This is a genomic window from Pedobacter sp. PLR (assembly GCF_026239675.1).
In the GTDB taxonomy this organism is placed as follows: domain Bacteria; phylum Bacteroidota; class Bacteroidia; order Sphingobacteriales; family Sphingobacteriaceae; genus Pedobacter.
In genome coordinates this window covers 288,357-346,027 of sequence record NZ_JAPIVQ010000006.1, presented here as the reverse complement: position 1 = coordinate 346,027, position 57,671 = coordinate 288,357, and the positions used below count along the sequence as shown (strand labels likewise).

52 protein-coding genes (1 of these 52 only partly in view) are annotated in these 57,671 nt (G+C 41.7%); 22 read left to right on the top strand and 30 right to left on the bottom strand.

Going from position 1 to position 57,671, the window contains the following annotated elements; genetic code table 11:
- Both thiL and nadA read right to left on the bottom strand, forming a co-directional pair.
- Positions 1-126 carry the 5' end (the start) of a thiamine-phosphate kinase gene (gene thiL, locus OQX61_RS16830; protein ID WP_265842957.1) on the bottom strand. It extends 915 nt beyond the left edge of the window, so the window shows 126 of its 1,041 coding nt (coding positions 1-126); its start codon is at positions 124-126; its stop codon lies off the left edge, out of view.
- Between the two features lie 93 nt (positions 127-219).
- Entirely contained in the window at positions 220-1,212 is a 993-nt protein-coding gene (gene nadA, locus OQX61_RS16825; RefSeq protein ID WP_265842956.1) for a quinolinate synthase NadA, read from the bottom strand.
- A gap of 400 nt (positions 1,213-1,612) precedes the next feature.
- Between nadA and nadB the strand changes: the two genes are divergently transcribed.
- Together nadB and OQX61_RS16815 are read left to right on the top strand one after the other, a co-directional pair.
- Entirely contained in the window at positions 1,613-3,199 is a 1,587-nt protein-coding gene (gene nadB / locus OQX61_RS16820) for an L-aspartate oxidase (RefSeq protein ID WP_265842955.1), read from the top strand.
- Positions 3,200-3,202: 3 nt separating this feature from the next.
- Positions 3,203-3,712 carry a gamma carbonic anhydrase family protein gene (locus OQX61_RS16815; protein ID WP_265842954.1) on the top strand — a complete coding sequence of 170 codons (510 nt, stop codon included), beginning with the start codon at positions 3,203-3,205 and terminating at the stop codon, positions 3,710-3,712.
- Between the two features lie 24 nt (positions 3,713-3,736).
- Here OQX61_RS16815 and OQX61_RS16810 read toward each other — a convergent pair whose 3' ends face one another.
- Together OQX61_RS16810 and mnmG are read right to left on the bottom strand one after the other, a co-directional pair.
- A complete protein-coding gene (locus tag OQX61_RS16810) occupies positions 3,737-5,365 on the bottom strand; it encodes an Ig-like domain-containing protein (protein WP_265842953.1) in 1,629 nt (542 codons plus the stop codon).
- 143 nt (positions 5,366-5,508) lie between these two features.
- Entirely contained in the window at positions 5,509-7,371 is a 1,863-nt protein-coding gene (gene mnmG, locus OQX61_RS16805) for a tRNA uridine-5-carboxymethylaminomethyl(34) synthesis enzyme MnmG (protein WP_265842952.1), read from the bottom strand.
- 693 nt (positions 7,372-8,064) lie between these two features.
- On the opposite strand from mnmG, the gene OQX61_RS16800 reads away from it, so the two are divergent.
- Entirely contained in the window at positions 8,065-8,241 is a 177-nt protein-coding gene (locus tag OQX61_RS16800; protein ID WP_265842951.1) for a hypothetical protein, read from the top strand.
- A 640-nt stretch (positions 8,242-8,881) separates the two neighbouring features.
- On the opposite strand, the gene OQX61_RS16795 is transcribed toward OQX61_RS16800, so the two are convergent.
- The 3 genes from OQX61_RS16795 to OQX61_RS16785 all read right to left on the bottom strand — a co-directional run bounded on the left by OQX61_RS16795 (position 8,882) and on the right by OQX61_RS16785 (position 15,103).
- Positions 8,882-10,744 (bottom strand): ABC-F family ATP-binding cassette domain-containing protein, encoded by a 1,863-nt coding sequence (locus tag OQX61_RS16795; RefSeq protein ID WP_265842950.1) that lies wholly within the window; start codon positions 10,742-10,744, stop codon positions 8,882-8,884.
- Positions 10,745-11,329: 585 nt separating this feature from the next.
- Positions 11,330-11,776: an rRNA maturation RNase YbeY gene (gene ybeY, locus OQX61_RS16790; protein WP_265842949.1), complete on the bottom strand. Its 447-nt coding sequence runs from the start codon at positions 11,774-11,776 to the stop codon at positions 11,330-11,332.
- Between the two features lie 12 nt (positions 11,777-11,788).
- A complete protein-coding gene (locus tag OQX61_RS16785; RefSeq protein WP_265842948.1) occupies positions 11,789-15,103 on the bottom strand; it encodes a DUF4175 family protein in 3,315 nt (1,104 codons plus the stop codon).
- A 141-nt stretch (positions 15,104-15,244) separates the two neighbouring features.
- Here OQX61_RS16785 and OQX61_RS16780 point away from each other — a divergent pair, with 141 nt between their 5' ends.
- The gene (locus tag OQX61_RS16780; protein WP_265842947.1) at positions 15,245-16,078 is read left to right on the top strand and encodes a glycerophosphodiester phosphodiesterase family protein; all 834 of its coding nucleotides are present in this window, start codon (positions 15,245-15,247) and stop codon (positions 16,076-16,078) included.
- Between the two features lie 109 nt (positions 16,079-16,187).
- On the opposite strand, the gene OQX61_RS16775 is transcribed toward OQX61_RS16780, so the two are convergent.
- From OQX61_RS16775 to OQX61_RS16745, 7 genes are all read right to left on the bottom strand, one after another.
- Positions 16,188-16,379: a cold-shock protein gene (locus tag OQX61_RS16775; protein ID WP_008241764.1), complete on the bottom strand. Its 192-nt coding sequence runs from the start codon at positions 16,377-16,379 to the stop codon at positions 16,188-16,190.
- A gap of 105 nt (positions 16,380-16,484) precedes the next feature.
- Positions 16,485-17,414 carry a hypothetical protein gene (locus tag OQX61_RS16770; RefSeq protein ID WP_265842946.1) on the bottom strand — a complete coding sequence of 310 codons (930 nt, stop codon included), beginning with the start codon at positions 17,412-17,414 and terminating at the stop codon, positions 16,485-16,487.
- 60 nt (positions 17,415-17,474) lie between these two features.
- Positions 17,475-18,725 (bottom strand): aspartyl protease family protein, encoded by a 1,251-nt coding sequence (locus tag OQX61_RS16765; RefSeq protein ID WP_265842945.1) that lies wholly within the window; start codon positions 18,723-18,725, stop codon positions 17,475-17,477.
- 50 nt (positions 18,726-18,775) lie between these two features.
- Positions 18,776-19,456, bottom strand: a complete 681-nt coding sequence (locus OQX61_RS16760) for a M15 family metallopeptidase (RefSeq protein ID WP_265842944.1) — start codon at positions 19,454-19,456, stop codon at positions 18,776-18,778.
- A gap of 3 nt (positions 19,457-19,459) precedes the next feature.
- A complete protein-coding gene (locus tag OQX61_RS16755) occupies positions 19,460-20,686 on the bottom strand; it encodes an alanine dehydrogenase (RefSeq protein WP_265842943.1) in 1,227 nt (408 codons plus the stop codon).
- A 62-nt stretch (positions 20,687-20,748) separates the two neighbouring features.
- Positions 20,749-21,165, bottom strand: a complete 417-nt coding sequence (tsaE, locus tag OQX61_RS16750) for a tRNA (adenosine(37)-N6)-threonylcarbamoyltransferase complex ATPase subunit type 1 TsaE (protein WP_265842942.1) — start codon at positions 21,163-21,165, stop codon at positions 20,749-20,751.
- Positions 21,166-21,443: 278 nt separating this feature from the next.
- On the bottom strand, positions 21,444-23,000 hold the full coding sequence (locus tag OQX61_RS16745; RefSeq protein WP_265842941.1) for a bifunctional response regulator/alkaline phosphatase family protein: 1,557 nt from the start codon (positions 22,998-23,000) through the stop codon (positions 21,444-21,446).
- Between the two features lie 106 nt (positions 23,001-23,106).
- On the opposite strand from OQX61_RS16745, the gene OQX61_RS16740 reads away from it, so the two are divergent.
- The 6 genes from OQX61_RS16740 (at position 23,107) to OQX61_RS16715 (ending at position 29,315) form a co-directional block, all read left to right on the top strand.
- Positions 23,107-24,330 carry an HD domain-containing protein gene (locus tag OQX61_RS16740; protein ID WP_265842940.1) on the top strand — a complete coding sequence of 408 codons (1,224 nt, stop codon included), beginning with the start codon at positions 23,107-23,109 and terminating at the stop codon, positions 24,328-24,330.
- 106 nt (positions 24,331-24,436) lie between these two features.
- A complete protein-coding gene (gene lpxD, locus OQX61_RS16735) occupies positions 24,437-25,510 on the top strand; it encodes a UDP-3-O-(3-hydroxymyristoyl)glucosamine N-acyltransferase (protein WP_265842939.1) in 1,074 nt (357 codons plus the stop codon).
- Positions 25,510-26,922, top strand: a complete 1,413-nt coding sequence (locus tag OQX61_RS16730) for a bifunctional UDP-3-O-[3-hydroxymyristoyl] N-acetylglucosamine deacetylase/3-hydroxyacyl-ACP dehydratase (protein ID WP_265842938.1) — start codon at positions 25,510-25,512, stop codon at positions 26,920-26,922. Before lpxD ends, OQX61_RS16730 begins: the two co-directional genes overlap by 1 nt.
- Complete coding sequence (gene lpxA, locus OQX61_RS16725) at positions 26,919-27,704, top strand: acyl-ACP--UDP-N-acetylglucosamine O-acyltransferase (RefSeq protein ID WP_062546374.1); 786 nt, start codon at positions 26,919-26,921, stop codon at positions 27,702-27,704. The genes OQX61_RS16730 and lpxA overlap by 4 nt, the downstream gene beginning before the upstream one ends.
- A 9-nt stretch (positions 27,705-27,713) precedes the next feature.
- Positions 27,714-28,328, top strand: coding sequence for an ABC transporter ATP-binding protein (locus OQX61_RS16720; protein ID WP_265842937.1), 615 nt, complete (start codon positions 27,714-27,716; stop codon positions 28,326-28,328).
- 417 nt (positions 28,329-28,745) lie between these two features.
- Entirely contained in the window at positions 28,746-29,315 is a 570-nt protein-coding gene (locus tag OQX61_RS16715) for a 5-formyltetrahydrofolate cyclo-ligase (protein ID WP_265842936.1), read from the top strand.
- A gap of 11 nt (positions 29,316-29,326) precedes the next feature.
- Here OQX61_RS16715 and OQX61_RS16710 read toward each other — a convergent pair whose 3' ends face one another.
- From OQX61_RS16710 to OQX61_RS16695, 4 genes are all read right to left on the bottom strand, one after another.
- Positions 29,327-30,331 carry a formimidoylglutamase gene (locus OQX61_RS16710; protein ID WP_265842935.1) on the bottom strand — a complete coding sequence of 335 codons (1,005 nt, stop codon included), beginning with the start codon at positions 30,329-30,331 and terminating at the stop codon, positions 29,327-29,329.
- On the bottom strand, positions 30,331-31,575 hold the full coding sequence (gene hutI / locus OQX61_RS16705) for an imidazolonepropionase (protein ID WP_265842934.1): 1,245 nt from the start codon (positions 31,573-31,575) through the stop codon (positions 30,331-30,333). Before hutI ends, OQX61_RS16710 begins: the two co-directional genes overlap by 1 nt.
- A 12-nt stretch (positions 31,576-31,587) precedes the next feature.
- Complete coding sequence (locus OQX61_RS16700) at positions 31,588-32,358, bottom strand: exodeoxyribonuclease III (protein ID WP_265842933.1); 771 nt, start codon at positions 32,356-32,358, stop codon at positions 31,588-31,590.
- An 83-nt stretch (positions 32,359-32,441) separates the two neighbouring features.
- Positions 32,442-33,161 carry a peptidylprolyl isomerase gene (locus OQX61_RS16695; protein ID WP_265842932.1) on the bottom strand — a complete coding sequence of 240 codons (720 nt, stop codon included), beginning with the start codon at positions 33,159-33,161 and terminating at the stop codon, positions 32,442-32,444.
- 94 nt (positions 33,162-33,255) lie between these two features.
- Here OQX61_RS16695 and OQX61_RS16690 point away from each other — a divergent pair, with 94 nt between their 5' ends.
- The 5 genes from OQX61_RS16690 to ygiD all read left to right on the top strand — a co-directional run bounded on the left by OQX61_RS16690 (position 33,256) and on the right by ygiD (position 36,781).
- Positions 33,256-33,654 carry a hypothetical protein gene (locus tag OQX61_RS16690; protein ID WP_265842931.1) on the top strand — a complete coding sequence of 133 codons (399 nt, stop codon included), beginning with the start codon at positions 33,256-33,258 and terminating at the stop codon, positions 33,652-33,654.
- Between the two features lie 106 nt (positions 33,655-33,760).
- Positions 33,761-34,297: a heavy-metal-associated domain-containing protein gene (locus OQX61_RS16685; RefSeq protein ID WP_265842930.1), complete on the top strand. Its 537-nt coding sequence runs from the start codon at positions 33,761-33,763 to the stop codon at positions 34,295-34,297.
- Positions 34,298-34,306: 9 nt separating this feature from the next.
- Positions 34,307-35,113, top strand: coding sequence for a hypothetical protein (locus tag OQX61_RS16680; protein WP_265842929.1), 807 nt, complete (start codon positions 34,307-34,309; stop codon positions 35,111-35,113).
- A gap of 82 nt (positions 35,114-35,195) precedes the next feature.
- Positions 35,196-35,768 carry a YceI family protein gene (locus OQX61_RS16675; protein ID WP_265842928.1) on the top strand — a complete coding sequence of 191 codons (573 nt, stop codon included), beginning with the start codon at positions 35,196-35,198 and terminating at the stop codon, positions 35,766-35,768.
- Between the two features lie 185 nt (positions 35,769-35,953).
- Positions 35,954-36,781, top strand: a complete 828-nt coding sequence (ygiD, locus tag OQX61_RS16670) for a 4,5-DOPA dioxygenase extradiol (RefSeq protein ID WP_265842927.1) — start codon at positions 35,954-35,956, stop codon at positions 36,779-36,781.
- Between the two features lie 71 nt (positions 36,782-36,852).
- Here the strand turns inward: ygiD and OQX61_RS16665 are convergent, their stop codons facing one another.
- Entirely contained in the window at positions 36,853-38,253 is a 1,401-nt protein-coding gene (locus OQX61_RS16665; RefSeq protein ID WP_265842926.1) for an aldehyde dehydrogenase family protein, read from the bottom strand.
- A gap of 184 nt (positions 38,254-38,437) precedes the next feature.
- Between OQX61_RS16665 and OQX61_RS16660 the strand changes: the two genes are divergently transcribed.
- The 4 genes from OQX61_RS16660 (at position 38,438) to OQX61_RS16645 (ending at position 43,457) form a co-directional block, all read left to right on the top strand.
- Entirely contained in the window at positions 38,438-39,709 is a 1,272-nt protein-coding gene (locus tag OQX61_RS16660) for a hypothetical protein (protein ID WP_265842925.1), read from the top strand.
- A 29-nt stretch (positions 39,710-39,738) separates the two neighbouring features.
- Positions 39,739-42,105 carry a prolyl oligopeptidase family serine peptidase gene (locus OQX61_RS16655; RefSeq protein ID WP_265842924.1) on the top strand — a complete coding sequence of 789 codons (2,367 nt, stop codon included), beginning with the start codon at positions 39,739-39,741 and terminating at the stop codon, positions 42,103-42,105.
- 145 nt (positions 42,106-42,250) lie between these two features.
- Entirely contained in the window at positions 42,251-42,796 is a 546-nt protein-coding gene (locus OQX61_RS16650; RefSeq protein ID WP_265842923.1) for a peroxiredoxin, read from the top strand.
- Between the two features lie 76 nt (positions 42,797-42,872).
- Entirely contained in the window at positions 42,873-43,457 is a 585-nt protein-coding gene (locus tag OQX61_RS16645) for a carboxymuconolactone decarboxylase family protein (RefSeq protein ID WP_265842922.1), read from the top strand.
- A gap of 404 nt (positions 43,458-43,861) precedes the next feature.
- On the opposite strand, the gene OQX61_RS16640 is transcribed toward OQX61_RS16645, so the two are convergent.
- The 5 genes from OQX61_RS16640 to OQX61_RS16620 form a co-directional block, all read right to left on the bottom strand.
- Positions 43,862-46,453: a phosphoenolpyruvate carboxylase gene (locus tag OQX61_RS16640; protein ID WP_265842921.1), complete on the bottom strand. Its 2,592-nt coding sequence runs from the start codon at positions 46,451-46,453 to the stop codon at positions 43,862-43,864.
- A gap of 238 nt (positions 46,454-46,691) precedes the next feature.
- Complete coding sequence (locus OQX61_RS16635) at positions 46,692-48,239, bottom strand: DHA2 family efflux MFS transporter permease subunit (RefSeq protein ID WP_265842920.1); 1,548 nt, start codon at positions 48,237-48,239, stop codon at positions 46,692-46,694.
- A 4-nt stretch (positions 48,240-48,243) separates the two neighbouring features.
- Entirely contained in the window at positions 48,244-49,287 is a 1,044-nt protein-coding gene (locus OQX61_RS16630; protein ID WP_265842919.1) for an HlyD family secretion protein, read from the bottom strand.
- Between the two features lie 20 nt (positions 49,288-49,307).
- Positions 49,308-50,621, bottom strand: coding sequence for a TolC family protein (locus OQX61_RS16625; RefSeq protein ID WP_265842918.1), 1,314 nt, complete (start codon positions 50,619-50,621; stop codon positions 49,308-49,310).
- Positions 50,611-51,237, bottom strand: coding sequence for a TetR family transcriptional regulator (locus tag OQX61_RS16620; protein WP_265842917.1), 627 nt, complete (start codon positions 51,235-51,237; stop codon positions 50,611-50,613). Before OQX61_RS16620 ends, OQX61_RS16625 begins: the two co-directional genes overlap by 11 nt.
- A gap of 181 nt (positions 51,238-51,418) precedes the next feature.
- On the opposite strand from OQX61_RS16620, the gene OQX61_RS16615 reads away from it, so the two are divergent.
- Together OQX61_RS16615 and OQX61_RS16610 are read left to right on the top strand one after the other, a co-directional pair.
- Positions 51,419-51,601, top strand: a complete 183-nt coding sequence (locus OQX61_RS16615; RefSeq protein ID WP_265842916.1) for a hypothetical protein — start codon at positions 51,419-51,421, stop codon at positions 51,599-51,601.
- Positions 51,602-51,624: 23 nt separating this feature from the next.
- Positions 51,625-52,179: a DUF2911 domain-containing protein gene (locus OQX61_RS16610; RefSeq protein WP_265842915.1), complete on the top strand. Its 555-nt coding sequence runs from the start codon at positions 51,625-51,627 to the stop codon at positions 52,177-52,179.
- A 69-nt stretch (positions 52,180-52,248) separates the two neighbouring features.
- Here the strand turns inward: OQX61_RS16610 and OQX61_RS16605 are convergent, their stop codons facing one another.
- The 6 genes from OQX61_RS16605 to OQX61_RS16580 all read right to left on the bottom strand — a co-directional run bounded on the left by OQX61_RS16605 (position 52,249) and on the right by OQX61_RS16580 (position 56,072).
- A complete protein-coding gene (locus OQX61_RS16605; protein WP_265842914.1) occupies positions 52,249-52,743 on the bottom strand; it encodes a hypothetical protein in 495 nt (164 codons plus the stop codon).
- 5 nt (positions 52,744-52,748) lie between these two features.
- Positions 52,749-53,330, bottom strand: a complete 582-nt coding sequence (locus OQX61_RS16600; RefSeq protein ID WP_265842913.1) for a sigma-70 family RNA polymerase sigma factor — start codon at positions 53,328-53,330, stop codon at positions 52,749-52,751.
- A gap of 61 nt (positions 53,331-53,391) precedes the next feature.
- Entirely contained in the window at positions 53,392-53,754 is a 363-nt protein-coding gene (locus OQX61_RS16595; protein WP_265842912.1) for a DUF6249 domain-containing protein, read from the bottom strand.
- 191 nt (positions 53,755-53,945) lie between these two features.
- On the bottom strand, positions 53,946-54,371 hold the full coding sequence (locus tag OQX61_RS16590) for a hotdog fold thioesterase (RefSeq protein WP_265842911.1): 426 nt from the start codon (positions 54,369-54,371) through the stop codon (positions 53,946-53,948).
- Positions 54,371-54,877 (bottom strand): DinB family protein, encoded by a 507-nt coding sequence (locus OQX61_RS16585; RefSeq protein WP_265842910.1) that lies wholly within the window; start codon positions 54,875-54,877, stop codon positions 54,371-54,373. The genes OQX61_RS16590 and OQX61_RS16585 overlap by 1 nt, the downstream gene beginning before the upstream one ends.
- On the bottom strand, positions 54,855-56,072 hold the full coding sequence (locus OQX61_RS16580; RefSeq protein ID WP_265842909.1) for a HAMP domain-containing sensor histidine kinase: 1,218 nt from the start codon (positions 56,070-56,072) through the stop codon (positions 54,855-54,857). The genes OQX61_RS16585 and OQX61_RS16580 overlap by 23 nt, the downstream gene beginning before the upstream one ends.
- An 89-nt stretch (positions 56,073-56,161) precedes the next feature.
- Between OQX61_RS16580 and gltX the strand changes: the two genes are divergently transcribed.
- Positions 56,162-57,670, top strand: coding sequence for a glutamate--tRNA ligase (gltX, locus tag OQX61_RS16575; protein WP_265843081.1), 1,509 nt, complete (start codon positions 56,162-56,164; stop codon positions 57,668-57,670).
- Position 57,671 lies beyond the last annotated feature (1 nt).

Sequence of the window (57,671 nt, the reverse complement as noted above, 5' to 3'; positions counted from 1 at the left end):
TGCTGCATCATCCCCAACTCCCTTAATACTGCTTTCATGTCTGATCTTAAAGTTGTCAGTCAGGTGTTTTATCAGACCAAATTCTCCAAGTTCTCCAATATCGGTACGCTCTTTATTCTCAAACATATATCTTATATCTATTGATTTTTTAACTTAAAACACTCATTGAATTTCCTTATAATTATTACTAATCAATAGAAAAATCCGTCATTTTTTTAATTATAAACCCAATGCTGCGGAAATTTCCAGCATTCTTTCAATTGGTTTGCGTGCCTGAACAATGATATCCGCAGGAACAGTCACTTCAGGGCTTCCATTTTTTAAGCATAAATAGAGTTTTTCCAAAGTATTTCTTTTCATATAAGGACAATCATTACAGGCACAGTTATTATTTGGTGGCGCCGGAATAAATGTTTTTGTCGGATTAGCCTTCTCCATCTGGTGGATAATGCCGCTTTCCGTGGCTACAATAAATTCCTGAGCATCACTATTGGTGCTATATTTCAATAATCCGGTGGTAGATCCAATGTAATCAGCCATTTCCAAAACCGCCTCTTCACACTCAGGATGCGCAATAAATTTCGCATTCGGGTGACGAGCTTTCAGTTTGGTGATTTTTTCTCTTGAAAAAATCTCGTGGACCATACAGGCACCGTTCCAAAGCACTAAATCACGGCCCGTTTTTTTAGCCACCCAGGCGCCTAAATTTTTGTCGGGACCAAAAATGATCTTCGTATCCTTTGGAAGACTTTCTACAATCTGTACCGCATTCGTAGAGGTACAAACAATATCGCTCAAAGCCTTCAATTCTGCCGTACAATTCACGTAGGTAATCACCACATGATCCGGGTATTTTTCCTTGAATTTTTTAAACAGGTGTGGCGGACAGCTATCAGCCAGTGAGCACCCTGCTTTCAAATCCGGCAACAAAACTTTTTTCTCCGGAGAAAGAATCTTGGCAGTTTCCGCCATAAAATGCACTCCTGCAAACACAATCACCTCAGCATCAGTCCTTGCCGCTTCTTGTGAGAGACCTAAACTGTCCCCAATATAGTCGGCAATATCCTGAATATCAGGCTCTTGATAGTAGTGCGCCAGCACAATTGCATTTTTCTCTTTTTTTAGTTTTTCGATTTCCACGAAAAGATCAAGTGTAGGATCAATCTTTTCTTCGACAAAACCTTTTCTATTTAATTCCTCAAATGTATCCATTTTCAACAGTTCAATAAATTATAATTATTTAATATAGATAGACTTCTATTGTTTATTAGTGTGTTAATAACGTTTGTAAAATATTTTTTTTTAGGCGATTATTTGAGTTATCAATAAGTTATCCACAAATAAGTTGATTTTTTAAACCAAAAATCCGCTGATTCCCAGTATTTTATTTTTCGCCCTCAAAACTTATCCATAGTAATATGTGTATTGTTAGTTTGTGTGTAAAAAGTGGATAACCTCTGCAAAGTTGCTCAAAAATAACTGAAAATATTGTGGCAAATTCCCTTTTTAGCTTAGCTTTAAACATTCAAATTTATTTGTTCTATATGTTTAGACAAGAAATTAACAATTATATCAACGTTGTTAACAAAGTAAGGGAAGTAGCTTAATTTCAATGAGAAAAGTAGATTTTTTAGTAATAGGGTCGGGTATAGCGGGTTTAAGCTTTGCATTAAAAGCAGCTCAGCATGGTAAGGTTTTAATTGTTACAAAATCAAACGAAGATGAGTCAAATACAAAATATGCGCAGGGTGGAGTAGCAGTTGTTGTGGATAAAGATGATTCGTTTGAAAAACATATTGAAGATACAATAATTGCAGGAGATGGACTGTGTGACAGAGAGATAGTAGAAATTGTGGTCAAGGAGGGGCCTCAGCGCATTCAGGAAATTATCGATTACGGGATCAATTTTGATAAAAATCCGACCGGTGTTTATGATTTAGCGAAAGAAGGTGGACACTCAGAAAATCGTGTTTTACACTATAAAGATGTCACCGGATATGAAATTGAAAGTGTTTTATTAAGACAGATTCATCAGAACAAAAACATAGAGATATTAACACATTACTTCTGTTTAGAGTTAATTACTCAGCATCATTTGGGTGAGCATGTGGATAAGAGTTCAGAAGATATCCACTGTTACGGCATATATGCCTTTAACACAGAGTGTAACGATGTGGAAAAGATACTAGCTAGTGTGACTATCTTAGCGTCAGGTGGAGCAGGACATGTGTATAGCAGCACTACAAATCCGGTAATTGCCACAGGTGATGGAATGGCTATGGTATACCGCGCAAAGGGGAAAGTAAGGAACATGGAATTTATTCAGTTTCATCCTACCGCTTTATATCATCCCGGAGAATATCCTGCTTTTTTGATTTCTGAAGCGGTTCGTGGTTATGGCGGCGTGCTCAGAAGGAAAAATGGAGAAGAGTTCATGTATGAATACGATCCGAGAGGATCTCTGGCTTCCAGAGATATTGTGGCTCGCGCAATTGATTCTGAAATGAAAAAATCTGGTGAGGACTTTGTTTACCTTGACATCACCAATCGCAAAAAGAACGATATATTAGCTCATTTCCCGAACATTTATGCGAAGTGTCTATCTATAGGTATAGACATGACGAAGGATTTAATACCAGTTACGCCTGCAGCTCATTATATGTGCGGTGGAATTATGGTAGATGAATACGGGCGTTCTTCTATAAAAAATCTTTATGCTTGTGGCGAATGTTCTTCAACAGGATTACATGGAGCGAATCGTCTGGCCTCAAATTCCTTGCTGGAAGCGCCGGTGTTTGCACATCGTATATATGAAGATGCTATAGCTACTTTCAAAAATACGGTGATCCCTGACAACATCCCTGAGTGGAATGACCATGGTGTAAAACAGTCTGACGAGGATATTTTAGTGACCCATAATTTACGGGAAACACAGAAATTAATGAGCGATTATGTCGGAATTGTACGTTCTGATTTTAGATTAGACCGCGCAATGAGACGCTTATTTCTGCTGTATGAAGAGACAGAAGCCTTTTATAAAGCCAATAAAGTCTCTGTAAAACTCTGCGAATTGCGCAATGTGATCCAGGTAGCTTTTATGATTATTAAGTCGGCAAAAGCCAGAAAAGAGAGTAGGGGACTACATTATACCACCGATTATCCAACTCACGCCGAACAATTAACCGATACAATTTTTTAGACCATGCCAGTAATATTACCAGTTAAAGATAAGCACCCTCAATGGGGCGAAAATTGTTTTATTGCGCCAAATGCAACGATTGTAGGCGATGTAACCATGGGCAGTAACTGTTCTGTCTGGTTTAATGCCGTGATTCGTGGTGATGTTAATCGCATCACAATTGGTAACGACAGTAATATTCAGGATGGAGCCGTTATTCATGCGACCTATTTAAAAGCAGCCACAGTGATTGGAAACCGCGTTTCTGTAGGGCACAATGCCATTGTTCATGGTTGTATCTTAAAAGATCATATCCTGATCGGTATGGGCGCCATTGTGATGGACAATGCAGTGGTGGAAGATTATTGTATTATTGCCGCAGGAGCCGTTGTATTAGAGAATACACAGTGTGAATCCGGTTATATCTATGCTGGTACACCCGCAAAAAAAATAAAGCCCATTACTGAAGAGCAACGGGCTTTATTGAATAAACTGCCAGACAACTACATTATGTATGCCGACTGGTTTAAATAACAGCATTAACCGTCTTTAAAAGATTTATTCTTTTGGAATATTTATAGTTTCATTTCTTTCCCAAAGGGCTCGGATCGAGAGTTCTTTGGGTTCGTTCCATATCTTCTCAGGTTGCCGGCCTTCAGCCACACTTCCAGTATCCCATTTTTTGTTTTTGTTATTGTCGTAGGTGATCCTTGTAAAGTATTTACCAGCCTTATAATTGTTAAATCTGACGGTCGTATCTTTGGTAACCACTATCGTATTGACCGGATTCTTACTTTCATCGATTACTTCTACGATATAACTTTTGTTTTGCTCAGGAACGACCAGTTTTAAAATCAACGTTCCGTAATCGTCCTTATTTCCTAATTTGAAATCCTTGATAAATTCTTTGTTTTTGGTGTTTAGTATGGCCGTAAATGCTCCGGCTTCAAACTTCATTTCATAAGATTTTTTAATACGCCATGGATACTTTATATAATAGGATAAAAAGTCTGTACTATCTTTTTCCAAAGTAAAGGTGGTCCTTTTTACTGAATCTTCCAGCAATTGCATCTTAGCGATATCGGTGCTTAAAACAGGAAAATTGAAAGTCAGCTTTAAAGGCCTGTTCGGATTTAAGGTTTGGTCTTCCAGGTTATCCGTTGCATTCAAAACCCTGGTATAGGTTTCTTTTTTTCCTCTGAGTAGGGTAGTCGTTTGCAATAATTTCCCGTTTTCTTTGATGCTGATTTTGGTAGAGTCGAAGCTCATATCCGTCAGCCACATTTTTAACGAGTCGTTATTTTTGCTGAATTTTAAATATTTTGTGGTATTCAATGCCGCAGGCTCTAACACGGCAATCTCTGGTTTTTGGAGCTTTTGATTGAAGGCAAAACTAATGCTTCCATCCGCATTGATTCGTTTATCTAAAATTCTGAATACTGTTGCATCCTCTTTGAATATTTTAAGATTTAGGGAATCCATTGGCTTATTCAGGACGATGGGTTCTTTAATAAATCCGATTTCATCTGTGCTCTGCTGGTAGATTTTATCACCGCCTTTTTCTTTTAGTGCGTAGACTTTGTAGCTGCCTTCCCTTAAATTATTAAGGGTATAGTTACCGCTGCTATCGGTTAGTGCATAGATCGCAGGTCTGCCTTTTCCAAAGAGTGTGTCTCTGTCCAGGGGTAGGATAAATGCAACCGCTTCAATTTCCGGTTCGCCGGTGATGGAATTGGTGACCTTGCCTTTGATGCTCAGGGAATCGAGTTTCGGACCTGTTGAAAATACATAAGAGAAATTCTTCAGCACGTTGTTCTCGTTGATATCCGCTATCAACTTCCCGAAGTTCAATGTATAGGTCGTGTTTTTTTCCAGCGTGTCAGGGAAGGAGATTTCCAGTATCTTCTTCTTCACCTTTAGCAGGGGAGGGATTTTCAATTCCGGAGAAATAGAGAATTCTTTCGACTCATTCTGAAGTTTGAAATATTCATCAAATTCGATGATGATTTTCTTTTCTTTGAAATTTGTCGTGAAATTTTTGGGCTCCATGCTTAAGACCTTCGGGGCTTCCGTATCACGGGGGCCTCCCTGAGGTTGTTGAATGCTCGCACAACTATATATTAGCGAAGTTAGTACCAGGAGGGATGTAAAAATCCTGAAGTTCGATATAATGCTGTTTTTGGCCATTTATATGCGCTGTGTTTAGTTTATTAGTCTTTTTAATAGATACCATTAAAAAAATTTAAAAGTCTCTTAAAACTCATTTAAATGAGTCAGTTAATACGACTAAGAATATCGACTTAACTGACTCTCTATCAGGTGATTGTGTTTTACTTACTCATGTGTACCATTAAAACGGAGATATCAGAAGGCGAAACACCCGAAATTCTCGAAGCCTGACCCAATGTGCGGGGTTTGATCTTCAATAATTTCTCTCTGGCTTCCTTAGATAGGGATCCAAGTTGTGAATAATCAAAATCCGGGTTGATGTCTTTGTCTTCCATCTTCTGCATTTTGTTCACAATTTCCTGTTCCTTCTCAAAATAGCTTTCGTACTTAATTTTGATTTCTGCCTGTTCTACGGTCTCTTTATCGAAGGCACTAAGGTACTCCCTGAATGGCTGACTAATCTCACGAATGTCTTCAATGCCAACTTGTGGTCTGCCCAGTAAACTTACGATTTTTACATTTTGGTTTAGGGTGCTTGTTCCTAATTCTTCCAGCTTTTCATTCGCCTCAGCCATGTCGATACTTTGCTTTTTTGCAAAGGCTACGATGGAATCAGAGTTGGCAACTTTCTGTTTAACGATGTCCAGACGCTCGTCACTAATCAAGCCTAACTGATGGCCGATAGGGGAGAGACGGATGTCTGCATTGTCCTGGCGAAGTAGTAACCTGTGCTCCGCTCTTGAAGTAAACATACGGTAAGGTTCATCTGTTCCTTTGGTTACTAAGTCGTCAATCAATACACCTATATAAGACTCAGAACGCTTCATGATTAGTTCATGTAAATCGTTCACTTTTTGATGTGCATTGATACCTGCAATAAAGCCCTGACTGGCCGCTTCTTCATAACCGGTAGTTCCGTTAATCTGACCCGCAAAGAATAGGTTACTGATCATTTTGGTTTCTAAAGTTAATGAAAGTTGGGTGGGTGGGAAATAGTCATATTCTATCGCATAACCAGGACGGAACATTTTTGCGTTTTCAAATCCGGGGATTTTAGTTAGCGCTCTATATTGTACGTCCTCTGGTAAAGAAGTAGAGAAACCGTTTACGTAAATTTCACAAGTATGTAATCCCTCTGGTTCGACAAAAATCTGGTGTCTTTCTCTTTCTGCAAAGCGATTAATCTTGTCTTCGATAGAAGGACAATATCTTGGACCTAGTCCTTTAATTCTGCCGGTGAACATCGGAGATTTTTCGAATCCTTCTTTTAAAGTTTCATGAACTTCCGCATTTGTATAGGTAATCCAGCAGCAGCGTTGTTCTGTAGGGCGCTCTACATTGGTATAGGAAAAACGTCCTGGATTTTCATCTCCCCATTGTTCTTCCATTACAGAATAATTCAGCGACCTTCCGTCTATGCGGGGTGGGGTACCGGTCTTCATTCTGCCAGCTTCAAAACCCAGTTCTACCAATTGTTCGGTTAGGCCTGTTGCCGCTCTTTCGGCAGTTCTACCTCCACCAAATTTTTTCTCTCCAATGTGGATCAATCCATTTAGGAAAGTTCCATTTGTTAAGACAACTGATTTTCCTTTGATCTCAATCCCTAAAGAAGTTTTAACTCCGGTAACGGTATTATTTTTAATAATCAGGCTACTCACCATGTCCTGCCAGAAGTCCACATTTGGTGTGCGCTCTAAAGCTAGTCTCCATTCTTCTGCAAATCTCTTCCTGTCATTCTGAGCTCTCGGGCTCCACATTGCCGGACCTTTAGAAAGGTTCAGCATTCTAAATTGTAGGGTCGTCTTATCACTGATGATTCCAGAGTATCCACCCATCGCATCAATCTCTCTTACGATCTGACCTTTCGCCACACCACCCATCGCAGGGTTGCAACTCATCTGTGCAATGGTTTCCATATTCATGGTGATCAGCAAGACTGAAGATCCCAGATTGGCAGCAGCGGCGGCGGCTTCACAACCTGCGTGTCCGGCACCAACTACTATAACATCGTATTCTTTAAACATTACCTGTTGTTTTTATATCGCTTAAATTTTGTTTCACGTGGAACGCAATAGACGCCCGCCATGAGGCGAGCATGTTTCACGTGAAACAATAGGTTAAAATTAATCATTTAATAGTGGAGACACGCTAATCTGGCCTCCTTTTTATTCTTTCTTTTTTCAGTCATCCTTTCTTATCTATTAGCGGAAGACCGGCCTTCCTTCTTAACAGGGAGGGGGTTCTGCTTTTTTAATAGCTAGAAAACCACTGGTATTCAAACTACAGCAAGGTTTACCTCAAATCGGCATTCAATTTCATTCAATTTAAAGCATCACTTTAAATGATGCCTGTTTTGTTATGCTCGTTTTAACGAAGAAGACCTTGTTCCACGCTGCGGATTTAAGGGGCGGGCTTAGGCCTTTCCATAGGATCTTAACGATTTCTATGGAGAGATATGACCTTCATCTCAGAGTTCCGGGCTTTTTTTAATCCAGGGATCAAAAGGTTTTCAGCCCAATGATCCGGTTGATTTATTCTTTCTGCATTGACTGTTTTACCAGGGGTTGGCGGTCCGGAAGAACTACGTCAAGTAGTTTTTCTTTACAGGATTCAGGTTGGTCTTCTTTAACGTTTCCATGTTGTTTCTTCCGGGATATTCCCGGGACCCTTGTATGGAGCCTTGCCAGTTCTTCCGAATGCCCGCCTTAACACAGCGAATGAGTTGTGTTTTGCAATCAGAACAACACCCGAAAGTCTTACTGGAATCCGTTTTTAGCAGCAGCAATGGTTCCCTCCCGGACAGGCAACAGGCTCTTTCAGCAATGCCGGTTAATTATCTTTATCCGGATAATGACCTGCTTTCGCAAGGTGAATTGATTGCTTTTATCCAGTAAATAGTGTCTTTTAGTAAGGGCCCTTATTTGGTTTTACCTGGATAATGATTTGCTTTCGCAATGCCAATTACTTGTTTTTAGCCAGACAATGATTTGCTGAAAGCAAAAAACAATGACCTTTATGTTCCGGTTTTATACACTTAATTTTATCAAAACTCATTTCCATTTACGTTTTATTCTTGTCGAATCCTGCGTATTCTATATCGGGTTCTGACCAGAATAGGAGGTAAGGCCACAAAACCAGATCAAACATAAGGAGTATTAAAGGTCTTTAAAAAAGCTGTTTTTCTAAACAGATCTGCATTACAAACCTCGCATGCTGTTAAATGAAACCAGTATGAAATTCCGTAGAATACTCTGGGATTTCAGCAGGGAAATAAGCTTTTATAATTTTATTTCCGGGCACAACTGAGGGGTAAAACCAACGCTGTTATTTAGCTATTAAAAATGAGAAAGAACATTTTGTTGTTTTTTGAAAGTATCAGGATGGAGACTTATGGCCAATCAAACCTGAGATATTTCTTGTTTATAATTCTGATTCGCATGATATCGACTGAGAATTAAAGACTCCTGAAAGGTGTCTTTGGATCCATTTGTCCCCACCTGAATCTAACGAACAGGTAGGGATAATTGGTATAGCTTATTGCTCGGATAATGTTAACCAGCGTTCAGTAACTGTTTCCAGTTCCTGATTTAAACCTTCAATAGTTTTGGAAATTTCCTGTATTTTGGTGTAATCTGCACTGTCAATAGTCAGCAGAGAATTGCTCAATTCCTGGATTTTTGCTTCCAGTTCCGCGATTTTTGCTTCTGAATCTTCCAGCTCTTTTTGCTCTTTAAAAGACAACTTTTTAGCAGGAACAGCTGCTGCATTCTGCGCAGGTTGTTCCTTAGCTTTAACAGGAGCTTTTTCCTTTGGTGTTTCTAAACTGATTCTATATTCAGAGTAGTTACCATTGTAAATTCCTACTTCACCATTACCTTCCATGATGAACAATTGCTCACTCATCTTGTCTAACAGATACCTATCATGGGATACCAGAATCAACACCCCGGGGAAGTTCTCTAAGAACTCTTCCAGCACATTCAGGGTATCAATGTCAAGGTCGTTGGTTGGCTCATCCAGGATCAGGAAATTAGGATTCTGCATTAATACCTTCATCAGGTGTAAACGTTTCTTTTCACCACCACTTAGCTTTTCTACCATCCCGTGTTGTTTCTTGGGAGGGAAGAGGAATAGGGTCAGTAATTGCGAAGCAGAGATCGTCTGACCATCGGCCATTTTGATATATTCAGCATCAGATTTTACGATATCAATAACCCTTTCTTTCTCGTTGAAAGCCAGACCACCTTGTTTATAGTAACCATAAACAGTAGTCTCACCAGTACTTACTTTACCTTTTTCAGGCGTTAAGTAACCGGTAATGATATTCAATAAAGTAGATTTTCCGGTACCATTCTTTCCTGCAAGGCCGATACGGTCTGCACGTTTAAAAGTATAACTGAAATCATTAATGATTGGTTTGCCATCAAACGACTGACCGATATGATCCAGTTCAAGGATTTTATTCCCCTGACGTGCCATTTTAACATTCAAAGTAACACTTTGATTATCAGATCTTTGTTTCGTTTTGCTTTCCAGGTCATAAAAAGCATCAATACGGGACTGAGACTTGGTCGTACGGGCAGCAGGCATTCTTCTCATCCATTCGAGTTCCTTTTTCAAAAGGTTCTTATTTTTCTGAAAAGTACTCTCATCAGCCATTTCACGCTCGGATTTCTTCTCCAGGAAGTAAGCGTAATTGCCGTTATAATTGTAAATCTTTCCTCTGTCCAGCTCTACGATTGTATTACAAACGTTGTCCAGGAAGTACCTGTCGTGTGTAACTAATAATATAGTTTTGTTTCCGGAAGTCAATAATTTCTCCAGCCATTCGATGGTATCAATGTCCAGATGATTGGTTGGCTCATCTAACACATAGATTTCAGGATCCTCTATCAGGAGCTTTGCAAGCGCAAGACGCTTCTTCTGTCCACCAGATAGGGTTGAGATCTGTTGTTGCAAATGAGTGATACCCATACGGCTTAAAATCGTTTTAATTTCATGCTCATATTCCCAGGCATTGTGCTCGCTTAATTCTTCATATAAGCGGTTCAATTTTTTTTCATCCGGGTTCGGATCTTCAATCAGTTCCTCATATTCTTTGATCAGTTGCTGCTGTTTGTTATCCGTAGAGAAGATAAAATCACTGATAGAGTGACCGTCTGGAAAAGAAGGTTCCTGATCCAGAAATCCAATTTTAACAGATTTATTCTTTACGATTTTACCTTCCAAAGGATTAAACCTTTCGGCAAGTAATTTCAGTAGCGTGCTTTTTCCGGCACCGTTTATACCAACCAACGCAACGCGTTGTCCAGGTTGAATCCCCAGGGTCAAATTTTTAAATAGCCATTCATCATGGTAAGCATGGCCTAAGTTTTCGGCTGCAATTAGTGTACTCAAAGTATGTGTTTAACGATATTTTATATATGAAATTAGTGCAAAAGTAAGCAATAATTCTTAGGTATATAGTTGAGCCTATTGAAGATGTAATGATTTGTCCCATTAAAAATCAGCGTATTGGCGCTAAAGTATTGCGGATATGGAGCAGATTGCAGGGAACCTTTTGCCGAACCGGCAGAAAGATTCTTCAAAAAAAATGACAGAATTGGAGCTCGGGCCAGCTTGAGAGGAGTGATTAAGAACTGGTGTTCAGGCAGATCTCCGATAAACCAGGAAGGATGGAATCTCTTGTTTTTAGCGCTAAAAACGGAAGATAAGGGGGCTATTTTCTGGTATGGGTTAAAGACACGCCTCTTTCGGCAGGCTTTAATCCGAATTTTGTTCCGGTAAGTATTACGATGGCAATGGAGCCGATCAGTAATTTTTTGAGTGTATTTTTCATGGGTTCCTGGTTTTGTGGTTGCGTAAAATCTTTCAGAGATAAGACGCAGCCGCAGGAAAAACGTTTCAATAAATTGACGTTCATTAGACCATCTGTTCTTAAATTCCGACAAACTGCCGGATATAACCTATCAACGGGGAGTGCTATACAGCAGGCTCCATCGCTTTAAACAAGGCAAGAGATTCGTCTTCTTTAGCCGTCATTAGTGTCTTAGCCGCTTTTCCCTTGTCTTTATAGCCTAAAAGGTGTAAAGTACCATGCGCCATCACGCGGTACAATTCATCGGCTACTGTATGCTTAAATGTTTTTGCATTTTCCTGAATACGCTCCAGACTGATAAATATGTCACCAACGATCATTTTAAGCTCTTCTGAGTTATCAAAAGTGATCACATCAGTATAAGTGTCATGATCCAGGTATTCCTGATTTATACGCAGTAAATATTCGTCTGAGCACAAAATAAAGTTCAACTCCTGTAATGAATAACCTTCTTTTTCAATTATAGCCTTGATCCAGGCCTTAAGCAAGGTTTTCTTTTTAAGGGTATAACTTAGGTCTTCGGTGAAAAAATGAACTGCTGGTTTTGCCATCTGGATATAGAATTATTGGGCCAAATTTAGCAATTTAAAATATTCCGCAATTTTATTTTTGTAATAGTAGTTCAGGCCCGGCGGTAATTTCTGTATCCATTCATTCTCATTTTTTTGATTTTTACGGAACTTTTCCAGCATCTGCTGATAGGATGGAGGAAGATCTTTTCCGGCTTTACTCTCTCTTTTTGAATCCTGATCCTGTTCTCTTTGGGCATCATTTGCATCCAGAAGCTTCGTAAGCAGGTCTTTCTGACGGTTTAACGTCTCTTGCTCCAGGCGCTTATTCACCAGATCAGTTTCTGTCGCCTTCATATCCTTGATCATTTGATTCAGGTTCCCCAATCCGGATTTACCATCTTTATTCTCTTCTCTGTTGATCTTTTGCAGCGCTTCGCGGATCATTTGCTGCTGCTGAGCCATTTTAGCGAACTCTTCAGACATCTGCCCCTTTGGAACCGTGCCTTTGTTTCCTGATTTCTGCAGCTGATCCTTAGCCTTTTGCATGCTGTTGTTGAGCTGCTGCTGCATTTGCTGCAACTGTTTCATGCTTTGTTTTTTCCCTTTGCCACTGCCACTGGAATTTTTCTTCATCTTTTGAAGCTGTTCCAATGCCTCATTGAGCATTAAGGATAGATTATTGATGGAGGTCATGGTATACTGCTGGTTCTTATTTGCGGCAGCGGTATTTCTTTCACCAAGGTTATCCAGGCTTTTATCCAGGTTAAAATTGATCTTTTGTAACTCCTCATTCACGGTGCTTTCAATCTGTGGAACCCTTTTGCTTAAGGAAGACAGACTGTCGGCAATGGACTTCATATTGTCTTTGATCACCCTTTGTTGCTGTACATTAGCGGTATAAAGCGGGTCGTTATTACTCAGTTTCTTCAAATTCAGCATCACCTTTTCCTGATCAAATGATGTTTTCAAAAGATTTTCCAGTAACTGCCGAAGCTCCTGAACGTTTAGGTTATTCTCCGTTTCTGAAGATTCCTGTTGCATATCGTCCATTTTTTTAGCCATTTTTTCCAGCTGATCAGCAGCTTTCTCCTGGTTCTCAGCGGCTTTTTTGCGGTCATTTTTTTCCAGATTCTCTTTACTTTCTTTCTGCTGCTGCTGAATGTCTTTACTCTCTTTTTCCGGATTCCCGAAAGGATTAGGGCGTTCCAGCTGCTCATTTTTTTCCTGAAGACTTTTCAAGTCTTTTTTAATGTCTTCAAATGCTGCACTTTGTTTCTCCTGCTGTTGTTTCAAATCGCCGACAGGTTTTTTCTGATCCTTACTTTGCTGAGAAAGGGCTTTCTGCTCTTTGGCGAGTTCTTTGATCCGGTCAATATTGTTTTGCAGGTTCTGCTCAAATTCAAGTTGTTTATAAAGCTCCAGGATGCGATCCAGCTCGTTTTTCACGGATTTATTGTCCAACTGCATTTTGGAAAGTTCCTGCTGCGTCTGATCCTTGTTATTTTGATCCATCAAATTTTGCAGCTTTTCCAGTAAGGCTTTCGTTTTATCATCCAGGACATTTTTAAACAATTCATCGATTTGTTTTTGCTTTTCGAGGAGCTCATCCTTTACCGTTGCATTTTCTTCTTTTTCAAAATTATTCTTTTCATTCAGCTGTTTGAGTGCTTTAACCGTTTCTTCCAGTTGTTTTTGCTTGTCCAGTAGCTGCTGAATCTGTTTCTTATCATCGAAATTCAATGTTTTTTTGTCCAGTAAGGCCGCACCAAGCTTTTTACTCTCTTTTTCTACTGCGCCAGCAAGTTTAATGGCTTGTTCCATTTTCTGTTTTACTGCCTGACTGCCCTGATTTATTTTCTCGGCAACCTGTTGCACCGTAGGTAGTTCATAGGTTTTTTTTGCTGATTTAGTCGATTTAGGGCCATTAACGCCGTCATTATCTGCTACTTCAAAGTAATATTCCAATTGCTGTCCGGGTTTTATACCTGCCTGACTAAGATCCCAGAAAAAGAAGAAAGCGTTTTCCAATTGTGTCTTTTTAACCGGAATAGACTGGCTGACCTTGTTTATAGCCTTACCATTTTCTGTGACGATGTAGTTGAATTTCAGGCCGCTAAATCCATGGTCATCCGAGATGTTACCAGTGAAATACAATGCTTTAGTACTTCCAGAATCTGGTGATTCGGTCACTGAGATATTTGGATATTCATCTGCGATGATTTCAATTTGGTGGACTAAAGAATCGGCACCACCTGCAAAACGGCTGTTTTTAGGGCTCAAGCGGTATTCCCCGCTCTTTCGTAAGGTGCTTTTAAATGTAAAAACATTGTCGTTAGACTGGAGCAATTGCTCTTGCTTGTCCAATATAAAAACCAATTCATCACTGTTTGCAGTGCTCAGTTTCCAGCTTACGGTGGTTCCCTCAGGCAATAGTAAATCGCCTGCATTGGCAATCTTTTCGTCCTTTTTGCGCAAATAAGTAGGGTAATGAAGGTCGGCGGTCATGGTTAAAATCGCCGGACGGGGCTTCACTTCAATCACATAAGGCAGGGAGTTAAAGCCACCCGCAGCAAAACGGATCTCTTTGTTCTTTTGAAGGTTTTTGAAAGTATATTGAAAGGAAGTCGCATCCTTTTTATCCAGTTTATAGGTATTCATCCCATCAGAAATGTAAACCTCCTGAGGAATTTCATTTCCTGTGATTTTAAGCTTTAAAGTCAGGTCATCTCCCTGAGCACAAATCAGTTTTTTATTGAGTAATTCGAAATTGAATGGTGCTTTCGGCAAAATCTCTCTGTTATACTGGACAAAACTACTGGTTCCTTCTCTTAAGATGGAAGGGGCAATAATGGAAATAAGGAGGATGATGCTCAATGGAAACAGGGAATAACGCAAGTATTTTTTATTCTCAGTCAGGCGAATTGCACTGCTGAAAGGAATCGGTTTCAGGTCATTGATCTTTTGATCGATACCTGCCATAATGAGCGCATTATGTTCCGGATTTTTATCTGCAAGAGCCTTTAGCTGCAGCGTATTTAACAGCTTGTCTTTTACATTGAAAAAGTGATCTCCGATGAGTGCTGCAGCTTGCTCTATGCTTAGGTTTTTACTCAGCTTAAAATAGGAAAGGGCAGGTTTAACGACCCAGAAACCGATGGCAAGGATAGAAACGGCGATGGAACTGAAAAATAAAAGGGTTTTAGTGGAAATTCCCGGTTGGGTATAATACACCAGTACAAACAGCAGCAGATACAAAGCCAATAGGAAAGTGGCCGCATAAATGCTGCCCCGCAAGAGTTTATTCAGGTAAAACTTTTGCGTGAATTCATTAACCTTTGAAATTAAAAGTTCGTAATTGCTGTTCATTAATTAGCTTTATGATGCTTAAAGGTAATTAATGAATATTGGTTTTGATAAAATTAAAGAGATAATAGCATTAAATTAACGTTGGGGTCATGTTTTTTATGGAATTTACTTTCCATAAGATTTATACAAATCAATAATCAGATGAGCAATTCAATTTACGCCATAACGATGGCCGCGTTATTTACCACAATCGGAATAACTTCCTTTGTGAGGGAAAAACCAACAACCGGATTAAAAGCCCCTGTGATGGAAAAGACAACAAGCTGGAATAAAAATCAAGTGATCGCGCATCGTGGCGCCTGGAAGAAGAAAGGCCTGCCTGAAAACTCGATTGCCTCCTTAAAAGAAGCCATCAAACTCGGCTGTTATGGATCCGAATTTGATGTACATATGACTTCCGACAGTATATTGGTAGTCAATCATGACCCGGATTTTTTAGGAATACCTATTGCCAGCTCGACTTATGTGCAGCTACTCGAAAAAAAGCTGAGTAACGGAGAGCAAATCCCAACTTTAGAAGCCTATTTAAAGGCCGGAATGAAACAAAAGGGAACAAGATTGATACTGGAATTAAAGCCAGCTAAAATCAGCGGAGAAAGGGATCTTCAAATGACGAGAAAGACAGTGGCTATGGTGCATCAGCTAGGAGCAACCCCCTGGGTTGATTACATCAGTTTTAGTTACGCGATCGGGGAAGAAATTCTGGCTTTACAATCCGGAGCAAAGTTCGCTTACCTCAACGGAGATGCACCTTTGGAAAAACTAAAAGCATCTGGTTTTGATGGCGCAGACTATCATTTTTCGGTCTATAAAAATGGAGACTGGTTTAGCAAATCAAAAGCGCTGGGACTTACTTTAAACGCCTGGACAGTTAACACGATCGAAGACATGAACTGGCTCCTGGATCAGCACATAGAGTTCATCACCACCAATGAGCCTGAGCGTCTGTTTGAGCTTCTTCAATCAAGGAAATAAACGCTGTCAAGTGTAAAATTAATCCCGCTTCAAACGAGGAAATAAAACGGCTTTAAACAAAAAAGCATCGCGATTGCTCGCGATGCTGTACAATTATGTTTTTAATAATCTAGATTACTTTAACATTAATCGCATTCAACCCTTTTTTACCGCTTTCAACATCGTATTCAACTTTGTCGTTTTCACGAATTTCATCGATAAGGCCTGTTGAATGTACAAAAATTTCGCTATCTCCGTTAGCTGGAATGATGAATCCGAAACCTTTAGTTACATTAAAAAATTTTACTGTTCCTTCTTGCATTGTATTATTTATTAATAAATTAAGTGTGCAAGATACGGAATATTTTTAATAATACACAGCGGCTTCTTTTTTTGATAAATGTAAGTTTTGAGGCTTTTATCCCCCTTATTTCCTCCCTGAAACGCTCAGATTTATTTCGCTGGAATGTGGGATGCCAAGGGTAGTACCCGGCTGGATTTTTAAGAGGTTTTGAAGGTATACACTGATGATCGCTTCCAGTGTTTTTTTCCTCGGTTCATAATTTTCAGGCGCTGAAGTGCGGAACTTGCCCAGGTGCATTTTACCACTGGCATCCACTATCACGCTAAAGTCATAACCGAAGTCTTCATAAGCACGTGAAATATCTATTCTGTACTTTGGAAACAGGTAATCATAGGCTTCTGTTTGACCGTTAATCCGGTCGACAACGTCAATCTTTTTCACCTTGATCATATTACTCAATGGCCGAAACACTACCGGTTCCCGTGCTCCGAATGCGAGGTCAATATCTGCTGGTTTTTGATTGCTGATTTCCGTTAATTTCCGGATATAGGCTGTATCTGCTCTGGATGGTTTTTGCAATTCTTCCGGACTAGTTTTGAGTACATTTTGAATATAATCTTCCGAATAATAGGTGATGTTGACATCCGAACGGATATCTTTCATAACCTCTCTTTTGATCACCTGCAGACGTTGCATCAAAACACTATCCTTACTGATCTTCTTGATTCTAAACCACTCTTTTGCGAAATTATAAACATCACCATGGTCATACTGTAAAAAGAAGGTCTGCATTCTCTTCTTTTGAGGACTATATGCCATGATCGAGTCATCGGATTTAAACTGAATGATCCAACTAGGTTCTTGCTGGAAACCGATCTCATTAAATGATAATCCGGTACTGAAACGGCGTTTTACCTCATGGTATTTAATGCCTTTTATTGAATCAAAAGTCAGTTGACCCGGCTGCATTTTCTTTTCTTCTTTTTTTTCTGCGCTACAGCTTAGAAAAATACTAATGACGGCTAATAAGATATAAATGAGCTTTTTGGACATGCAGGGAAAATAAAGGTAATGGAATAATTCCGGGGACAAAGTTATAAGAATCGACAGATTTTATATTCTTTGTTTCAGTTTTATGACCCGAATGCGGATTTCGCCCTTCCTCAACACGGTTATAATGACGGTTTTATCATCGCCATCGCGGAAAAGCTTGTTGACCTCCGATAAAGTATAGCTGGTGGCAGGAATAAAATTGAGGTATACGATCTCGTCTTCAGCTTGTAATCCAGCTTCTTCTGCCGGAGAATCGGGCTCTATTCTGCCAATAAAGTAGCGCTGAAGCTGGGTGTCTTCGGAATAAACCTCCATTCCTGCCATATCATGCTGGAAGGGACGGTTAAAGTTCCCGTTTTTACGTAAATACATGGCATTATCAGCGTAATCAAAGGTAATGTCAAAACGGCTCAGGATATCTGCGCCTAGGTTTCCATTCCGGTCATTGAGCAATATTTTTGCGGCAACCTCCTCATATTTTGGATAAGCGGTCAGTACATTGTTCAATTGAAAAGATCCGATTTTTACCTGAGGAGTTCTACCGATATGGCCGCTGATCGGGCCACCCAGTCCCATTCCAAGATTGGCTATAATACTAATTGGTGGTAGCGGGAAAGGGGCCTTATCCAGGATTTCCAACGATATTGCATGACTGGCGCCATTGTCGACCAGCATTTTTAATATTTGTGTGCCAAGTTCGGGTGTTTGGACTTGTATTTTTGTATAGGGTTTATCGTTGATCATTTCCAGCGGAATCCGTTCCCCCTTGATTTTCCGGGTGTAGGAAGGCAGGTAAAACACCATTCTTTTAGCGGAATATTTAAGCTCCACCAGGAAGCTTTTGAAAAAATGGTAGCCTAATAATCCATGAACGGGCATTCCCAGATAGCTGGATAAGCGAAATAGATCTTCTTTGAGTATGGCAGTGGGAATGTGATCCAGGCTTGCTTTGCCAATCCTTGCGTTGACAGAACTGGAAACATAGGCTTCAATTTCATCACCTTTACCCAGGCCGGCAATCTTGATCGTACGTAAGTCCTTAATCTTTAAGCTGTCGGCAATTCGGGGATCTGAAATAATCATCGGGCCAACACCCGTGTCTAAAATGAAGTTAAAAGGTCCTTTCTCATTGATATAAACGGGAATAATAACCAGATTTTTCAGCAGAATGAAATTGATGGCATCTTTCTTCCGGTCATTTGGAAACCCGAAATCCTGAGCATAGTTGTTTTGTATAGTCAAAGTGACGATAAGTAGCAGTAACAGGGTTTTTAACCGAATCAGATTTGTCGCGCAACGAGACGATTTCATAATACTAATTTAATAAATTAGTACGCAGGTTTAATGGGATTAAGAATAAATTATAACATCTCAAAGGGAATGTCCAGCAGGTCGTAATTCCGCCATCCCCGAAAGTCAAAATGCCACCACTCATTGGAGATCACTCTGAAGCCGTGGCCCTGCATCACCTGAATCAGCAGATTCCGGTTTTTGAGCGCAGCCTTTGGAAGCGCAGTATAATTTGCCGCTGCCAGAGGAGAAAAGCTGTCGTAAGGGGTCGGCATTTCCAGCTCTTTTCCTGTTTTCAGGTGGATGAGCGTAAGGTCTATCGCGCAACCTCTATTGTGTCGGGACCCTACTTTTGGATTGGCCACGAAGTTCTTATTCCCCGCTTTGAGATATAGTGTTTTGGTGGCAGCGTAAGGGCGGTAAGCGTCATAGATTTTTAAGGCATAGCCTTGCTTCGCTAAAACCGCCTGCACCTTTTTCAATTGCATCACGACCGGTTTCCTTGCAAAAGCACGAGCCTGTTTATACACCGCGATCTTCATGAAATTATTACTGGTCGCGTAGCGAATGTCCAGTTGGATGCCGGGAATTTCTTTTTTAAGTTCCATCAGCTCCTGATTTGGATTGAGCTCATAAGCCTTTTCATAAGCGGAAAAACTACTGACCACCTTTATTGGTCCGGGTTTTTTAACCTTTACCGGGTTTTGGAAAAAAAGAACGCTTAGTAATATCAGGGAAATGGATTGGATCATTTGTTATTGATTGGAGACCACCAAAAGTTCAATATCCTTAAAGGGGAGGTTAAACATACTGGCAAGGTCTTTATTAGTCAGGTGGCCCTGATATATATACAATGCTTCTCTGATTCCCGGCTTACTCCAGATCACACCGGTTAGGCCACCAAGGTCGCCGATGTCGAGTAAGATTGGCGCAAAAATATTGGTAAGCGCATAAGAAGCTGTTCTTGGTACACGAGAGGCAATGTTCGGGACGCAGTAATGAATGACCTCATGTTTTCTAAATGTGGGATTGCTGTGGTTGGTCACTTCAGAAGTTTCGAAGCAGCCGCCCTGATCAATACTCACATCGATGACTACTGAATTAGGTTTCATGCGCATCACCATTTCTTCCATCACAATACAAGGGCTTCTGCCATGATTTGCACGAATTGCACCAATCACCACATCACAGGTGGTAATTGCCTTACTTAAAACGATGGGTTGCATCACCGAAGTGAACACCCTGCTCCCTAAGTTGTTTTGGAGCCTTCTGAGGCGATAGAGGGAGCTATCGAACACTTTCACTTCCGCACCCAGAGATAATGCCGTACGCGCGGCGTATTCTCCGACCGTTCCTGCCCCTAAAATGACAACTTCTGTTGGAGGCACCCCGGTAAATCCGCCAAGCATCAATCCTTTACCGCCCGTTGCGGAGCTCAGATATTCTGCGGCAATAAAAATTGACGTTGCGCCAACAATTTCGCTCATTGCCCGAACCACACTTAGAATGCCACCTTCATCGCGTAGATGTTCAAAACAGAGTGCGTTGATCTTTTTATTCAATAAAGCTTTCAGGTAACTTTCTTTCAGTCCGCCCATTTGCAATGCCGAGATCAGCGTTTGCCCTTTATGCATCATTGCAATCTCTTCCAGCGTTGGTGGCGCAATCTTGACAAGGATATCCGCCTCAAATACACTTTTCTTATGAAAAGAAATAGTGGCACCTTGTTCACTATAATCATTGTCAGAGAAATTCGCTCCGGTTCCTGCACCACTTTCGACAATGACGCGATGGCCGTTATTGATCAGCAAGGCAACAGACAATGGGGTCAGTGCGATCCTGTTCTCCTGAAATGAAATCTCTTTTGGAATGCCAATATATAGACTATTGGTTTTTTTGTTGATTTCTGACATGGTCTCTTTGGGCTGTAGCAGTCCTTTTTGAGCAATAGAGGCCATTCCTTCCCGTAATCCTGTAGCCATTTTATTTATAGATATTTGATCTCAAAATAAGCAAAATACCTGAAAATAAGTGCATTTAGTATTTAAATTCTGGAAATTGACAGTAATCTTTCCGTTTCTGCAGGGGCAGTGATTTCGATTTTAATATAATGTTCGGGTAGTAATTCTTCTACTTTTTCCGGCCATTCTATCAGGCAGATATGCTCCGAATAAAAATATTCTTCATAGCCAATATCAAAAGCTTCCTGTAGGTCTTTGATCCTGTAAAAATCGAAATGGTAAATGATACGGCCCTTGCCTTCATATTCATTGACAATGGAAAATGTAGGACTGGATACCACATCTGTGACGCCTAATGCTTTTGCCAGCGCTTTGATGAAGGTTGTTTTTCCAGCACCCATTTCCCCCTCAAAGATGAAGAAGCGCTCATTTTCAGCAAATTCAAGCACTTTTTGAGCCGCCTGATCCAGACCTGCTATATTTTTAACCTCAATGTTCATTGGAATAAGATTGTTTTTTATAAGCGCTCAAAATTAGTAAAATTATAGGAACCAGATACAAAATGGAGCTAGAATGATGGTCGTGTTGCAGGCATATTGTCGGAAATCGGGTCCTTGTATCTTCGTTGTTCCGCCGTAAACTGGCTTCCGGCCCCGGCAAGGCCCCGCCAACGCTCCGGTAAGGCTTGCTTAAGGCCGCTATAGCCGAAACTAAAATGGCTAGTCTACCTGAAAAAATTTAGCAGACTAACCATTTTAAATATTTAGGTATAACCGGGTTATTTGGAGCTGTAAGTAGCTACCGGAATGATCATTTCTTCTAATGAAATTCCGCCATGCTGGAAAGTCTCATTATAGTAGTTTACGAACTGATTGTAGTTGTTCTGATAAACGAAATAACGGTCCTCTTTAGCAAAAATATAGTTAGAGCTGATGTTGATTTTAGGCAACTGGGCTTCATGTGGATTCTTAATTAAAAACACCTCTTTGGCATTGTAATTCAGGTTTCTACCTTGTTTGTAACGTAAATTCGTGTTTGTATTCCGATCTCCGATTACCTTGCTGGCATGTTTTACGCGGATCGTTCCGTGATCTGTTGTGATCACTAATTTCACCTTTTTCTGAGCCAGTTTTTTCAGCAGTTCCATCAAAGGAGAATGCTCAAACCAGGACAGGGTAAGTGAACGGTAGGCGGCATCATCATTGGCCAGTTCACGGATCATTTGCATATCCGTACGGGCATGAGATAACATGTCTACAAAGTTGTATACAATGGCATTAAAATCGTTTTGAAGCAAGTTGTTTACCTGTTCGTTCAAGGCCTTACCATCATCGTAAGTCAGGATTTTATGGTAACTGTGCTTACAATCTTTTCTATGTGTTCTTTTGAGATTTTCAGTCAGGAAAGTGCTTTCATGTAGGTTTTTTCCACCTTCTTCATCGTCATTTTGCCATAACTTAGGGTAACGTTTCTCCATTTCCAGAGGCATCAGGCCTGAGAAAATCGAGTTTCTCGCATATTGCGTAGCCGTTGGCAGAATACTGGAATACGTATCCTCTTCCTCCAGACGGAAATGCTCCGTAATCAGCGGATTGATAATTTTCCACTGGTCATAACGTAAATTGTCAATCAGAATGAAAAACACCGGAACATTGTTGTCATTTATTAGTGGAAAAGCTTTCTTTTTCAACAGCTCATTGGAGAGTAAAGGGGCTTTTTCTTTGCCATTCACCCAACCTAAATAATGGTCTTCAATGAACTTGGAGAACTGTGCATTGGCTTCTGATTTTTGCATCGTCAGGATCTCATGCATCTGTGGATCATCGAGTTTTTCAAGCTCCAATTCCCAGAATACAAGCTTTTTATAAACCTCTACCCATTCCTCATAACTTAGCCTGTCATTCAACGTCATACCTAGTCTGCGGAAATCTTGCTGATAGGCCATAGATGTCTTTTCGCTGACTAAACGCTTATTGTCAATGATCTTTTTAATGGTCAATAATACTTGTTTTGGGTTCACTGGCTTAATCAGATAATCGTCGATTTTAGAGCCAATCGCGTCTTCCATTAAGTTTTCTTCTTCACTTTTCGTGATCAATACCACCGGTACATCATTTCTGATATTTTTGATGGCAGTAAGGGTCTCCAGTCCGGTTAATCCCGGCATATTTTCATCTAAGAATACCAGGTCAAAGTGCTCTTTACCAAAGGCTTCCAGCGCGTCATTGCCGTTGGTAAAAGTGGTAACATGGTATCCTTTTTCGTTTAGTAATAGTATATGTGGTTTTAATAAGTTGATCTCATCGTCGGCCCATAAAATTTTGGTTTCCTGCATTGCTGTACTTATATAAAATAAAATTAAATCTTTCAAAAAAGTATTTCTCTTTCTTAGTATGGATAAAAATAGCAATTTTTGTACCGTATAATTTTATTTGTAAGGATTGAACAAAAAGAAAATCATAAATGACCCCGTATATGGCTTCATAAATATCCCCTCTGAAATCGTGTTTGACTTGATCTCACACCCTTATTTTCAGCGGTTAAGGTATATCAAGCAATTAGGGATGACGCATTTGGTGTATCCGGGAGCCCTGCACACCAGGTTTCATCATGCGCTGGGCGCAATGCATTTAATGAGCCTCGCTTTGGAAATCCTTAAAAGTAAAGGGCAGGAAATCAGCAGGGAAGAAGAAGAAGCGGCCACAATTGCCATTCTGTTACATGACATCGGACATGGGCCTTTTTCTCACGCGCTGGAGCATACGTTAGTTAACGGCATTCATCATGAAGCCATTTCTATGTTGATCATGGAAAAGCTAAATGTGGAGTTTGGAGGCCGTTTAACGATGGCAATCAACATCTTTAAAGGTGATTATCCAAAGAAATTCCTGCCACAACTGGTTTCCGGACAGTTAGACCTGGACCGCATGGATTACCTCAACCGCGACAGTTTCTTTACCGGGGTGAGTGAAGGGGTAATCAGTTTCGACCGGATCATCAAAATGTTCAACGTATTGGATGGCGAATTGGTGATCGAAGAGAAAGGGATCTATTCCATTGAAAACTTCCTGATTGCCAGAAGATTGATGTACTGGCAGGTATACCTCCATAAAACAGTGGTTGCCGGAGAATATTTGCTGGTCAGAATACTGGAGCGCGCCAAGGAAATTTCCGGCAAGGGTGAAACGCTTTTTGCCTCGCCCGCATTACAACATTTCCTAAAAAATGATGTCAATAAAGCAGATTTCTTTCAGAGTGAGCGCCATTTAGACGCATTTTTTAAGCTGGACGATCAGGATATTGTCACTTCTGTAAAGGTTTGGAGGGAATATTCCGACCCGATCTTATCACGTTTATGCCAAATGTTTATCAGTCGGAATTTATATAAGGTAGAGATCAGCTCGGAGGCCCCGGATCCTAAACGGGTGCAGGAACTGAAGGATAAAGCTACCAAAAACTTACAACTCAACCTGGAGGAAGTTGGTTATTTCGTCTTTACAGATCAGATAGAAAACCGCGCCTATAATGCAGGGAGCGGGAATATCAATATTCTGCTGAAAAATAACACCACCATTGACATTGCAAAAGCATCGGATTTATCTAATTTAGAATCTTTGGATAAGACGGTTACCAAACACATACTGTGCTATCCCAGAATGATTTAGCATTTTTTAACAAAATAATTAATTTTTAATCCCGTTTTTAGATTGAGCAAGGAATAACCTAAATAGGTTTATTTGTTCATATCAATTTAACACTTAACTTTGTACGATGCAATTTACTGCCAAGCAGATAAGCGAATTTATAGATGGCACCATTGAAGGCGATGAAAATGCTAAGGTAACAGAACTCTCTAAGATAGAAGATGGAGCTGCCGGGGCTTTATGTTTTTTGTCTAATCCAAAATATGAAAACTATTTATACTCAACGAAGGCCTCTGTAGTCATCGTAGGGAATGATTTTTCTCCATCTCAGCCTATTGAAAGCACTTTGATTAAAGTGGCTGATCCTTATAGTGCGTTTTCAGTTTTGCTGGAGAAATACAATGAGGTGATGAATCAGATGAATACCCAGTCAGGTATTGAGCAGCCTTGTTTTATCCATCCTTCTGCAAAAATCGGCAAGAATGTATTTATTGCAGCTTTTAGCTATATCAGCGAAAATGTGGTGATTGGTGAAGATACCAGGATCCAGTCGCAGGTATATGTTGGAGCAGATACTGAAATTGGAACCAACTGCCAGATTTTTCCCGGCGTAAAAATATACAACCGTTCTGTACTCGGAAATAACATTGTGATCCATGCAAATACCGTAATTGGTAGTGATGGTTTTGGCTTTGCGCCACAACCGGATGGCACATATTCGAAGATTGCACAGATTGGTAATGTCGTGATTGAAGACGATGTCGAGATTGGTGCAAATACTTCGGTAGACCGCGCTACGATGGGCTCTACTTTCATTAGAAAAGGAGTGAAACTAGACAATTTGATTCAGATCGCGCACAATGTAGATGTAGGCGCGCATACTGTTGTTGCCGCACAAACCGGTATCTCGGGAAGCACAAAAATCGGCGAAAATTCGGTTATTGGCGGACAAGTAGGTATTGCCGGTCACCTGAGCCTTGCAAAAGGGACTCAGATTGGTGCTCAGGCAGGAATCAACTTCAATACCACTACCGAATTTAAACAATGGCATGGGAGCCCTGCACAGCCTTTAAGAGACTGGATGAGGGCTTCAGTGATCTTTAAACAACTGCCAACCGTTGAAAAACGAATCGTGGCATTAGAAAATACTATCTCAGAACTCAAAGCATTAATTGAACAAAACAGCACAATAGCAAAATAATGAATGTGAAGCAAAAAACCATAAAAGGCGAAGTTTCTGTATCGGGCGTAGGCCTGCATACCGGAGCAAATGTGACGCTTACTTTTTGTCCGGCACCAGAAAATCACGGATTTAAATTTCAAAGAACCGATTTACCGGGAAGCCCGATTGTGGATGCTGATTGTGACAACGTTACAGACACTGCCAGAGGAACTACAATTTCTCAAAACGGTGCCAGTATCAGTACAGTAGAACACGTAATGGCCTCTCTTGTTGGGATGGACCTTGATAACGTGCTGATTAAGCTGGACGGTCCTGAAACGCCAATCATGGATGGTAGCGCAATTATGTTCCTGGAAGCACTGGAAAGTGTTGGTGCCCAGTTACAAAGCGTAGACCGCGAATATTTCTCGATTCCGCATAACATTACTTATACGGAACCGGATAGAAAGGTCGAAATCGTGGCGATGCCATTAGATGATTACAGGTTTACTTGTATGATCGACTATAATTCTCCTGTATTGGGAAGTCAGCATGCCGGTATATCCAGCATTGCAGAATTTAAAAAAGAAATTGCTTCTTGTAGAACCTTCTGTTTCCTTCATGAACTGGAATACCAGCTTCAAAACAACCTGATTAAAGGTGGAGATTTGAACAATGCCATCGTGATTGTAGACAAGGAAGTAACTAAAGAAGAGTTAGACCATCTTGCGAAAATCTTCAACAGAAGCGCAATTGAAGTCGCTCCTCAAGGCATCTTAAATAATATGGAATTGCGGTACCAGAATGAGCCTGCAAGACATAAATTGTTGGATATGATCGGTGATCTTGCCCTGGTAGGGGTTCACTTAAAAGGTCATATCATGGCTGCACGTCCCGGACATGCTGCCAATGTGGCTTTTGCTAAGAAAATCAAAGCAGCCATTAAAAAAGAGAAAAATAAAAAAGTACAGCATATCTATGATCCTTCTGTAAAACCACTATATGATGTGGTACAGATTATGGAGATTCTGCCACACAGACAGCCATTCCTGTTTATCGATAAGATTCTGGAATTGTCTAAAACACACGTGGTTGGTGTTAAAAATGTAACGATGAATGAGGAGTTCTTTAAAGGACACTTCCCTGGGGCACCGGTATTTCCGGGCGTAATTCAGATCGAAGCAATGGCACAAACCGGAGGTATTTTAGTGTTAAGTACCGTTGAAGATCCAAGAAATTACCTGACGTTGTTTTTGAAAATTGACAATGTACGTTTTAGAGCTCAGGTATCGCCGGGTGATACAATCGTATTCAGATGTGACTTAATGGAGCCCATCAGAAGAGGTATCGCTCAAATGAAGGGTGTTGGCATGGTCGGTGGAAAAGTGGTGGTGGAAGCAGAGATGATGGCCCAAATTGTTAAAGTAAAAGAAAGCGAAACCGTATCATGATACAACCCTTAGCGTATATACATCCGCAGGCAAAAATTGCCGATAATGTAGTAATTGAGCCTTTTGCAGTAATACACAAGGATGTAGAAATTGGGGAAGGTACCTGGATCGGGTCAAATGTGGTCATCATGGATGGCGCCAGAATTGGTAAAAATTGTCGGGTATTTCCGGGATCTGTGATCTCAGGTGTGCCTCAGGATTTGAAGTTTGCAGGGGAAGTTACCACTGCAGAGATCGGTGATAATACCACGATCAGAGAGTGTGTAACCATTAACAGAGGTACTAAAGACAAATGGAAGACTGTCATCGGCAGCAACTGTTTGATTCAGGCGTATTCTCACATCGCTCACGATTGTGAGGTTGGTGATCACTGTATTTTCTCTAACAGCACAACGCTTGCAGGGCACATCACCATCGGTGATTATGTGGTTCTTGCCGGTTTAGTAGCGATTCATCAGTTTGTGAAAGTTGGTTCTCATGCCTTTGTAACCGGTGGTTCATTGGTGAGAAAAGACGTTCCTCCATATGTGAAAGCAGCTCGTGAGCCACTTTCTTATGCAGGAATCAACTCTGTTGGTTTGAGGAGAAGAGGTTTTTCTTCAGAACAAATCAATGAAATTCAGGAAATTTATCGGGTGTTATTTGTGAAGCATAACAATGTCAGTAAAGCATTGGATATGATTGAAGCAGAATTCGCACCTACAGAAATCAGAGACGAAATCTTAGAATTCATCAGAAACTCGAACAGAGGTGTGATGAAAGGCTTTGGTTCTGGTAGCTAATATTATTTGATGAAAATCAACTTAGATAAGGCCGGTAGAAGGTTTAACCAGGAGTGGATTTTTCGTAATGTGAGTTACGAATTTAAGGCCCCCGGCACTTATGCCATCCTCGGACCCAACGGTTCGGGGAAGTCGACCTTATTGAGCATGATTCTTGGCAATTTATCTCCTTCTGAGGGCCATATCAGCTATCAGAAGGATAAAGTCGTCCCGGTAGAAAACATCTACCAGCACCTCAGCTTTGCAGCGCCATACCTCGATCTGATCGAAGAATTTACGCTGGAAGAGACCATAGACTTTCATTTCAAATTTAAAGGACTGTACAAGGACATGACTAAAGAAGGAGTGTTGGAGCTGCTGGGGCTGGAGAAGTCGCAGGATAAGGCTTTAAAATACTTCTCTTCGGGAATGAAACAGCGCACTAAACTGGTGCTGGCCTTCTGTTCCGATAGTCCTATCCTGCTTTTAGATGAGCCAACTTCTAATCTTGATCAGCAAGGTATAGACTGGTATCTGACCTTAATTGCCAATTTTACCGACCAAAGATTAGTCATCGTAGGGTCAAATCAGGAGGTCGAGTATTCATTTTGCACGCATCACATCCAGGTAACTGACTATAAATAATGTAATATTTTCATTTTTTATCGCCCTTTAATGGCGTTTAAACGATGAAAAGAGCATTATTAAATATTTTTTTAAAATACTATTGTGAGATTCAAAAATAGTATCTACCTTTGCAGAACGAAATAAGGGCCGGATGGTCAGAGATTATTTCAGATAAAAATGTAAAATAAAGCTCCGTAAGGAGATTATATATAAAGAGTAAAATAAGAATTTTCATAGTTTAGTTTTAGGTTTAGGTTGATTGTGGCTTCGGAGTGGTTCCCGAAGCCATCTTTTTTTAAAAGGTTTTTTTTTCTTAGCTTGAGCTTTTCGGGCTTTAGTTTAGAAATGCTTCGTATCAGGTTCATAATGTTCGGGGGCTAACTCGGAGATGACCATGATCAGATTTCGAAATAGTCCGGATAAGCAATAGAAAACATGGATAAAGCCAGCATCAGAAAACGAATCCTGCCCATCAGAAAGGGTCTTTCCGGGGAAACTTTACAAGAACTTAGTGAAAAACTACTCATACAGTTTAAACAACTGGACCTGTCTAAGGTCAAAACCCTCCATATTTTCCTACCCATTAAATCCCGGAATGAACCGGATACTTTTTTGATTATCAACTGGCTCAAAGAACATCACCCTCAGCTTAAGATTGTGGTGCCCAGAGCTGATTTTGAAACCTCTTTGATGACGCATCATTATTTTGAAGGGATAGAAGACCTGGAAATGAATGCTTACCAGATTCTGGAACCTGCAAAAGCGAAAATTCATAGTGGTGAGATCGAAATGGTGATTGTGCCTTTGATTGCTTTTGATAGGAATGGATACCGTGTGGGGTATGGAAAAGGTTTCTACGACCGGTTTTTGCAAGGGATAGCAACGGAAAAGATCGGTCTTTCGCTGCTGGATGAATTGGTGGAGATCGACAATGTAAACGAGCATGATGTGAAGCTCGATAAATGCATTACGCCGGATAAAATCTATGTTTTTCCGGTTTCCTGATTTCTGCTGGGTTATAAAGGCTTTTTCAGCGCATTTTGTTTTAAAGCGAATTGTGCTTTGATGAAATCGCTGATGAGGTAAGCAATGGTCTTTGCAGTAGCGGCACTTTCTCTGCCATCGGCAAGCTGTGTGGCGCCTTCACAAACGTGCATATAAGCGAACTTCTTTTTGGAGTGGAGGATTATCCTTCTGATGTCGTTGATTTGGAATCCTGAAGGTGTAAATGCGCTGGAAAGGACGTTCTCTATGCAGTCCATATCTATTTCCAGTCCGGTTTCGTTACCCAGGCCTTCCAGCAAAGGCTGTAAGGCATCCTGATAAGTCCCTTCGGATTTCAACAAGTCATCGAAAAATACCGCATTCACATTTGGATTTCCGGTGATTTCAGCCAAAATAGCACTGTTGTTATAATTTTGATGTAAGCCAAATATCGAATAATTCGCCAGGAAACCATCTTTTAAGGCATAACTGAAGCCATTGCCACTGTGCCTGCCCCGGGTAGGGCGCAAGTCTGCATGGGCATCAATGTTCAGGACATCCACTGCTTTTTTGAAGGCTTTTGCACAACCTTTAAGGATCGGATAGGCATTATTGTGGCCGCCACCAATGATAATCGGTGTTTTTCCTGCCGCGATGATCTTTTGAATCACGGGATATACCTGTTCGTCAATTTGTGTCACCGCATTTTCCAGGTCTGTGACGGTGTTAAACTCCGGGTCTTTAAACACAAAATGTCCCAAAACCATTAATTCCTTAGCCCTTAAAAAATCATTACTTTGTAGATTTAGCAAGGCTATCAGGGCTGGCGCCCAGGCGGTAGCTGCACCTGCAATGCCGTGATTGGCACGTACACCGATATCTTCCGGAATACCTAGCAGGACAAAAGTCGCGGTACTGTATTTTAATTCCTCCCAGCTGCTGAAAGCCTGTACCTGCTCTCCAAGTTTAATTTCTCCTACGCGATGATTAACCAGGGCAGAAATTGCTGCTTTGCTATATGTTTTCAGGGCTTCCATTATTGGATTTTACCGTTAAGAATGACCGTTTTTATCTGCGTTTGTCCGAAGCTATAAGGTAAAAAGGCCAGGGAAGACATAGGCCTGGTGATCATTAGATTGGCTTTTTTTCCTTTGGTGATGCTGCCGGTTACTGCGCTCAGCTCCATGGCCGCTGCGCCGTTTAAGGTGCAGGCATTAACCGCTTCTTCTGGCAGCATTTTGAGTTTAATACAGCCTAAAGACAGTACAAAGTTCATGTTGCCGGAAGGAGTAGAGCCGGGGTTATAGTCGCTGGCCAGTGCTACAGGGGCATTTGCCTGGATTAAAGCCCTGGCATTGGCAAAAGGGATACCCAGATAAAAGGAGCAGGATGGCAATAAGGTAGCAATGGTATTTCCATTGGCCAATGCCGCAATTACGGCTCCGTCTGTTGCTTCCAGATGATCTACGGAAATGGCCAGGTGTTTTACGCCGATTTGTACACCTCCGGATACAGAAAGCTGGTTGGCATGAATCTTTGGCTTGAGGCCGTATTTGGCAGCCGCGGTCAGTAATTGATCGGTTTCTTCCACAGAAAAGAAACCTTGTTCGCAAAATACGTCCATATAATCGGCCAGACCTTCAGCTGCAATTTGTGGAAGCATCTGCTCAATAATCTGTGAAATATAGCCCTGATGATCGTTTTTATAGGCAAGGGGGAAGGCATGGGCGGCTAGAAAACTGGCTTTTACCGGAATCGGGAAGCTTTCTTTTAGTCTGCGGATAACCCTCAGCATTTTTAGTTCACTGGCTACTGATAGTCCGTAGCCGCTTTTGATTTCCAGGGCACCCGTGCCTTGCCTGATCATATCGTTTAAGCGCATGGAAGCGGACTCGAAAAGCGCGTCTTCTGTAGCCAGCTGCAATTTTGCTGCGGAGTTTAATATGCCGCCTCCGGCAGCCGCAATTTCTTCATAGCTTTTTCCTGCAATTTTCATTACGAACTCTTCCTCCCTGGGGGCGGCGAAAACAATATGAGAATGGGAATCACACCAGGAAGGGAATACATATCCACCTTCGGCAGAAAGCGTTTCCAGGTCATTTGGCAATTGTCCCGGAAGCGCGTCCATGGTTCCAAAATCAGTAATCAGTCCATTTTCGCAAAGGAGCCAGGCATTTTCCAATACCGGGATTTGCGCCATTTCTGCTCCTCTGAGCATCAGCAAACCTTCAGGGTGTAAGCCAACAAGGGTTCCGATATGGGTGATGAGTAATGAAGCCATGGTTTAAGCTAGTTAAGTAGTTAATTCTAACATCACCGGACAATGATCTGAATGAACGGCATCAGCTAAAATAGTCACGTTTTTTAGTCTTTCCAACATTGGTTTGCTGGCCAGGTGGTAATCGATACGCCAACCCAGGTTCTTTCCTCTGGATCCGGCTCTGAAACTCCACCAGGTATAATGATGAGGATCCTTGTTGAAATGCCTGAAAGTGTCAATAAAGCCATTTGTCAGGAACAGATCCATCCACTCTCTTTCTTCCGGTAAAAATCCCGATGATTTAGCATTGGATTTCGGATTGTGAATGTCAATAGCCGTATGGCAGATGTTGTAATCTCCGGAAATGATCAGATTTGGATATTCTTTACGCAGCTCTCCGATATAGTTGTCGAAAAAGCGCATGAATTCATACTTTTTAACCTGTCTCTCGTCTCCACTTGATCCGGATGGCAAATACACACTCATTAAAGAGAACGTGTCGAAATCGGCTCTGATGATGCGTCCTTCTTTATCTATCCATTCTTCTCCACAGCCATATTCTACGTGATTTGGCTTGATGCGGGTTAAAATAGCCACGCCACTGTACCCTTTTTTCTCTGCCGGAAACCAGTAATGGTGGTAACCCAGCTGCTCTATTAGCGTCAGAATTTCAGGAATCTGGATAGGCAATGCTTTCACTTCCTGCAAGCAAACCAGGTCTGCATCGGTAGACTGTAACCAGCCAATGAAATTTTTTGTAGTGGCAGAACGTATGCCGTTGACGTTATAAGAAATGATTTTCATCAGTATTATGTTGTTTTTTTAGACCAGCAAAGGGCATTATATTTTCCTGCTGCGGTTATCGTGTGTTTTTATCAATGTTGAAATTAAGACGCAGCAGGAGCCTGCTGTTGTTGTTCCTTAAGTTTCATTTCTTTCTCTAATTTTTTCGCTTCGCGTCGTTTCAGCACGGTGATCGTCATCTTAACATCGGCATTCGGACGGTCATTTTTATCGGTTGAAACGGCCGCTACCTGATCTATCAGGTCGATTCCTTGAACCACTTCTCCGTAAACGGTATAATTGCGGTCCAGGTGTGGGACGCCACCAATGGTTTTATAAACTTCTCGTTGATACGCAGGGATTTTTGCTTTTAAGCGGGTAGTCTCTGTACGGTCCAGCTCTTCATCGGTAAACTTCCGGCCCTGTACCAGGTAAAACTGACTGCCACTGGATGCTTTCTCCGGATTGTTATCGCGGGCAGCTGCCAGAACGCCTTTTTTGTGAAACAGGCTGTCGCGGAATTCTGCAGGAACAGTGTAACCTACACTTCCTTCGCCCAATTGCTGGCCTGGTTTTGCATTTTTTGAATCCGGATCACCACCCTGAATCATGAAATCTTTGATCACCCTGTGGAATAAAGTTCCGTTAAAAATGCCTTTCTTCGTCAGTTTCAAAAAGTTATCACGGTGTAAAGGAGTTTCGTTATAGAGCATGATAATACATTCTCCCTGATCGGTTTTTAACCTTACATATTGGTGTTTTGGTTTGGCTGCAAAGGCCGTGCTTAAACAGAAGCACAGGATAAGTACGCAGAATTTCTTCATTATATAGTCAAATTTAGGGCTAAGTTAAGGTAAATCTGCTTTATTAAAAGGGCCAGTCGTTTTCTCTCACAATTATGCCTAATTTTGGGAAAAGATGAAATTGCGACAAAAACTTACCTTAGGCCTATGTGCATTTTACCTGATCACGATGATCGGGTTTGCATTGAATATGCACTTTTGCGGGGGTAAGCTTTCTGAGGTTCGCTGGGTAGAAAACGCAAGTTGTGGCGCCTGCAAAGCCTCAGAAAAGAAACAGCAAGCCGGCGATTGCTGCAAGGATAAATCTATTGAAGCGAAAATTAAGGACAGCCATCAGGTGGGTGCAAAAGTGAAGCTTCCGATGGATTTCAGCCTGGAAATGCTGTTTAGTCCGCTGATTTCAGAAGTTTTCCGCCAATTGATGCCTACGCTATTCAGCAGAATAGAAAATAAGGCACCACCATTATCAGCAATTCTCTCCCTTCACGCTTACAACTGCGTATTCAGAAATTAGACCAGGAATAATTTATTTTTCTTTACAGCAAGCTTGCTGTGGGGGCTTTGACGCGTCTATATTTTGCCGTCAACGAGTTCATTTTTAACACATAAATTATATCCACATGAATATTATCAAAAATCTAATCATACTTTCAATCGTTTTAATCGCAGGTAAAGCATCTGCACAACAAATCACTACTGCTGAGTTACAAGTAACCGGTTTAACCTGCTCGATGTGTTCTCAGGCCACTGAAAAGTCTTTGAGAACTTTGGATTTCGTGGATGCAATTGAGCCGGATCTGAATAAAAACCTGTTTGCCATTACTTTCAAAAAGGATAAAGCGGTTAATATCGACCAGATCAGAAAAAAAGTCGAAGATGCAGGCTTCTCTGTAGGGAACTTAACTGCGGTTTTCAATTTTAACAATACTAAAGTAGACGATAAAGGTCTGGCGACTGCCGGAGCCAATGTTTACCAGTTTTTAAATCAAAAAAGTCAGACTTTAAACGGTCCGGTAACGGCAACGGTTGTCGATAAGAACTTTATCTCAGGTTCAGCATTTAAGAAAAAAGCAGCACAACTGAAGTCTGAGGCTTATGCAAGTGGTTCAGGTCTGGTAAATGGAAAAAAAACACGTATTTATCACTTAAGCATTTAGTAGCAGCGCATGAGATTTCTTAAATTTTTACTGGTACCCATCGCTGTTGCGGTAGGTACCACTGCTCAGGCCCAGGAATTATACGTGTTTTCTGAACCTGCCAGCAATATGCCGGCAAAGTCTGTCGGGTTTAGGCTAACCAATGAAGGTAGGGTAAATCCTGATTTTACCATCAGGACAACTCCGGAGCTAATGTTTGGGTTCAATAAGAACCTGATGGTGCATGCACAGGGATTTTTGTCTAATATGGATGGCAGCTATAAGGCAGAAGGAGCTAGTTTATACGCCAAATACAGGTTCCTTTCTATCGATGATATGAAGCGCCATTTCCGTGCTGCCGCATTTGGAAGGATCAGTACCAGCAACAGGCATGGTCATTCGGAAGACATCAATCTGGAAGGGGATAATTCAGGGATTCAGGGAGGATTGATTTTTACTCAATTGCTACATAAACTGGCTTTATCTGCCACATTGAGCTACTCTAAAGCTTTTGACAACCACAATGAACAGATGATGAATAAGCCAGATCAAATGCTGGGATACAGCCTTTCTTCCGGGTATCTGGTGTTGCCTTTTGTCTATAAGAATTATAATCAGCCAAATTTCAACCTTTATTTCGAGGTATTGGGTAAAACTAATCCTGAAAACGGAAGGTCTTATGTGGATCTGGCACCTGCAGTTCAGATGATCATCAACAGTAGAACACGTATAGATCTGGGTTATAGATTCCAGGCGGCAGGAAATATGGCCAATCGTTACAACAAGAATATGTATATGGTCAGGGCGGAATTTAACTTTTATAATGTGTTAAAATAATTCGCGCAGGCTATTTCTTATCATAGATCAACAATCTGCCTTTTTAATCGTTATACATTTGTAAATCATTAATATATAAATTATGAAAAAGGTATTTTTATTGCTGGTTGTACTTTCTATCAGCGTTGCGTCTTTCGCACAAACTAAATGGACAGTTGATCCAATGCACTCTTTTGTGAACTTCTCTGTAGGTCACATGGGGATTTCATTTGTAGATGGTTCATTCACCAAATTTGATGGGACTATCGAAGCTGAAAAATCGGACTTTGTAAATGCTAAAGTGAAGTTCACAGTAGATGTAAACAGCATAGATACTCATGTAGAGCCTCGTGATAAACATTTGAAATCTGATGATTTCTTTAATGCAGAGCAATTTCCAACCATGACTTTTGAGGGTAATTCTTTCAAAAAACTGAAAGGAAATAATTATGAATTGGCGGGTAAACTGACCATTCGTGACGTTACTAAAGACGTAAAATTCAATGTGGTTTTCGGCGGAACACACACTGATGACAAAGGGATAACGAAAGCTGGTTTCGCAGCCAACACTACTGTTAACCGTTTGGATTATAACATCAAGTTTGATCCTACAGGAATGGGTGTTGCTAAAGACGTTAAGATCTCTTTAAACCTGGAATTTGTACAGGCGAAATAAGGGTTGTTATTTTTAACATCAGTTAATTATATTCTGGACAAGGGTAGTCATCAAGAGGTAAATCCTCGTTTAAGAATGTACTACCCTTGTTCTTTTACCACTATCCGTGTTTTTAGATGCAATCATTCTCTTTTGATTTCATCGCATTCTTCATTTTATTGCAAAGATTTCTTCATTTTATTACCATGACAAATTTATCTCAATTCCGGACTTTTAGTCAGCATTTACCTCTGCAGGATTACTTAATGCCCGTTTTATTTATGGGTCACGGTTCTCCTATGAATGGGATCGAAGACAATGAATTCAGTGCAAAATGGGCAGAAATGGCTCAGGATATTCCCGTTCCAACGGCCGTTATTGTCGTTTCTGCCCATTGGTTTACTAAAGGAACACACTTAACGGCCATGGATTTTCCTGCTACAATTCATGACTTTGGAGGCTTCCCACAGGCTTTATTCGATGTGAATTATCCTGCTCCGGGGAGCCCTGCTCTGGCTTTAGCAGCTAAAAAGCTGATTACTAGTGTGGAAGTTGGGCTGGATCACGATTGGGGATTAGACCATGGCGCCTGGACGGTATTGAGGCACATGTATCCGGAAGCAAATATTCCTGTACTGCAGCTGAGCATTGATTATACGAAGGATGCGCGTTTCCATTATGAGCTGGCCAAAGAGCTTTATGAGCTGCGGAAAAAAGGTGTGCTGATCCTTGGCAGCGGAAATATGGTGCATAATCTGAGCATGATGAGCTGGGAAATGATCAATGGAGGTGGTTACGATTGGGCTTTAGAGATCAATGATCAATTTAAACGCCTCATTTTAAGCAATGAGCATCAGCCTTTACAGGCCTATCGGACGCTTGGGAAAGCGGCTATGCTGGCGATTCCTACACCGGAACATTATCTGCCGCTGATGTACACGTTAGGCTTAAAAAATGATAAGGAACCGGTCTCCCTTTTCAACGATAAGGCTGTTGCGGGCTCTTTAACCATGACCTCTGTAAGGATCGGTTAGGCTGCATAATTAATCCGGGGAATTATGTTACGGACCTCCTGGTGACCGATGAATTTCAGTCACTGTTCCTGTTACATCAGTTTTTTCAGCCACTTTAACACCCATCCTTTCTTCTCATAAGGGGGATAGATCAGGTTACTCATTTCCAGTTTGGATTGAAAAACAACGGCTCTTTCATGAGAAAATGTTTTAAATCCGTATTGCCCGTGGCAACTACCCAATCCGCTGCCATTTACCCCTCCAAAAGGTAATTTTGGGTTGCTGATGTGGATCAATACATCGTTTACACAGGTTCCTCCGGCGCTGGTATTTTTGATAACCTGCTGAACCTGTTTTTTATCCTGACTAAAGATGTAAAGGGCTAAAGGTTTGTCCATTTTGTTGATCAAAGAAATGGCTTCTTCTATGGTTTTATATGGGATAACGGGTAATACAGGGCCAAAAATCTCTTCCTTCATGATGTTCGCGTTTTCTGGTATACCAGTCAGAATTGTGGGCATAATGGTTTGCGTAGATTCGTCTGCCTTGCCGCCGTAAGGAGTTGAAGCGCCTTTGTCTACTGCGTCAGTAATCAGCCCCTCAATGCGGTCAAAGTGCCTTTTATTGATAATTTTAGCGTAGCTGTTCAGGTTGAGCGTTCCGGATTCCGTATAGAACATTTTGTGGACCGCAGCTTTATATTTTTCGATAAATGCTTGTTCCAATGATTCATGAATTAGGATATAATCGGGCGCAATACAGGTCTGACCGGCATTAGTAAGCTTCCCCCAGGCGATTTTCGAAGCCGCAGTGTCCAGATTAGCCGTTTCATCAATAAGTGTTGGTGATTTACCTCCCAGCTCCAATGTTAAGGAGGTCAGGTTTTTGGCCGCGGCTTCCATAACGATCTTTCCAACAGCAGTACTTCCTGTAAAAAAGATGTGATCAAAGGGCAGGCTCAGCAGGTGAGTTGAGATCGATGCGTCTCCCTCAAAACAGCAAACTTCCGATTCATCAAAGCATTTTTCAATTATACGGCAGATGATGGAACTGGTTTCAGAACTCAGTTCTGAAGGCTTTAATATGGCACAATTCCCGGCAGCTATTGCCGAAATTAGTGGCGCCATCATCAACTGAAAAGGGTAGTTCCATGGTGAAATAATCAGGCAAACACCCTTTGGCTCGTAATAGATCCTGTTTTTTGCCGTCAGTGCGGTGATCGTTTTGCCGACTTTCACCGGGCGCATCCAGTTGCTCAGGTTCTTAATCGCGAAATCGATCTCACTGTAAATAAAAACGACTTCAGTGATCGCCGACTCAAACTCGCTTTTCCTTAGGTCGCTTTGTAAGGCCGAATAAATTTCTTTTTCATGGGCCTCGATGCTACTCTTTAAAGCATTTAATTTATTAATTCGTTGCGTCGCATTGCTATTTCTAAGTGTATATTTATGCGTTTGCTGTGCTTTAAAAACGGAGTTAATAGTTTGTATCATAAATACCTGCTAGGTTATGCTAATAAAAGGACCTCCTTTGAGGTTACTAAATATACAAAATGAAACGCGCTTATACTCAAATTGCTTTCCCCGTATGTAAATATCATAGCGGGAATTAAGGTGCCGGTCTGAGGGATGACCAGTTGATGGAATTCCTGTAAATTGATCTTATAGAAGAAAACTAATGAAAAAAGGATTACTGGTTGTTTTTGCGGTTATTTTCTGCTGTGGAATGGGTTATGGTCAGACGCTAAAAACCGGGGTACTGGTGATTGGCAATGGGAATAATGCGCTTGGGGCCAGTTTCCAATCGGCCAATTCTGGCGTAAAGACCACCTTGCTGATGGAAACCGAAGATTTCGAACTCAGCCTTGGGGATGCTGCTCAGCAACGCATGGCTTCCGGATTGGAATTGCGCCTTTGGGATAAACTAAAAGCTGCCGGGGGGATTAAAGGCAGCAGCAGAGAAATAAGGGACAGCAGTAGCCTGAAAGTAGACCTGCAAAAGGTAAGTGCCTTGCTCAAATCCTGGGACGACAGTAGTAAAAACTTAACAATCATTAGAAAAGCAAACTGGTCAAAATTGAAGAGATCTGGCAGAGGCTGGACGGTTCAGTTCAATGATGGGAAGACTTTAAAAGCACAAATGCTCGTTTATGCGGGAGATCCGGCGAGGCTAAAAGAAATTTTAAAACTCAAAGAAGGGCTGACGCTTGAGGAGGCCGGACTCTTGAATGAAACCGGCGGATTGCAATGGAAACCGCTAAACTACAACAAGCTGATTTATAGAACGAGTGTGGCTTCCGGCTTCAGTATGGACCACACCAGAGCCAATATCCTTTCTCTATATGACCTGCTGGTTCCGGGGCAGGAAGATCTCATATGGCTCAATCCAACCCGGGAAAGTATTGCTGCCGGACAGGCAGCAGGGGCTACGGCCGCTTATCCTGTGTTTTTTAAGAGAAAAGACAACATTCCAAATTTAAAAGTGATTCAGGGAGAGCTGATCAATCATCGTCTTTCGTTGATCCCATTTGGCGATATCAGCCCGGCAGACAGCAGTTGGAAAGCAGCCCAGTTCATTGGGTTATCTGGCTTTCTGAAAGGGACATTGACAAATGGGGAATTCCGGTTTAATCCCGGTCAAAAGGTGAGTACTCTTGAAATAAAAGCCCCGATTAAGGAATTTTACTACAAATCCCAGATCTGGTTTGACGATTATACGGCCCCGGAAATGACCATTGCGGCAACGCTGGACCTTGTTTGTAAGGTCGGGAATAAAGCCCCTGTAACCACTTTGGCCGAAGTAAAGAAAAAATGGAAAACGATATACCGGTTTAGTACCGAATTTGATCCTGAACGCGTCATTTCCCGCAGGGAATTTGCCTTGTTGCTACAGGATTACCTTAACCCTTTTAATGTAAATATTGACCCAACAGGCCGGGTGGTCAGGTAATGCCGGTCTGAATTACCAAAACAAACAAAATGAAAAAAATAATTACCCTATTGTTACTTACTGGTACTGTCGCTCAGGCGCAACAAAACCCAACCTTAAGTGTTGAAAAGATCATGCGCGACCAGAAATGGATCGGTGTGGCCCCGACAAACTTCCGTTGGTCGGCCGACAGTAAAGTCGTGTTTTTTGACTGGAACCCTGAAAATAAAGAGAAATCTGAAGGTTTTCAGGTTCAGGCTGCGTCTTTGAAAAGAGAAAAGTCTGAAGAGAAAGCGAAGATAGCAGCCATTGGTACAAACTATATTTATTCGGATGACCGTACCATGGGAATCGTTGAAAAAGCCGGCGATTTATACCTATATCACCCAAAAAAGAGGACCGAACAACGATTGACACGTACCATAGAAAGGGAAGTTAATCCTCGTTTCGGGAAAGATGGAAGGGTGGTTTTTCAACGTGGTGACAATCTTTTTGCGCTGAACCTGAAAAGTAATGAAATCAGACAGCTGACGAACTTTGTCAAAGGAAAAGCTGGAAATGTTGGAGATAAAAACAAGGTTACCGTCCAGAATACCTGGTTAAAGGACGATCAGTCGGATCTTTTTGACATCATTAAGAAGAGGAATGCAGCAGGAAAACCAACAAGAGGAAGGATCGTTAACATCAATCCTGAAAAAGCGGAGAAAACATTAAGACCGATTTATCTGGAAGACAAGTTCCTGAGCGGATTGGTGGTTAGTCCGGATGCCAGATTTGTGAGTTATAAGCTAGTCAGCCCTGCTGTAGGCGGTGTAAACACGATTGTTCCCAATTACATCACAGCTTCGGGATATACCGAAGATATTGCCGGAAGAACTAAAGTTGGGGAGCCATTGCCAACCTACCAGCACTATATTTATGATCAGGAGCGCGATACCGTTTATAGCGTCCATACGGAGCAAATTCCGGGAATAAAAGACCTTCCTGACTATGTGAAGGACTATCCTAAGCAACTGGCCGGGCGTCAAAAGAAGAACGAAGACCGTCAGGTAAATCTGGACGGGCCGTACTGGAATGAGTCCGGAACGGCTGCAATCATGATTGCCGATGCGCAGGACAATAAAGATCGCTGGATTTTGAAGCTGGATGCCGCTACAGGAAACCTCAGCATTATCGACCGGCAAAGAGATGAGGCCTGGATTGGTGGCCCTGGCATTGGCTGGGGAAATGTTGGCTGGGTAGACCAAAACCGCTTTTATTTTCAAAGTGAGGCCAGCGGATACAGTCATTTGTACCTGGCAAATATCGCCACTGGCGTAAAAAAACAGCTGACTTCCGGCAATTGGGAGCTGCAGAAACTGGACCTTTCAAAAGACAAGAAAACCTTCTATATCACCGCAAATAAAGACCATCCCGGCATCACGCATTTTTATAAGCTGGATGTAAATGGCGGCCCACTGGTGCAATTAACCAGTATGAAAGGTGGAAATGAAGTAACGCTTTCGCCGGATGAGCAATGGCTGGCCATCAATTATTCCTATATGAATAAACCATGGGAGCTGTACATTCAGGCCAATAAACCGGGTGCAAAGGCCATTCAGGTGACCAATTCAAGCTCCGAAGAGTTCAAAGCATACCAATGGAGGGAGCCAGATTTGGTTTCGTTTAAAAACCGTTACGGTTCCGACGTCTATGCGAGAGTTTATCCGGCTAAAAATCCTCATCCGAACCGTCCGGCGGTAGTTTTTGTACATGGGGCAGGTTATTTGCAAAACGTACATTACTGGTGGAGCCAGTATTCGAGAGAGTATATGTTCAACAATATGCTGGCGGATAACGGATATACGGTGATCGACATCGATTATACGGCGAGTTCTGGCTATGGCAGGGATCACCGGACCGGTATTTACAGGCATATGGGCGGAAAAGATTTAACCGATCAGGTAGATGGCGTGAAATTGCTGGTGGAGAAATATAATGTAAATCCGAAGCATGTTGGCTTATACGGCGGCTCGTACGGCGGCTTTATCACCTTAATGGCCCTATTTAACGAACCTGAGGTGTTTGCCAGTGGTGCGGCACTCAGGTCGGTTACCGATTGGGCCCATTACAATCATGGCTATACTTCAAATATCTTAAATGAGCCTTTTAATGATGAACTTGCCTATAAACGCAGCTCTCCGATCTATTTTGCCAAAGGTTTGAAGGGCAATTTACTGATGTGTCATGGCATGGTAGATGAGAATGTGCAGTTCCAGGACATCGTCCGACTTTCGCAGCGCTTCATTGAGTTAGGTAAAGAAAACTGGGAACTGGCGGTTTATCCGGTTGAAGATCATGGGTTTGTGGAGCCTTCCAGCTGGACAGATGAGTATAAACGCATCTATAAACTGTTCGAAACGACTTTAAAAAAGTAAATAGAGGAAAACTAATATTAAATAACTATGTATAGATTTTGTCTATATGAGTATCAGTATTAAGTATCTGTTATCTCTTGAAATTGGTTGCATTTCAGGGGATATAGCCTTACCTTTGCGGTACGAAATTTAAAAAATAAAAACTATGATTAATATAGGTCAACAATTCCCGTCATTCTCAAAAACTGCAGTAGTTAGTCTCGAAAAAGGTAAAGAATTCGAAACAATTACTTCAGATTCTTTAATCAACGAAAACAACCAATGGACTTGTATGTTCTGGTGGCCAAAAGATTTTACTTTTGTTTGCCCAACAGAAATCGCTGAATTTAACAACAACTTCAATGAATTCCGTGACCGTGATACTACCTTAATCGGTGCATCTACGGATTCAGAATTCGTTCACGCTGCATGGAGAACTCACCACGATGATTTACGTGATTTGAAATTCCCAATGTTAGCAGATACTTCTAAATCTTTAGCTGAAGCTTTAGATATTTTAGAGCCAAACGAAAAAATCGCTTACCGTGCTACTTTCATCATCGATCCTCAAGGTATCGTTCGTTGGGCAAGTGTAAATGATTTAAGTGTTGGTCGTAACGTTAAAGAAGTAATCAGAGTACTGGATGCTTTGCAAACTGACGAACTTTGCCCATGTAACTGGGAAAAAGGTCAAGAGACTTTAACTGTATAATTTTACTGTTTTATCCTAAGAATCCCTGTAAAATGCATTTTTGCAGGGATTTCTTTTACCCAAAAATTTATTTATCATGACAGCAGCAACAGAAACCATTCAGGAATTATTAGCCGTAGTAGGTCTTGAACCAGATTACAGAAACGAAAGCCTTACGCTTTTAGAAAAAGGTAATTCAAGATACGTACGTGATTTAAAATTAAACTTAAGCAGCACTTTTACCTCAAATCACATGAGTGATAAAGAATGTGCATTAATCGCATTGAGCATTGCTGTAAATAACAACAATAAAGTGTTAACTGATTTCTTTGAGAAATTGGCGATCGCAAAAGAAGCAACAGTAGAAGAAATCGCTGAAGCAGTAGGTTGCGCATCTTTATTGGCATTAAATAACGTGTTTTACCGTTTCCGCCACTTCACTGGAAAAGAAAAATATACACAAATCCCTGCCCGTGTACGCATGCAGATTATGAGCAGCCCGGTTACAGGTAAAGAGTTTTTTGAGCTAATGAGTATTGCCGTTTCTGCCGTTAATGGCTGTGAAATGTGTGTAAATGCACATGAGCACTCTATTCTTGCTTTAGGCGCTACAGAAGAAAGAGTATTTGATGCGGTACGTATCGCTTCAATCGTTACTTCTGCGGGTAAAGTAATTTACTAAACCTATTTGTGCTTCGGGGGACGTAATTACTCCTGAAGAATTCTTAAAAAAGAAGCTTGACTATTCATCGGCTGAAACCTTTTGCGCTAAACAGCACAAAATTTTCAAGGCCGTTTCATAGCAAAGCTTCTTTTTTTATGCAATAAAGGTTCGGAATGGGGGTAATAGCCTACGCATCAGGAAAGGCTTAAAATATCGCAGCAAATTGGAAAGGCATTGAAGTTTCAAGAGAGGGAGCTGGTTAACAGCAAGATCAGTTAAAGCGCAGGCCGGCTAAGGCATCATAGCTTGAAACAGGAGTAGGAGAATATATAAAAGCAGAACTAATGCTTTGAAAACATTCGAATCTTTGCTGAAAAGCAAAGATTCGGGGATGAAAAGTTTAGTTCTGCTTTTTAAGGAGGTTAAGCGAGGTTCCTGCCAGCGTTTACAATACCATAAACGGTTCTGATCGCTAGTTTTTCTAATGATTGTAATTCTTCCTCATCAGCATTCTCGTTTTGCAACTGTTCTAAAGCGTAATGCTGGATCAATACCAATGGCAGTACAATCTTCTCCCTAACGGAAATAGAGCGCTTCTCAACAGGGTAATTCTCCATCAGGCTCTCATGGCCTGAAAGTTTCAATAACAATTCCTTAGACAGCTCAAATTCTTCGTAAAGAGTAGACCAGAAAGCGCCATATTCTTTGTCATTGGCAAAATACGCAGTGATCGCGAAATCAGACTTACTCATAGACATCATGCAATTGTCGATGATGGTTTTGAAATACCCTGATTCCTGATAAGTTTTTACCACTTTATCCCAGTTTCCAAGCTCTAACTGGCTTTTTAGTGCCGTTCCGATACCATAGAAGCCTGGAATATTCTGTTTCAGCTGGCTCCATGCAGTGACAAAGCTAATTGCCCTCAGGTCTTCCAGTTTCAAGGCACCTCCGGAGTTTCTCTTTACTGGTCTGCTGCTGATGGTAATCTTGGAAAGCAAGGTTAGCGGCGAGAATTTCTCCAGGTAGCTCAGGAACAAAGGATGTTGACGTAAGGCTACGAAAGCATCATAGCTTTCTGTTGCCATTTCATCCAGGAGGTTTTTATGTAAAGGATCCAGGAGAATATTGTGTTTTTCCTTCATCCCGGCAGAAATACCTGCATTGATCAGTTGCTCCATATTAAACTCGGCACTGTCAATAGAACCGTATTGAGAGCTGATACTTTGGCCCTGAACGGTAAGTTGAATGTTTTTATTGGCAATTTCTTTCCCCATAGAGGCATAGAAACGGTGTGTTTTACCTCCACCTCTGGAAGGAGGCCCACCTCTGCCATCAAAGAAGGCAAGTTGTATGTTATGTTTGTCGGCGGTAGCGGTAAGGGCTACTTTCGCATTAAAGATAGACCAGTTGGCCATTAGGTAACCACCATCTTTGGTACTGTCGGAGAAGCCCAGCATGATGTGCTGTTTGCCACCTCTTTTTTGTAAATGTTTCTTATAGAATGGATGACTATACAACGTTTCCATGATCTCCGCAGCATCTGCAAGGTCATGTACGGTTTCGAAAAGCGGCACGAAATCTATCGTTAGTTCCTCTTCCGTCCAGCCGTTATAAAGGAATAGCTCAATCAGTTGCAACACATCACTCGCCTGCTGGCAATTACTGATAATAAACCTGTGACAAGCCAATGCGCCATTGATTTGCTGGATTTGTTTAATCTCTGCGATGGTTTGCAGGGTATCTTCTGTTAAAGAATCCGGAGTTTCGGTATAATTTACCTTTGCACTTTTAAAGATCAGCGCATTGATCTTTTCCTGCTCATTTAAATCGTCATAATTTTCAGGATACAAGGTCGTTAAAGGCTTGCTCTGGCGACAATATGCGTGGACATCTCTCAACACCCTGCTGTCCTGGCGAATGTCTAAAGAGGCAAAGTGACTGCCATAAAGCTCAATCTTGCGGATCAGGTCAGAAACCAGGTCTGCAAACAGGCCGTCGTGGTCTTCTAAAAGTGTGGTTTTGATCTTGTTCAACCTTTCAATCAGGCTCCCGGAAATATCTTCAGTGGCGATATTAGGGTTAAATGCCTGTTCGTACAGGGTTTCCTGAACTAAGGCGATATTCTCTTCCACCCCTCTAAACGTAATGCGGCGTTTCAGGTTTCTAAAATCCCTGTAATAGCATCTGAAAAGGATCTGACGTAGCATTTTGGATACCTGAATGGTAGAATCAGTATGCACATTTGGATTCCCGTCACGGTCACCACCCGGCCAGAAGCCCAGTTCGATGATCTTTTTGGATTCCAGATTATAGTCGTTTAAGCTTTTGTCAATTTCCGATTGAATATTTGCGGCAGCAAAATAAAATACATTTTCAAGGTACCAGGCCAGGCTCAAAGCTTCATCTACCGGAGTCGGCGACTTCTTATTAAAGAATGGCGTTTTCCCCAGCTGCTGTAGCAACTGGTTAATGGTAGAAATATCGTTGGTTTTAATCGCTGTGGTCAGATCGGTAATGATAGAAAGCACACTCCCCGGGTAAAACTGGGTAGGGTGGGCAGTCAGTACCAATCTCAGGGAAAAGTCTTCAATTAGTTTCTCAATTTTTTCGGTTAAGGCCGGATTGTCGACCCCCTTCTTCAGATAAACAAGTAAAGCACTGTGTTCTTCATCTGCATTTAGTTTATTGAAGGAGGCATCTTCAACAGCATCAAACAATACCACCTGACGTTCGATGTATTGAATGAAGCGGAAAAGTAGGTCGATAATGTCTTTCTTAGAATTATTTTGGGTATACTTTTCAAAAAATGCATTAATGATTCCTGCTGGCGTTTCGTGGTTCTTGACACCATCTTCGCAATACTTAATGAAGAGCGGAAGCAAAGTTCCGGTGTCTTTTACTCTGTAGAAGGGAAGGGTTAGGAAAAGGCTGTTATAAAGTTCAAATCTGGAGACAACCTCATTGTTGAATACGGACTCTCTCTGGCCTTTCGCGCGTTGTTTCTGCATCATCTTTATGGTTCATTTTTTCGCGCTTAAGCTACCAAAAATGATTCGGAAATGGAGAAAGGGAGGCAAATTAATTTAATTGCAGTTCCGGGGGGAATTTATTAACTTAGATGCATAGAGGTTATACAAATTCCTTTTAAAGAATTGCTGAAACCGGGCGTATGCGCCTGAATGAAGCATAATTAATTGTTAATTTTTTGGGATTAAACAGCCGTTAAGATAAGTCTTAACGGCTGTTTTTTTAATGAATATCTACCGGAATGGCGACATTCTTCTTGAATTTCTGAAGATATAGCAATGGGATTGAGCATAAAAGCACCAATCCTGCCACCCAATAGGCGTCACTATAAGTCAGCAATAAACTTTGTTTCGTAACGGCACCTTCAATCGCTTTTAGTGCCAGGGATTTTGCATCCAGGTAATTGTACCCTTTCGACATGAAATTCTGGATAAAGCCATTGAAACGCTCCGTAAATGCAGGGTTATGCTCGTTCACATTGACCAGCAAATTGCTGCGGTGGAAACCCTGGCGCACGTGAATTAACGTGGTTAAAGCCGCAATCCCGAAAGATCCACCCAACTGTCTCATCATATTGTTTAATCCTGAGCCCTGTCCGATTTCAGCACCTTTAAGGTCCTGAATGGCCAGCGTCGTCAGTGGTACAAATAACAAGGCCATACCCACACCTCTGATCATCAGGGGAAGGAAGAAATCTCCTGTTCCTGACTGCAATGTCGAATTGCTCAACATCGTACAGAAAACGAAGAAAAGGAACATCCCAATGGTGGCCATAAACTGCGCAGGTATGTTTTTCTTAAGCATAATCCCGACAAAAGGCATCATGACTATAGTACATAATCCACCCGGGAACAGCAATTCTCCGGTTTGTAGCGGAGAGAATCCCAGCAAATTCTGACAAAATATCGGGAATACGAACACCGAGCCATACAACCCGAAACCTAAAATAAAGGAGGTAAACATGCCGACAGAGAAACTGCGGTGCCTCATAATCTTAAAATTCACAATCGGGTGATCTGTGCTTAATTCTCTCCAGATGAAGAGCAATAAACCTAAAACGGAAGCCACAGCCAATACGATAATGTAGGGTGTTGCAAACCAATCTTCACTCTCTCCTTTTTCCAGTAAAGTCTGTAAACTACCTACGGCAATCACAAGCAACACCATTCCCCACCAGTCTACCGGCAGTCCTTTTCCATCTTTTGGCGTCTCCTTCACAAAGGTGTAGGTACAATAGGCCGCCAGAATCCCGACGGGAATATTCACGTAAAAGATTAAAGGCCAGGAGCTGATTTCCAGTAAATAACCACCAATAGTTGGACCTACAGTTGGGCCTACAACGGCCCCCAGGCCAAACAATGCGGTGGCAATACCGATATCTTCCCTGGGCCAGGTTTCGATTAAGATGGCTTGTGCGGTAGAAATCAATCCACCACCCGCAAGCCCCTGAAGGATACGGAAGGCGATCAGTTCTTCCAGATTAGTTGCATTTCCGCAAAGGAAGGAAGCAAGGGTAAAGAGTACAATTGAAAAAAGGAAATAATTCTTGCGTCCGAAACGACTGCCCAGCCAGCCTGACATGGGCAGTACGATGACATTCGCCACCGCATAACCGGTAGATAACCAGGCCACATCTTCGAGAGTTGCGCCCAGGTTACCCTGTATCTGAGGGATGGCAACGTTCACAATGGTCGTATCAATCAGCTCCAATAAGGAGGCTGTGATTACCGTGAACGTGATCACCCACTTTTTTAAACCTTTCTCGGCCATCTTGTTAGTCTTTTATAGAAACGGAAACTTTTACACTCATTCCCGGACGAAGTTTGGCCAGAATATCTTTAGGAGCGTTGGTAATTTTGATCTTTACCGGAATACGTTGTACTACTTTTACGAAATTTCCTGTGGCATTATCCGGAGGAAGAAGAGAACCTTTAGCACCCGTTATCGGCGCGAAATTGTATACTTCGCCTGCTACTTCGGCATTTGGATAAGCATCCACTGCTACTTTAACTTTTAAGCCTGGTTTGATGTCTTCCAGCTGTGTTTCTTTGAAATTTGCAGTCACATAGATGCTGTTGTCATTCACAATAGAAAACAGGGATTGACCGGCCTGAACCAACTGACCTTTCTGTACGTTCTTTTTAGAAACGATACCGGTTGCAGGTGCTTTGATATCAGTATAAGACAGTTGTAATTTTGCGAAATCCACATCCGACTGGCGTTGGGTAACCCCATTATGGCTTACTGCCAATTGAGATTGTGTAGTGCCAACCTGCTTTACTGCTGCGGCATACTGGTCGTTTGCAGCGGCGAAAGCGGCTTCCGCAGATTCTTTCTGTGCTTTTGCCTGATCAAATTGCTGTTGCGTAATCGAGCCGTCTTTTACCAGATTTGCATAACGTGCATAATCTTTTTGCGCTAAGGATAATTTCACCCTTGCCGCTTCAATATTTGCTTTGGCGGTACTGGTATTTGCTGCGGTAGCGGCAATCTGGGATTCAGAAACACCTACACCTGCACTTGCACCGAGCTGACCAGCCTGGGCTTGTTCCAGCCTCACTTTATAGTCGCTGTCGTCTAGTTTAACCAGCACATCACCCTCCTTTACAAGCGTGTTTTCTTCAAAATTGATGTCTTTTACGTAACCGCCCACACGTGCAACTACCGGACTGATATCGCCATCAATCTGTGCATCATCGGTATCTACGTGTTTACTGTAATAAATGAACTCTTTTACGCCAAATATCCCGCCCAGGATGATCAATACTGCCAATATGATCGGGATTACGATGTTCTTTTTTTTCTTTTCAGTTTCCATTGGTACTTGTATAAAGGTTTTTAAAGGGATATCTTCCCTGTTGATTTTAATAAGGTGTAATAGGCTAGTCCGGCATCCGCCTTTGCCAATTCAAGATTGATCTTTGCCTGGTATAAAAGTGTTTCTGCATCAATTCTATCAATGGCAGAAGCCACATTGTTCTTGTATTTTGAAGCCAGTAACTTGTCGTTTTCCGTGGCCTGAGCGATAGAAGTTTCTAAGACCTTAATCTTATTGACCGACAACTGGTAGTTTTGATAGTTTCTGTTCACCTCTGTTTTTACCTGATCCGAAAAGACGTCTTTTTGAAGCTCGATATCCTTTTGCTGGATTCTGGCGTCGGTTACTTTGTGTTTATTGGTCCAAAGTGTACCGATATTCCAGGAAATGCTGGCACCAAGCGTCATGGGTACTAAAAACTGGTGGTTTGGCGGGATAAAAGAACCGCTTGGATTGATGTAATACAAATCAGCACCGATGCCTACCGTAGGTAGCGTATTGGCTTTCACCGATTTGATATTCACATCGGCCACTTTGTTCCTGATGTCGAACTGTTTCAGTTCCTGGCGGCTTACAAAAGCAGCATCCATATAACTACTTAAAGAAGGAAGAACCTGTAGGTTGGCGGTAGGATCTACCGGCAACAGCTGCGTGTCTTCACTGATGCCCAGTAACACGTCCAGGTTGTAGTTTAAAATCTTTCGGTTGTTCTCAATTTCCATGTCCGTTAGCGAGACATTTGCTTGTTGCAACTGGAACCTGAGCACATCATTTTTGGTGACGATACCCTGGCTAAAAAACCTTTCTGCTTGTTTCAGCTGACCTGCGATAGACTCCAGATTTTGCGCAATCACCTTTTTGCTCTGGATGATTTTGTAAAGCGAGAAATAAGTGTTGATCACCGCATAGCTGATCTCCTCCTTATCTTTATCCGCATCTAATCTGGCCACTTCCGTCAACAGACGGGTGGATTCTTCCGCATACCTTAGCTTTCCGCCGCCATAGATCAGCTCTTTTACGCTGGCTGTTCCTACAAAAGCATCTGCACGTCTTGGCAGGTTGATGGGATCAGCACCGCCAATAACCAGTTGATTTGTAGGGATTTCTGCATGGTTGTAAAGGAATGAAGCCTCAGCAGTGGGAAGCGCCATGTCTTTGGCGATACTCAGCTGATTGATGGCCGCATCGATCTTGTTTTGCGAACGCCTGAGGTTTTTGCTGTTTTCAATGCCGAGCTGTATGGCCTCCGATAAGCTCAGGTTTTTGGTGTTTTGCGCGTAAAGCATTCCGGGCAGGAGCAATGCGATGACGCTGAACTTGATTTTATTTATCATTATTGGGAGTTAAATACACAGTTAGGAGGTCTTTTAGGTGGGCAATCAGACGTTCGATAATCAGGGCTTTGTCTTCCTCGATGTTGATGTCGAGGGTAGTACCATAGGTGATTTTTGCCGGAGAAATGGCCACATTACTAATGGTACCCATCACTGTAGCGATAAGCATTCTGACATCTACAGGGCGGAAACTACCTTCATCGATGCCTTCATCAATGATCTTTTCGATCACGACCAGGTTGTTTGCCATGGAGTTTTTGACTTTCAAAAACATTTCCGGACGCTGGGAAAGGGTCAGCTCTCTATGCATCATTTTATGTAACCCGGGGTTGCACAAAATCCGCGTGGCATAGTTTTCAACTACTTTCAGTAATTTTTCCATGTGGGAGAGCTTGTCCTGGCTGATGCTGAGGAGCTGCTCATTGAAGCCGAAGATCCTTTTGGACATGATTTCCATGAAAACTCCTTCCTTGGATCCAAAGTAGTAGTTGATCATAGACATGTTGGCCCCTGATTCTTTCGCGATTTGACGGGTAGAAGTGCCTTCATAACCCAATTCTGTGAACAATCGCTCTGCGGCTTCCAGAATGTCCGCTTTTTTATCTGCTTTTTCCATTTCTAAATTTGACGCATCAAAATTAATCAATCGATTGAATAGTTGTAGTGCCGGAGGAGAACACCTGTCTTAATTGACACAGTCCTGACAATATTTAACTGGATAGGAGGGTGATACTTCTTCCGATGCTGCTTCCTATTTTGAAATAAATCAATATCTTTGGGGCCTAAGTATATTAAAAATGACTAACGAAGAAAATAACAACAGTTTTGATTGGGTATATTATGTTTTAGGCCTGTTTTTCGGGACTTTAACTGCAGCAATAATTTCAGGCGCATTCTTATGGTCTGTATTAGGTGGAATTATCGGTTTCATTATATCAGCAATGTTCCTTAACGGTATAGTTAAAGGCCGCGAATACTAGTACTTTAAATACGTTTATTTCCTATGAAAAGATTCTGCTTAATCGCAATGTTGGCGCTCTACGCTACGTTTTCTCAAGCACAGGAATATAAACTGCCAGCAGTAGATCCTAGTCCGGCGGATATTCTTTACTACCCCTTAAATGTGGCTAAAGCTAAAGATGATTCCAATCCGGTGGTAAAGGTTGTCTATTCCAGACCCGCAAGAAAAGGACGCGATATTTTCGGTGTTCTCGAACAGTACGGTAAGGTTTGGCGATTGGGAGCCAATGAAGCTACAGAAATCAAGTTCTTTAAGAACGTGGTGATTGGTGGTAAAAAGATAAAAAAAGGAAGTTATAGTTTGTTTGCGATTCCTGAAAAGGACAAATGGACGATGATTCTCAATAAGCAAACTGACCGTTGGGGTGCTTATACCTATAATGAAGCACAAGATGTGATTCGGGTAAAGGTGCCGGTTAAGAAAATGGAAAAGCCTGTAGAGACTTTATCTATGACCTTTAATCCACAGCCGGAAGGTGCAAATCTGGTCATTGCCTGGGATAAAACGGTAGTTGAATTGCCGGTTATATTCAAATAAAAACACAAAACATATACGGAAATGCCGGATCATCAACTGATCTGGCATTTTTCATTTCAGGGCTTTCTCTTAGCCATTTTGTGGGTGATGTGCGCGTTTTCTCCTCAGAAAGCCGTCCAGGTAAGCTAAGGCCAATAATAAGTCTACAAAAAGGAATATTTTGATAAAGGTTGGGCTTATCATTTTACTAAAGTTCAGTGCTCCGGTTGACAAAAAGTGAGTGGATTTGAACCCTTCAAAACTAAAATTGCTGTTGGCGACTACATAACCCATAATCCCCAGCATCGCGCAGATGAAAAATGCGGAGATACTGTAAATAATGCGCTTATCAACTTTCGTCTTCAGCGATACCGGTGCGATTTCCAGCTTTACCTGTTCCATCACATTCCTGGTAAATGACATAGAAGGTTCTTCCAGATCCATCCCTGCCATTTGGGTATTGATTTCCAGTAATTCCTCGTATAAGGAACGGTAAACAGGATCTGAGGCCATTTTAGCTTCCACAAGCAAGCGCTGTCCGGCACTGCTGTTCCCATCAATATAATCCCAGATTTCTTCTTCCATGCTGATCATAATAACTCCTTTACTTCGTCTTTTAACAAATATTGTAATTTCTCTTTTAATCGGATCCTTGCACGGTGTAATTTCACTTTCACCGTATTGCTTTCCATATTGAGGGTCTTTCCGATCTCCTCCAGGCTTTGTTCTCCCTGATAAAACAGGGTAATGATACTGGCATCGTCGGCAGACAATAGTGCGATGGCCTGGTTCAGGTATACATAACCGGATTTTTTTTCTATCAGATCTGCATTGAAATCAGAGCTGTGGTTTTCCAGTTGAAGGACACTGCTTTCGTCGTCGATGGATTGTACATCCAGGCGCCTTTTACGTAAAAAGCTCATGGAAGTGGTATAGGTTATGGTATATAACCAGGTCGAGAATTTTGCCGTCTGCTTATAGGTGCCCAGTGCTTTATACGCTTTTACGAAACAATCCTGAGCAATCTCTTCCGCATCTTCCCTGCTTTTGGAAAACCGCATGGCCAATGTAAATACAAAGCGCTGATGTCGTTTTACCAGTTCGGCATAAACCGCGGTATTGCCCGACAAGACTTCAGTAATTAAATCGATATCCGATTGCTTATGCTGCATATATTTTCGTAGACCTGCGTCTTTTTTTAGAGAGTTTAAGAGGTAATTAGATTGGTTGAGGTTAAATCAGGTCCTTTTGCTTGTCCAACCAGTTTTTCTCCATTACATAAGAAATAATCAGGCCTAATCCTCCAAAAATACTCAGACAGCCAAAGAACACCGCAGCACCTTCTTCCTCACCAATTCCGATCGCTCTTACCGTAAACAAGGCAACTAACAATCCTATTCCTAAGCCAACTAATAATAAACCGAATTTTAAACTTAGAAAAGGTGTTGGTGCGCCAGGTCTTGGTCTGGCCAGGCCAGGCTCCATGCCACGCTCAATCATGGCCATTTTTTCTTTATTAGACATATACCTCAAGCCAAAAACAAGGGCGGTGGTACAAAGGAAAAACGTGATAGGTATTAAAATCTCTGGTCCCATTTTATTTAAATTTAGTGTTAAAAATCTGTTTTGTTGAACTCATGTTCTGTAAGCTATGACCGCATGAAAATGAAACAGGTTACAGCAGAAATGAAAAAAAATCAGTTATGCCTGAAGACAGCCATGGAAAGGCTTTAAATGCGTAAGAAAGGCTGTATTTTAATTAAAAATAAAGCCGGAGAGTTCCGGCTTTATACTTGAGGCTTTGCGATAACGGCGACGGTTAAACGGCTAATGCAGTTCATCTTGCCTTTATCATTGTATATTTTTATTTCCCAGACATGGGTTTTCGCGCCAATATGTAAGGGTTTACAAATACCGGTTACGAGTCCGCTTTTAACTGGTCTTAAATGGTTGGCATTGACTTCAAGGCCTACCGCCATGTATTTCTCCGGATTGATACACATATAGGATGCAATACTGCCCAGTGTTTCTGCAAGCACTACAGAAGCTCCGCCATGCAAAATCCCGGCGGGTTGATGTGTGCGCTCATCTACGGGCATGGTGGCCGTTAAAAAATCAGCCCCGATTTCCGTAAACTGAATGTCGAGTAAGCCACCTAAATGGTTCTTCGGACGGTCGTTTATGGCCGCTACGGTAAATTCTGAGTACCACATTATAAATACCTTTCTTCGATGATACCAGTATGGTGAATCACGTGTCCGGCAATGACAAATAATAAAGCCCTAACACTAATCTGGCGTTCTGAGGCCGTACCACTGAGGTTGAGTTCATGCTCATTTAAAGAGTTAAACAAGTATAAATTAGCCCTTCTCAATAAGGAGAATTCCTCGGAAAGACTCAACAGACTGCGGTCCGAAAAATGAGCATTGGCCACATAATCATCTTCTTCAAATCCTGGTAAAGCATGTTGTTCTGCACGGGCAAAACAAGTTAAGCGATACACCAGAATCCGTTCTGTATCTACAATATGTCCTGCCATCTCTTTGATGGTCCATTTCCCCGGAGCATAGGCATAATCTGCCTTCTCGATCAGGTTATTCAGGAAATCAGGAAAATCAGTTGCCTGTTTTTCTAAGATCCCCAGGATATCATCTCCTGTAATTTTGCTGATGTAAGTCTCCGCCCAGGCGGGGTACTCATGTGTTTGAGGTCGGTTCATAAGTTATACTGCTTTTTAAAATGATGCGGAAAGTGGTTCCTTTTTCCAGCTCTGATTCTTTTACAAAAATTTGTCCGTTATGATAGTTCTCTATAATTCTTTTGGTGAGGGATAGTCCAAGACCCCAACCGCGTTTCCGCGTGGTATAACCGGGTTGGAAAACCGCGTCGAACTTCGATCTGGCGATGCCCCTTCCGGTATCTGTTACATCGATAAAGACCTCCTCCTTAGCTAAATTCTCAATGATGTTGATCGTGATGGTACCCTCGTTTTCAATCGCATTGGCAGCATTTTTCAATAGGTTTTCAATCACCCAATCAAACAACGGTACATTCAGTAAAGCCCGGACCTGATCGTCACCGGTAATTTTAAAAATGATCTTATCTGAGGTACGAAGTTTAAAATACGCTACGAAATTATAGATCACGGTATAGACGACATGATCCTCTACAATAGGTTTTGAGCCGATTTTAGAGAACCTGTCCGTGATGACCTCTAATCTTTTGATGTCATTTTCCATCTCGGCAATCAGCGGATCATCCTCTGCATTGAAGCGGGATTTCATCAGCTCTACCCAGGCCATCAGCGAAGAAATCGGCGTGCCCAACTGGTGGGCAGTTTCTTTGGCCATACCAACCCAAACCTGATCCTGTTCTGCTTTTCTGGCGGAACTAAAGGCTACATAAGCGGTGAGCAGGAACAACCCAATCACGGCCAATTGTATATATGGGAAATATCGCAGCTGCGTTAAGGTAGGCGAATCTTTGTAATAAATGTACCAGCGTGTCTCGTCAAGCCCGATAATGGGCGTTGGCGGATGCTGCTTTTTCATGATATTCAGCTCTCTGAGAAAATAATCCGGATCATAAGTCTTCCCGTCATTTTTCTGGAAATCGTAATTGGTTTTCGTAGAATCCAGACCATTATACGAGAGGATGGTCCCTTCGCTATTGATGATCATGATGGGTAATTTGGTATTCGTTCTGATGATGTCAATCAGGTCAGTGGTATTTTCATCGTCATACATAGCAAGCGCCTTTTCAGTCACCTTTACATAGAGTTGAAATTGCATTCTTTCTTCGCGTTCCATCTTTTTCACGAAGAAATCGCTGTATAAGACAGAAGCAGTGCCAATGACGATGGCAAAAAACAGTAAGAAGAATTTCCAGCGGCGCTTTTTTTCGTATGGATTCATAAGTTATCCGGGCAAATTACAAAATACCATTCAAAAACTGATGAATAGAAAGGTAACGCGGTAAAAAATATATCTTTGTAATTCGTATGATGGAAAAGAAAGTAAGAGTAAGATTTGCCCCTAGCCCAACAGGCGGGTTGCATCTGGGTGGTGTACGCACCGCTTTGTTTAATTATTTGTTTGCAAAGAAACACAACGGAACCTTCATCCTTAGGGTAGAAGACACCGATCAGACACGTTTTGTAGAAGGTGCAGAAGCTTATATTGCTTCCTGCCTGGAATGGTGCGGCATGAAGCCGGATGAAAGTCCTGAGGTTGGTGGCCCATTTGCCCCATACCGCCAGAGCGAACGTAAATCTACTTACAAACAGTATGCAGATCAGCTGATTGCTGATGGGTTTGCTTACTATGCTTTCGATACCCCGGAAGAATTAGACGCCAAACGCAAGGAAATTCCCAATTTCACTTATGGGCTGTCTACCCGTGGGGATATGAGAAATTCATTAACCTTAGCAGATGCAGAAGTAGCAGCGCTTTTAGCGGCAAATACGCCTCATGTAGTGCGTATAAAAATGCCTGCTGATGAAACCGTTTCTTTTACTGACCTGATCAGAGGGCATGTGAGTTTTGATACGAACCTGGTAGACGATAAGGTGTTATTAAAAGCTGATGGCATGCCTACTTACCATTTAGCGGTAGTGGCGGATGATAAAGCCATGGAAATCAGTCATATTTTCAGAGGTGAAGAATGGTTGCCATCTGCACCGATTCATGTACTCCTTTGGAGATACCTGGGCTGGGGTGATGAAATGCCACATTGGGTACATTTACCGCTAATCCTGAAACCTGATGGCAATGGAAAGTTGAGTAAACGTGACGGAGATCGCTTAGGTTTCCCTGTTTACGCGCAAAACTGGACAGATCCTAAAACCGGCGATTTAACCCAGGGATTCAAAGAACTAGGCTTTATGCCGGAAGCTTTTGTGAATCTTCTGGCGATGTTAGGCTGGAATGACGGTACAGAGCAAGAGATTTTCTCTATGGCTGAGCTGGTTGAAAAGTTCTCTATTGAACGTATCAGCAAAGCAGGCGCAAAATTCGACTTTGAAAAAGCAAAATGGTACAACCACGAATGGATCAAAAATAGTACGGCAGAAACATTAATACCAACGGTTAAACAAGCTTTTGCAACTCATGGAACCGAAACCAGGGATGACGTCTATTTAGCAAAAGTAATTGACCTGATTAAAGATCGTTGTAACCTGCTTACGGATTTCGTTCCTCAAAGTGCATACTTTTTTGTAGCACCTGTTGAATTTGATCTTCCGGCAGTACAACCAAAATGGTCAGCAGAGAAAGCAGCGTTTTTTAATGCTTATGCTGTAGTAATTTCCGATGGTTTAACCGCGCAGGAATTAGAAGAAAAGTTCAAAGAGCTTGCTGGAACGCATAGTTTCAAACCTGGAGAGCTCATGTTGCCTTTCCGTATTATGCTGGTAGGCGGCAAATTCGGCCCGGGTGTATTTGACATCGCAGTAGCGCTGGGCGCGACAGAAACTATCCAAAGAATACAGAATGCTTTAACTGCCTTCGCATAAA

Excerpts from the sequence above, each read along its gene's own strand:
- nadA (WP_265842956.1), bottom strand. The coding sequence starts at position 1,212 with ATGGATACATTTGAGGAATTAAATAGAAAAGGTTTTGTCGAAGAAAAG.
- nadB (WP_265842955.1), top strand. The coding sequence starts at position 1,613 with ATGAGAAAAGTAGATTTTTTAGTAATAGGGTCGGGTATAGCGGGTTTA.
- OQX61_RS16815 (WP_265842954.1), top strand. The coding sequence starts at position 3,203 with ATGCCAGTAATATTACCAGTTAAAGATAAGCACCCTCAATGGGGCGAA.
- OQX61_RS16810 (WP_265842953.1), bottom strand. The coding sequence starts at position 5,365 with ATGGCCAAAAACAGCATTATATCGAACTTCAGGATTTTTACATCCCTC.
- mnmG (WP_265842952.1), bottom strand. The coding sequence starts at position 7,371 with ATGTTTAAAGAATACGATGTTATAGTAGTTGGTGCCGGACACGCAGGT.
- OQX61_RS16800 (WP_265842951.1), top strand. The coding sequence starts at position 8,065 with ATGAGTTGTGTTTTGCAATCAGAACAACACCCGAAAGTCTTACTGGAA.
- ybeY (WP_265842949.1), bottom strand. The coding sequence starts at position 11,776 with ATGGCAAAACCAGCAGTTCATTTTTTCACCGAAGACCTAAGTTATACC.
- OQX61_RS16785 (WP_265842948.1), bottom strand. The coding sequence starts at position 15,103 with ATGAACAGCAATTACGAACTTTTAATTTCAAAGGTTAATGAATTCACG.
- OQX61_RS16780 (WP_265842947.1), top strand. The coding sequence starts at position 15,245 with ATGAGCAATTCAATTTACGCCATAACGATGGCCGCGTTATTTACCACA.
- OQX61_RS16775 (WP_008241764.1), bottom strand. The coding sequence starts at position 16,379 with ATGCAAGAAGGAACAGTAAAATTTTTTAATGTAACTAAAGGTTTCGGA.
- OQX61_RS16770 (WP_265842946.1), bottom strand. The coding sequence starts at position 17,414 with ATGTCCAAAAAGCTCATTTATATCTTATTAGCCGTCATTAGTATTTTT.
- OQX61_RS16765 (WP_265842945.1), bottom strand. The coding sequence starts at position 18,725 with ATGAAATCGTCTCGTTGCGCGACAAATCTGATTCGGTTAAAAACCCTG.
- OQX61_RS16760 (WP_265842944.1), bottom strand. The coding sequence starts at position 19,456 with ATGATCCAATCCATTTCCCTGATATTACTAAGCGTTCTTTTTTTCCAA.
- OQX61_RS16755 (WP_265842943.1), bottom strand. The coding sequence starts at position 20,686 with ATGGCTACAGGATTACGGGAAGGAATGGCCTCTATTGCTCAAAAAGGA.
- tsaE (WP_265842942.1), bottom strand. The coding sequence starts at position 21,165 with ATGAACATTGAGGTTAAAAATATAGCAGGTCTGGATCAGGCGGCTCAA.
- OQX61_RS16745 (WP_265842941.1), bottom strand. The coding sequence starts at position 23,000 with ATGCAGGAAACCAAAATTTTATGGGCCGACGATGAGATCAACTTATTA.
- lpxD (WP_265842939.1), top strand. The coding sequence starts at position 24,437 with ATGCAATTTACTGCCAAGCAGATAAGCGAATTTATAGATGGCACCATT.
- OQX61_RS16730 (WP_265842938.1), top strand. The coding sequence starts at position 25,510 with ATGAATGTGAAGCAAAAAACCATAAAAGGCGAAGTTTCTGTATCGGGC.
- lpxA (WP_062546374.1), top strand. The coding sequence starts at position 26,919 with ATGATACAACCCTTAGCGTATATACATCCGCAGGCAAAAATTGCCGAT.
- OQX61_RS16720 (WP_265842937.1), top strand. The coding sequence starts at position 27,714 with ATGAAAATCAACTTAGATAAGGCCGGTAGAAGGTTTAACCAGGAGTGG.
- OQX61_RS16715 (WP_265842936.1), top strand. The coding sequence starts at position 28,746 with ATGGATAAAGCCAGCATCAGAAAACGAATCCTGCCCATCAGAAAGGGT.
- OQX61_RS16710 (WP_265842935.1), bottom strand. The coding sequence starts at position 30,331 with ATGGAAGCCCTGAAAACATATAGCAAAGCAGCAATTTCTGCCCTGGTT.
- hutI (WP_265842934.1), bottom strand. The coding sequence starts at position 31,575 with ATGGCTTCATTACTCATCACCCATATCGGAACCCTTGTTGGCTTACAC.
- OQX61_RS16700 (WP_265842933.1), bottom strand. The coding sequence starts at position 32,358 with ATGAAAATCATTTCTTATAACGTCAACGGCATACGTTCTGCCACTACA.
- OQX61_RS16695 (WP_265842932.1), bottom strand. The coding sequence starts at position 33,161 with ATGAAGAAATTCTGCGTACTTATCCTGTGCTTCTGTTTAAGCACGGCC.
- OQX61_RS16690 (WP_265842931.1), top strand. The coding sequence starts at position 33,256 with ATGAAATTGCGACAAAAACTTACCTTAGGCCTATGTGCATTTTACCTG.
- OQX61_RS16685 (WP_265842930.1), top strand. The coding sequence starts at position 33,761 with ATGAATATTATCAAAAATCTAATCATACTTTCAATCGTTTTAATCGCA.
- OQX61_RS16680 (WP_265842929.1), top strand. The coding sequence starts at position 34,307 with ATGAGATTTCTTAAATTTTTACTGGTACCCATCGCTGTTGCGGTAGGT.
- OQX61_RS16675 (WP_265842928.1), top strand. The coding sequence starts at position 35,196 with ATGAAAAAGGTATTTTTATTGCTGGTTGTACTTTCTATCAGCGTTGCG.
- ygiD (WP_265842927.1), top strand. The coding sequence starts at position 35,954 with ATGACAAATTTATCTCAATTCCGGACTTTTAGTCAGCATTTACCTCTG.
- OQX61_RS16665 (WP_265842926.1), bottom strand. The coding sequence starts at position 38,253 with ATGATACAAACTATTAACTCCGTTTTTAAAGCACAGCAAACGCATAAA.
- OQX61_RS16660 (WP_265842925.1), top strand. The coding sequence starts at position 38,438 with ATGAAAAAAGGATTACTGGTTGTTTTTGCGGTTATTTTCTGCTGTGGA.
- OQX61_RS16655 (WP_265842924.1), top strand. The coding sequence starts at position 39,739 with ATGAAAAAAATAATTACCCTATTGTTACTTACTGGTACTGTCGCTCAG.
- OQX61_RS16650 (WP_265842923.1), top strand. The coding sequence starts at position 42,251 with ATGATTAATATAGGTCAACAATTCCCGTCATTCTCAAAAACTGCAGTA.
- OQX61_RS16645 (WP_265842922.1), top strand. The coding sequence starts at position 42,873 with ATGACAGCAGCAACAGAAACCATTCAGGAATTATTAGCCGTAGTAGGT.
- OQX61_RS16640 (WP_265842921.1), bottom strand. The coding sequence starts at position 46,453 with ATGATGCAGAAACAACGCGCGAAAGGCCAGAGAGAGTCCGTATTCAAC.
- OQX61_RS16635 (WP_265842920.1), bottom strand. The coding sequence starts at position 48,239 with ATGGCCGAGAAAGGTTTAAAAAAGTGGGTGATCACGTTCACGGTAATC.
- OQX61_RS16630 (WP_265842919.1), bottom strand. The coding sequence starts at position 49,287 with ATGGAAACTGAAAAGAAAAAAAAGAACATCGTAATCCCGATCATATTG.
- OQX61_RS16625 (WP_265842918.1), bottom strand. The coding sequence starts at position 50,621 with ATGATAAATAAAATCAAGTTCAGCGTCATCGCATTGCTCCTGCCCGGA.
- OQX61_RS16620 (WP_265842917.1), bottom strand. The coding sequence starts at position 51,237 with ATGGAAAAAGCAGATAAAAAAGCGGACATTCTGGAAGCCGCAGAGCGA.
- OQX61_RS16615 (WP_265842916.1), top strand. The coding sequence starts at position 51,419 with ATGACTAACGAAGAAAATAACAACAGTTTTGATTGGGTATATTATGTT.
- OQX61_RS16610 (WP_265842915.1), top strand. The coding sequence starts at position 51,625 with ATGAAAAGATTCTGCTTAATCGCAATGTTGGCGCTCTACGCTACGTTT.
- OQX61_RS16605 (WP_265842914.1), bottom strand. The coding sequence starts at position 52,743 with ATGGAAGAAGAAATCTGGGATTATATTGATGGGAACAGCAGTGCCGGA.
- OQX61_RS16600 (WP_265842913.1), bottom strand. The coding sequence starts at position 53,330 with ATGCAGCATAAGCAATCGGATATCGATTTAATTACTGAAGTCTTGTCG.
- OQX61_RS16595 (WP_265842912.1), bottom strand. The coding sequence starts at position 53,754 with ATGGGACCAGAGATTTTAATACCTATCACGTTTTTCCTTTGTACCACC.
- OQX61_RS16590 (WP_265842911.1), bottom strand. The coding sequence starts at position 54,371 with ATGTGGTACTCAGAATTTACCGTAGCGGCCATAAACGACCGTCCGAAG.
- OQX61_RS16585 (WP_265842910.1), bottom strand. The coding sequence starts at position 54,877 with ATGAACCGACCTCAAACACATGAGTACCCCGCCTGGGCGGAGACTTAC.
- OQX61_RS16580 (WP_265842909.1), bottom strand. The coding sequence starts at position 56,072 with ATGAATCCATACGAAAAAAAGCGCCGCTGGAAATTCTTCTTACTGTTT.
- gltX (WP_265843081.1), top strand. The coding sequence starts at position 56,162 with ATGGAAAAGAAAGTAAGAGTAAGATTTGCCCCTAGCCCAACAGGCGGG.